This is a genomic window from Streptomyces sp. NRRL S-244 (assembly GCF_000717915.1).
Taxonomy (GTDB): Bacteria; Actinomycetota; Actinomycetes; order Streptomycetales; family Streptomycetaceae; genus Streptomyces.
The window spans coordinates 55247-110672 of record NZ_JOCX01000014.1; the positions used below are offsets into that span (position 1 = coordinate 55247).

A 55426-nucleotide genomic window follows, 5' to 3' on the forward strand; every position below is an offset into this window, starting at 1 on the left:
TAATACTCCCGTCACAAACAACCCGCGGCGTGTGGGGGAGGATGGGCAGGTGATCCGATTCGAGCATGTGACCAAGCGCTACCCCGACGGGACCACGGCCGTCGAGGACCTGTCCTTCGAGGTGGCGGAGGGTGAGCTGGTCACGCTCGTGGGCCCGTCCGGCTGCGGCAAGACGACCACGATGAAGATGGTCAACCGGCTCATCGAGCCGACCTCCGGGCGGATCCTGCTCGGCGGCGAGGACATCGCGAGCGCCGATCCCGTGGAGCTGCGCCGGCACATCGGGTACGTCATCCAGCAGGTCGGGCTGTTCCCGCACAAGACGGTGCTGGAGAACACCGCGACCGTCCCGCAGCTGATCGGCACCCCCAAGGCCAAGGCCCGCGCCCGCGCGGCCGAGCTCCTCGAACTGGTGGGGCTGGACCCGGCCGTGTACGGGGGCCGCTACCCGGAGCAGCTGTCCGGCGGGCAGCGCCAGCGCGTCGGCGTCGCCCGGGCGCTGGCCGCCGATCCGCCGGTGCTGCTGATGGACGAGCCGTTCGGGGCGGTGGACCCGGTGGTCCGCGAACACCTCCAGAACGAGTTCCTGGCGCTCCAGCGGACGGTGCGCAAGACGATCCTGCTCGTCACGCACGACCTGGAGGAGGCGGTCCGGCTCGGCGACCGCATCGCCGTCTACGGCGCGGGCACCATCGAGCAGTTCGCCCGCCCGGCCGAGGTGCTGGGCGCGCCGGCCACCGAGTACGTGGCCTCCTTCGTCGGCGCGGACCGGGGCCTGAAGCGGCTCGCGGTCACCCCGGTGGAGCGGGCCGACCTGGCGGCGGCGGACGGGAAAGCCCCCACCGCCGAAGTGGCGCTGGGGGCGAGTCTGCGCGAGGCGCTCGCGCTGCTGCTGCAGGAGGACTCCGGCCGGATCGGGGTCACGGATCCGGACTCCGGCGCGCTGGTCGGCGTACTGACCCCGGAGGGGGTCCACCGGGCGCTGCGCCGGGCCCAACTGCAAGAGGCCTAGAGGGGCCTGGGAGGCCCGGGACCGGCCTCGAGTCCGAGGCCGGGCCTCAGGCCTGGATGCGGTCGCTCATCCACACCAGCATCGGCGGGATCTCGCGGCGCCAGGTGTTGAAGTTGTGGCCGCCGCTGTCGAGGATGATCGAGGAGACCCGGTCCGGGCCCTTGACCAGCTTGATGAACTTCTTGGTGTCGTCGAGGTTGGGCTCGCCCGTCTCGCTGCTCGTGACCAGGAACGACGTCCCGGTCGGCTTCTTGTGCTCGATGCTGTGCAGGACGTCCGCGCGCTTCTTCAGCTTGTCGTCGCCCTGGAACAGGTTGCCCGTCGTCGCGTCGTTCGCCGCGTCGTAGTACGCGGACAGACCCGCGGCGGCGCCGAAGGTCTGCGGGTAGTGCGCGGCGATCTTCAGGGCGCAGTAGCCGCCCGTCGAGTTCCCGATGAAGCCCATGTTCTGCGGCTTCTTGCCGACCCGGAAGGTGTCCTGGATGGCCTGCGGCAGGTCCTCGGCGAAGAAGGTCTCGGTCTGCGGTCCGCCCGGTATGTCCACGCACTCGGTGTCACGCGGCGGCGCGATGGTCGGGCGCAGCATCACCAGGATCATCGGCTTCATCTTGCCCGCCTTGGCCTGCTTGAAGGCCGTCATCGGGTAGTTCAGCCCTTTGATCAGGTTCTCGGCGGTGCCCGGGTAGCCCGTCAGCACGATGGAGGCCGGAAAGTTCTGCTCCTTGTGCTGCGGCTGGAAGTACTCCGGCGGCAGCCACACGTACCCGGGGCTCGTTATTTTCGACTTCTGCCCGGTTATGGCAACCTTCAGGATCTGTCCGCCGACCTGGGGCTGGGCGCCGCCCGGCACGTCGAGCTTCTGCTTGTCGACGACCTTGATGTCCTTGCTGCTCATGGAGTGGTCCACGACCTTGCCGACAGATGTCTGCTGGCCGAACAGGTCCGCCCACGAGCCGTAGAAGGAGAAGGACTTGTTCGCCGCCAGGCCCACGGCCGAGAACAGCGCGAGCTGGGTCGCGAGCAGGAGCCCGATCCGGCCGAGCAGCGCACGCCAGGTGCGGCCCGAGAGCCGGGGCCAGAACCACACCGTGGCTGCGAACAGCAGCACACCGGCGATGATGGCCAGCGCCAGAACCGTATTACTGGTGAGACCCATGAGCAGTCAGTCGACTTTCTGATGGCAGGACTAGTTTTTCTCGGCGGAAGAGTGAACCCGCTCGACCCCGATGTCGTCCTAGTGGACGCACCACACTCCGGAGGCTGTCGCGGCCTTCGGCCACATGATCTCTCGCGGAGCAACGGGAAGCGATGTCTAGCAGGATAGATGGCGATAAGTCGGGACAGGTTCCGAAGCAGGTCCGCCGAATCTTCCGCGGCCCACGACCGGAGTCGGTGCCCGGGCTGGTAGGTACGGCCGTCATGATCGTCGGCCTTCTGGACATCGCGGCGGGAGTGTTCCCGCGGTTCCGGCACAGCCGGATCCACGCGGTCACCGAGGTGCTGCCCGGCTCGCTGGGCCCCTTCGCAGCCGCCCTCGCCATCAGCGCGGGCGTCCTGCTGCTCCTCCTCGCCCACGGCCTCAAGCGCCGCAAGCGCCGTGCCTGGCGGGCCGCCGTCGTCCTGCTCCCGGCCGGGGCCGCGGCGCAGTTCATGTACCGGCACTCCGTCATCAGCGTCGTCATCGCGGCGGTGCTCCTGGCGCTCATCGTGCGCCACCAGGGTGAATTCAAGGCCCTGCCGGACCCGCGCAGCCGCTGGAAGGCGCTGGCCAACTTCGTGCTGATGAGCGCCGGCTCCATCGGCCTGGGTCTGGTCATCGTCAACTCCCACCCGGGCCGCGTCGTCGGCCATCCGGGTATTTACGAGCAGATCAGCCACGTCGTGTACGGGCTCTTCGGCTTCGAGGGACCCGTCGACTACGCCGGCCGCGTCTCCTGGACCGTGGGCTACTCGCTCGGCGCCCTCGGCATGCTGACCGCGCTCACCACCATCTACCTGGCCTTCCGCCCCGAGCACCCGGCCGCCCGGCTCACCGCCGACGACGAGACCAAGCTGCGCGAGCTGCTCGCCAAGCACGGCGGCCGCGACTCCCTCGGCCACTTCGCGCTCCGCCGCGACAAGGCCGTCGTCTTCTCCCCCAGCGGCAAGGCCGCCGTCACCTACCGCGTCGTCTCCGGCGTGATGCTCGCCTCCGGCGACCCCATCGGCGACGTCGAGGCCTGGCCCGGCGCCATCGAGCGGTTCATGGAGGAGGCCAAGGCCCACTCCTGGACCCCGGCCGTCGTGGGCTGCAGCGAGACCGGCGGCGAGGTCTGGACCCGCGAGACCGGGCTGGACGCCCTGGAGCTCGGCGACGAGGCGATCGTCGACGTCAAAGACTTCTCCCTCGCCGGACGTCCCATGCGCAACGTCCGCCAGATGGTGAAGCGCATCGAGCGCAACGGCTACACCACCAAGGTCCGCCGCGTCAGCGAGCTGACCGAGGAGGAGCTGGAGCGCGTACGGGGCGCCGCCGAGGCCTGGCGCGGCACCGACACCGAGCGCGGCTTCTCCATGGCACTGGGCCGGGTCGGCGAGGAGGGCGACGGCGACTGCTTCATCGCCACCGCCCACCGGGTCGAGGAGGACGACCCCAGCCCGTTCGGCGACCTCAAGGCCGTCCTGCACTTCGTCCCGTGGGGCAAGGACGGCATGTCGCTGGAGCTGATGCGCCGCGACCGCGCCGCCGACCCCGGCATGAACGAGCTGCTGATCGTGGCCTCCCTGGTGGAGGCCCCGTCCCTGGGCATCGAGAAGGTCTCGCTGAACTTCGCGATGTTCCGCGCGGCCCTCGCCCGCGGCGAGAAGATCGGCGCCGGGCCGGTGCTGCGGATGTGGCGCGGCCTGCTGGTCTTCCTGTCGCGCTGGTTCCAGATCGAGTCGCTGTACAAGTTCAACGAGAAGTTCCGCCCCCGCTGGGAGCCGCGCTTCATGGTCTACCGCACCAGCAGCGACCTGCCCCGCATCGGCTTCGCCGTGATGCAGGCCGAGGGCTTCGTGACGGTGGCCCTGCCCCGGCTGTTCGCCAGCCGGCGCCGCCCCAAGCCGGTCCGCACCTGCGCCCACACGCACCACACCGCCCAGGTCCCGGCCCAGGCCAAGCCGGAGCGCGAAGTCCAGGTCGCCTGAGCCGAGGTCGCCTGACCCCAGGCCCCCGGCCTCAGGCCCCGGCCCCGGAGCCCGGCCCCGCCGCACGAGCGGCGCGGCCGGGCTCCGCCGTTTCCCGCGGCCGCGCACCGCCCGCCCGGGCCTCATGCCGGACCGGGGAGCGGGCCCCGCTCCCCGCATACGGCCCGGCCGGGACAGCGGCCCTACCCTGGAGCCATGAACATCAAGCGCGGGGCCACCGGCAGGGGCCGGGTCGCAGGCCTGCCGGATTGGGACCGCTGCGGGGTCATGGGCGTCGTCAACGTCACCCCCGACTCCTTCTCCGACGGCGGGCGCTGGTTCGACACCACCGCCGCCGTCAAGCGCGGCCTCGACCTCGTCGCCCAGGGCGCCGACCTCGTCGACGTCGGCGGCGAGTCCACCCGCCCCGGCGCCTCCCGCGTCGACGAGGAGGAGGAGCTGCGCCGCGTCGTCCCCGTGGTGCGCGGCCTGGCCTCCGAGGGGGTCACCGTCTCCGTCGACACCATGCGCGCCTCCGTCGCGGCCCAGGCCGTCGCCGCCGGCGCGACGCTGGTCAACGACGTCAGCGGCGGCCTCGCCGACCCCGGCATGATCCCGGCCGTCGCCGCCGCCGAGGTGCCGTTCGTGGTGATGCACTGGCGCGGCTTCAGCGACGGCATGAACCGCCTCGCCGTCTACGAGGACGTCGTCGCCGAGGTCACCGCCGAGCTCCGGGTCCGCATCGACGCCGTCGTGGCCGGCGGGATCGCCCCCGAGCGGCTCCTGGTCGACCCCGGCCTCGGCTTCGCGAAGATGGCCGAGCACGACCTGGCCCTGGTCGCCCACCTCCCCGAGCTGCGCGCCCTCGGCTTCCCGCTGCTGGTCGCCGCGTCGCGCAAACGATTCCTCGGCCGGATCCTGGCCGGCGCCGCCGACGCCGCCCCGCCGCCCGCCCGTGAGCGCGACGCCGCCACCGCCGCCGTCTCCGCCATCGCCGCCCACCAGGGCGCCTGGGCCGTACGGGTCCACGAGGTACGGGCCACCGCCGACGCGGTTCGGGTGGCCCGTGCCGTGGAAGGAGCGCTGTGACCATCGAACGAGAAGGAGCACGGTGAGCCGTACCGACATCGAAGCCGTCGACGAGGTCAACACGGCCTTCTACGAGGCCATGGAGCGGGGGGACTTCGACGCACTGTCGGCACTCTGGCTCGAGGACGAGATCTCCTGCGTGCACCCGGGCTGGCCGGTGCTCTCCGGCCGCGGCGAGGTGCTGCGCTCGTACGCGCTGATCATGTCCCACACCGACTACATCCAGTTCTTCCTCACCGACACGAAAGTCGCCGTCATAGGTGACACCGCGCTGGTGACGTGCACGGAGAACATCCTCAGCGGCGGGCCCGCCGAGGACGGCGGAGAGCTCGGCCCGCTCGTCGGCCAGCTGGTCGTCGCCACGAATGTGTTCCGACGCACATCGGACGGCTGGCGGCTCTGGTCCCACCACGGTTCTCCCGTGCTGACGGACTCCGACGAGGACGGGGAAGAGGGCCCCGCCTGACCCCTCCGGCGGGGCCCGAGGTCTTTCGCAGGTAAATTCGAAGACGGACGACGCCGACCGCACTCGGCGCAGGCCCATGGATCCGGGGAGTCCCGGACCGGAAGCACCTACGAAAGCAGGAGTGATTCGCGTGGATCGTGTCGCGCTGCGCGGCCTCAAGGCTCGCGGGCACCACGGCGTCTTCCCCCGGGAACGCGAGGAAGGCCAGACCTTCATCGTCGACCTCGTGCTGCACATCGACACCCGCCCCGCGGCGGCCGACGACGACCTGGCGAAGACCGTGCACTACGGGGTCGTCGCCGAAGAGGTCGTCGATGTGGTCCAGGGAGAGCCCGTCGACCTGATCGAGACCCTCGCCGAGCGGATCGCCCAGCAGTGCCTCAAGCACGAAGCGGTGGCACAGGTGGAGGTCGTCGTCCACAAACCGGACGCCCCCATCACCGTCCCCTTCGACGACGTGACCATCACGATCACCCGGAGCCGCGTGTGAACAACGGACTGAACGCCCCGAGCGACCCCACCGTCCAGCCGGTGCCCGCATCCGTCGTCGAGACGGTGGACGCGGCCGACATCACCCTGTCCAACCCCAAGTGGGCCGTCATCGCGCTCGGCTCGAACCTCGGCAACCGCCTGGAGACCCTCCAGGGCGCCATCGACGCCCTGGAGGACACCCCCGGCCTGCGGGTCAAGGCCGTCTCCCCCGTCTACGAGACCGAGCCGTGGGGCGTCGAGCCCGGCTCGCAGCCCTCGTACCTCAACGCGGTCGTCGCGCTGAAGACGACCCTGCCGCCGTCCTCCCTGCTGGAGCGCGGCCACGCGATCGAGGAGGCCTTCGACCGCGTCCGCGAGGAGCGCTGGGGCCCCCGCACGATCGACGTCGACATCGTCTCGTACGCCGACGTGGTCTCGGACGACCCGGTGCTCACCCTGCCGCACCCGCGGGCCCACCAGCGGGCCTTCGTCCTGGCCCCGTGGAACGACATCGACCCCGAGGCGCAGATCCCGGGACACGGCCCGGTCGCCTCGCTGCTGGCCGAAATCGGTCTGACGGGCGTCACGCCGCGACCGGACCTGGAACTCCGCCTGCCCGAGTAGTCGTTAACCTGTGGCGGAGGCCGAGGACGCCGACGAGTCTGCGGCGCGGAAAGCGGGGAACGGGCACGTGAAGCAACTGAGGCCGGCGGTCCTGGCAGGGATCTTCGCCGTCGCCGGGGTGCTGTCCTGGGCGGGCGCCCGGCTGTGGAACGCGTACGGGACCCTGCCGGGCGTCCCACTGGCCGCGCCCATCGTGCTGGCCGCCATCGCGGTCGTCCTGCTGGCCACGGCCCTCTCGCTCCGCGCCCGCCTGAAGGCGCAGCGCGAGCGCCGGCCGGGCGCCAAGGGCGTGGAGCCGCTGATGGCGGCCCGCGCGGTCGTCTTCGGACAGGCCAGCGCCCTCGTCGCGGCCCTCGTGGCGGGCATGTACGGCGGCGTGGGCGTCTTCCTGCTGATGGACTCCCTCGACGTCCCCGCCCGCCGCGACCAGACCTGGTACGCCGGCTTCGCGGTCCTGGCGGGCGCGGCCGTCATCGCCGCCGCCCTCTTCCTGGAGCACGTCCTCAAACTCCCGGAAGAAGACGACACCACCCCCCACGCCCCCTCCCGCGCCTGAACAGCCCGGCGGGGGCCTGGGCGGGCCCGGTCGTGCCCGGTCCGGGCCGTCCTGGGCTGGACGGCCCGATCAGCGCGCCATGATCAGGCTCATGGCCTCGTTACGGGTCGCGGGGTCGCGGAGCTGGCCGCGGACCGCCGAGGTGATCGTCTTCGCTCCGGGCTTGCGGACCCCGCGCATGGTCATGCACATGTGCTCGCACTCGATGACCACGATGACCCCGCGCGGCTCCAGGATCTCCATCAGGGAGTCCGCTATCTGCGTGGTCAGCCGCTCCTGCACCTGCGGGCGGCGGGCGAACACGTCCACGAGGCGGGCCAGCTTCGACAGCCCGGTGATCTTGCCGTCGATGGACGGGATGTAGCCGACGTGCGCCACGCCGTGGAACGGCACCAGATGGTGCTCACAGTTCGACATGACCTCGATGTCCTTGACCAGGACCATCTCGTCGTGGCCCAGGTCGAAGGTGGTCGTCAGGACCTCTTCGGGCTTCTGGTAGAGGCCGGCGAATATCTCCTTGTACGCACGGGCCACGCGGGCCGGGGTCTCCAGGAGGCCTTCGCGGTCCGGGTCCTCGCCGACCGCGATCAGGAGTTCGCGGACCGCCGCCTGGGCGCGCTTCTCGTCGAACTCGCCGATCGTGCCCTCGTCACCGGTCAGGGTCACTGGGTCGGTCATCTCTTCCTCGTTCCTCTGTGCACTGGCGCCTCACGGGCACACAAAAGTGCCGCGCCCCCCAGGCTAGAACCTGGGGGGCGCGGCATCCATTCCGGGACGGTCCGGCCGAGGGCTACTCGGCGCGGTCCTCCGGCGCGGGGTCCTTCTCCACGGACACGGCCGGCGTGCCCGCCGAGGTGCCGTTCGCCGAGTTCGTCAGCTGGAGCTCCTTGGGAGAGAGCACCGGCGGGCGGGTCGACGGGGTGCGGTGCGAGGAGCCGGTCCACGCCGGGCGGGCCGGGCGCTTCACGATCGTCGAGAAGACCTCGGCGATCTCCTCCTTGCCCAGCGTCTCCTTCTCGAGGAGCGCGAGGACCAGGTTGTCGAGGACGTCGCGGTTCTCGACCAGGATCTCCCAGGCCTCGTTGTGCGCCGTCTCGATGAGCTTCTTGACCTCTTCGTCGACGAGCGCCGCGACCTCTTCCGAGTAGTCCCGCGGGTGCGACATCTCGCGGCCCAGGAACGGCTCGGTGTTGTCGCCGCCGAACTTGATCGCGCCGAGGCGCTCGGTCATGCCGTACTGGGTCACCATCGCGCGGGCCGTCGCCGTGGCCTTCTCGATGTCGTTCGCCGCGCCGGTCGTCGGGTCGTGGAAGACCAGCTCCTCGGCCGCGCGCCCGCCCAGCATGTATGCCAGCTGGTCGAGCATCTCGTTGCGCGTGGTCGAGTACTTGTCCTCGTCGGGCAGGACCATGGTGTAACCCAGGGCCCGGCCGCGGGACAGGATCGTGATCTTGTGGACCGGGTCGGAGTTCGGGGAAGCCGCCGCGACCAGGGCGTGACCGCCCTCGTGGTACGCGGTGATCTTCTTTTCCCGGTCCGACATGATCCGGGTCCGCTTCTGCGGGCCCGCCACGACGCGGTCGATCGCCTCGTCCAGCATGTGGTTGTCGATCAGCTTGCGGTCCGAGCGGGCGGTGAGCAGCGCCGCCTCGTTCAGGACGTTGGACAGATCGGCACCGGTGAAGCCGGGGGTGCGGCGGGCGACGGCCGAGAGGTCGACGTCCGGAGCGACCGGCTTGCCCTTCTGGTGGACCTTGAGGATCTCCAGACGGCCCTGCATGTCCGGACGGTCGACCGCGATCTGCCGGTCGAAGCGGCCCGGGCGCAGCAGCGCCGGGTCGAGGATGTCCGGGCGGTTCGTGGCGGCGATCAGGATGACGCCGCCCTTCACGTCGAAGCCGTCCATCTCGACGAGCAGCTGGTTCAGCGTCTGCTCGCGCTCGTCGTGGCCGCCGCCGAGGCCCGCACCGCGGTGCCGGCCGACGGCGTCGATCTCGTCGACGAAGACGATCGCCGGGGCGTTGGCCTTGGCCTGCTCGAACAGGTCGCGGACACGCGAGGCGCCGACGCCGACGAACATCTCGACGAAGTCGGAACCGGAGATCGAGTAGAACGGGACGCCGGCCTCGCCCGCGACGGCGCGCGCCAGCAGGGTCTTGCCGGTGCCGGGCGGGCCGTACAGCAGCACGCCCTTGGGGATCTTGGCCCCGACGGCCTGGAACTTCGCCGGCTCCTGCAGGAACTCCTTGATCTCGTGGAGTTCCTCGACGGCCTCGTCCGAGCCCGCGACGTCGGCGAACGTCGTCTTCGGGGTGTCCTTGGTGATGAGCTTGGCCTTGGACTTCCCGAAGTTCATCACCCGGGAGCCGCCGCCCTGCATCTGATTCATCAGGAACAGGAAGACGAGGACGATGAGGACGAAGGGCAGCAGGGAGAGCAGCACGCTGAGGAACGGGCTGGTCTTGTCCGGAGAGACGGTGTACCCGTCCGGGATCTGACCGGCTTCGAACTTGGTCTGGAGGTTCTGGGCGAGCTGGACGCCCTGGTCCCCGATGTAGTTGGCCTGGAACTTGGTGCCGTCGTTGTCGCCGAGCTTCTGGTCCTTCTTCAGCTCGATCTTGATCATCTGGCTGTCACCGGTGGTGAGCTTGGCGCTCTCCACCTGGCCACTGTTGATCGCCTTGATGACCTCGCTGGTCTCCACCGACTTGTAGCCGCCGCCGGAGCCGACGACGTTCATCAACACGACCACGGCGAGGACGGCCAGCACGATCCACATGACCGGCCCACGGAAGTATCGCTTCACGTCCATCCATACGGGGCGCCAGGCGCCCCGTCCCTCCTGCCCGTAGGTAAATGCTGCTGTGAGTAAAGACTGTTCTTCGGAATGTACCCCTGTATTGTCACCCGCGGCCTCGTGGGACGGCTGACAGAACTGCTTTCCCCTGCTCCAACGGCAGGAATCGTTCCAGGGTTCCCCTGAGCGGGCCCCGTCCGGGGCCCGGTCCCGTCCGGGGCGTCAGCCGCCGTAGACGTGCGGGGCGAGGGTGCCGACGAACGGCAGGTTGCGGTACTTCTCCGCGTAGTCGAGGCCGTAGCCGACGACGAACTCGTTCGGGATGTCGAAGCCGACCCACTTCACGTCGATCGCGACCTTCGCGGCGTCGGGCTTGCGCAGCAGCGTGACGACCTCCAGCGAGGCCGGCTGGCGCGAGCCGAGGTTCGACAGCAGCCAGGACAGGGTCAGGCCCGAGTCGATGATGTCCTCGACGATCAGGACGTGCTTGTCCTTGATGTCGGTGTCCAGGTCCTTGAGGATCCGGACCACACCCGAGGACTGGGTCCCGGCGCCGTACGAGGACACCGCCATCCAGTCCATGGTGAGCGGGGTGGACAAGGCACGCGCCAGGTCCGCCATCACCATCACCGCGCCCTTGAGGACGCCGACGATGAGCAGGTCCTTGCCCGCGTACTCCGCGTCGATCTTCGCGGCCAGCTCGGCCAGCTTCGCGTCGATCTCTTCCTTGGTGATGAGCACCGACTGGAGGTCGCTGCCCATGTCCTTCTCGTCCACCCGCATCACTTTCGTTTGCGGCCGGGGCTCCGGGGGTGCCCCCGGAGGACTCAGCCGTGTTTCAGCACCAATCAGCCCTGCCGGATGACAAGTCTGCCACCCTGCCGCTGGGCCTCGACCCGGCCGGGCAGGTTGATGGCGCCCTGGCCGCGCCATCCGGTGATGAGCCGGTCCACTTCCTCGATGTGGCGGGCGAAGAGGGAGCCCGCGGGGGAACCGGCCGCGACCACGGCCCTGCGCAGCACGCGGCGGCGGACGGCCGGGGGCAGGGCGTACAGCTTGGCGCACTCCAGCCGGCCGTCCTCGTCCCGTACGCCGGCCTCGGCATCGGCGGCCCAGGAGTCCAGTGCGTCGGCGTCGTCGCGGGACAGCTGGGCGGTGCGGGCCAGCGCCTCGACCACTCCCTTGCCCAGCGCCTTCTCGAGGGCGGGCAGTCCCTCGTGGCGGAGCCGGGAGCGGGTGTAGGCGGGGTCGATGTTGTGCGGGTCGTCCCAGACCGGCAGGGACTGGACCATGCAGGCCTTGCGGGCGGTCTGCCGGTCGATCTGGAGGAAGGGGCGGCGGTAGCGGTGGCTGCGGCCCGGGCCGCCGGGACCCCCCGAGACCTCCGGCATGCCGGACAGCGAGCGGATGCCGGAGCCGCGGGCGAGGCCCAGCAGGACGGTTTCGGCTTGATCGTCCCGGGTGTGGCCGAGCAGCACGGCGGCGGCGCCCAGGCGGTCCGCGGCCTCGTCCAGGGCGGCGTAGCGGGCGTCGCGGGCGGCGGCCTCGGGTCCGCCGTCACGGCCGACGCGCACGGAGACGGACTCCACCGGGTCGAGGCGGAGCGCGGTCATGCGGGTGACGACCTCGGCGGCGCGCAGGTCGGAGCCGGCCTGGAGGCCGTGGTCGACGGTGATGCCGCCGGCCCGGATGCCCAGCTTGGGCGCCTCGAAGGCCAGGGCGGAGGCGAGGGCCATGGAGTCGGCGCCGCCGGAGCAGGCGACGAGTACGAGTGGCAAGGTGCCGGCCGTCGCGGCGGGGGTCCCCCCGGACGGGATCGGGGAGTGGCCGGCGGGACGGTCGGTGAGGTCGGTGAGGACGTCGTGGAGTACGCGGCGGACCGCCAGGCGTATCGCCGCGACCGCAGGATGGGGACCCATGTCCGGTGCCCTTCGGTGGAGTTCGGATGCCTCGAAGGCTGGGGGTGTGGTGCTGGAACGGCTGCTGTTCGGTGCTGTTCGGTGCTGTTCGACGCTGCCCGGTGCCCCGGCTCCCGTGAGGAGCCCCCCGCTGGGAGCCCCCGCGAGACGAGGGTTGTCACTCAGAGTGCGTCGATGGTGACAGAACCGAGCCGTTCCCTGAGCATCGCACGCCCTTCCACGCCTCACGGTCCCTCGGACGGGTGACGCTGCTTCCCCCAGTGAGACATGTTTACGCCCCCTGAGTCACTCCCCTTTGCTTCTATTCGCCCTTGCGGTGCACCCGCGCGACCCAGTCCGCGGGCTTGGCGATCTCCGCCTTCGTCGGCAGTGTGTTCGGCGAGGTCCAGACCCGGTTGAAGCCGTCCATGCCGACCTGGCCGACGACGGCGCGTACGAAGCGCTCCCCGTCGCGGTACTGGCGCAGCTTGGCGTCGAGCCCCAGCAGCTTGCGCAGCGCGGCGTCGAGGCGCCCGGCTCCGCTGGCCCGGCGCTGCTGGAACTTCTCGCGGATCTCGGCGACCGAGGGCACCACGGCGGGGCCGACGCCGTCCATGACGTAGTCGGCGTGGCCCTCCAGCAGGGACATGACGGCGGTCAGGCGGGCGAGCACCTCGCGCTGCTCGGGGGTCTGGACGAGCTCGACCAGGGAGCGGCCCTCGTCGCCCTGCTCGGAGTCGGGGCGGGCGCCGGCGAAGGACTGGGCGGCCTCGCGCAGCCGCTCCAGGACGGTCGCCGGGTCCACCTCGGTGGCGCCGAGGAACGTCTGGATCTCGCCCTCCAGGTGGTCGCGGAGCCAGGGGACGGCCGTGAACTGCGTACGGTGCGTCTCCTCGTGCAGGCAGACCCACAGCCGGAAGTCGTGCGGGCGCACGTCCAGCTCGCGCTCGACGTGGACGATGTTGGGGGCGACGAGCAGCAGCCGGCCGCCGCCCGCGGCCGAGCCGGGCAGGTCGCGCCCGGCCGGGGCGAAGGTCTCGTACTGGCCGAGCACGCGGGAGGCCAGGAAGCTGAGCAGCATGCCCAGCTCGACGCCGGTGACCTTGCCGCCGACCGCGCCGAGGACGGCGCCGCCGGGGGCTCCGGCGCGGCGGTCCTGCATCTTGCCGAGCAGCGGGGCGAGGAGCTCGCGGAAGCCGGCCACGTTGGCCTTGACCCAGCCGGCCCGGTCGACGACGAGGACGGGGGTGTCGGGGACGGCGGCCCCCTCGGGGATCATCCGGGTGAACTCGCGGACGTGGCGTTCGGAGGTCTTCGCATGCCCGCGCAGCTCCGCCACCACGGCGCGGGCCTCGTCGCGGCTGACCTCGGGACCCGGCCGCACCAGCCGGGTCGCGGTCGCCACCGCGAGATTCCAGTCGACCATCTCGGCACCACCGATGCTCGTCATGCGTCAACGGTACGTGGACCGGCGCCGCGGCGGAGCCCCTCGGATGCGCTGCGCATGCGCTACGAAGTGCGGGCGACGGCGGCGGCGAGCTTGTCGAGGCCCTTCTCGGCGGCCCCGGCGTCGGGGGTGTTCGCGGTCAGGAACGCGAAGGCCAGCAGTCGCCCGGAGGAGTCGACGACGGTCCCGGCGAGGGAGTTCACGCCGCTCAGGGTGCCCGTCTTGGCCCGGACCAGGCCGGCCGCCGGGGAGCTGCCGGCGTTGCGGCTGCGCAGGGTCCCGGTGAATCCGGCGACGGGCAGTCCGGTGAGCACGGGCCGCAGCTCCGGCCGCTGCGGGTCGGCGGCCTTGGCCAGGAGTCCGGTGAGCAGCCCGGTGCTGATCTTGTCGGCACGGCCCAGGCCGCTGCCGTCGGCGAAGCGGGAGCCGGCCAGGTCCACGCCGAGGGCGGCGAGCCGGTCGGTGACGGCCTTCTCGGCGCCCTCGAAGCTGGCGGGCTGTCCGGAGGCGAGGGCGGTCTGGCGGGCGAGGACCTCGGCGATGTCGTTGTCGCTGTTGGTCAGCATCCGCTCGACGAGCCCGGCGAGCGGGGTGGAGAGGGTGGTGGCGAGCGGCTGGGCCCCGGCGGGCGCCTTGGCCCTGGCGGGGGCGGCGGTGACCTTGATGCCGCGGTCCCCCAGCAGGGCCGCGAAGGAGCGCGCGGTCTCCTTGGCGGGGTCCTCGACCCGGTCGACGGGACCGGAGGTGGAGTCGTCGACGCGGCCCTCGTCGGCCGCCAGGGCGGTGACCGGCGCGATGTTGGGGTTCTCGCCGATGGGGTGGCGGGCGGGGCCGGTGAAGAGGGTGTCGTCGTAGCCGAGGCGCACGGAGTCGGTGCCGGCGGCCTTGAGGGCCTGGGCGGTGTCGGCGGCGAGGGCGACGAGGCTGCCGCCGGACCCGGCGGGGCTCTTCTTCTTCGCGGTGAGGGAGGGGTCTCCGCCGCCGACCAGGACGATCTCCCCGGGGCCGGCCCCGGGGGCCACGGTGGTCCGGATCCGGTGCTCGGGGCCGAGCGCGGTGAGCGCCGCCACCGCGGTGGCGATCTTGGTGGTGGAGGCGGGGGTCATGGCCTCGCGCGCCCCGGACTCGAAGAGCACCCGGCCGGTGGCGGTGTCGATGACCGAGGCCGTACGGAGGCTCCCGAGCGCGGGGTCGGCCAGCAGCGGCCGCAGCGCCTCGGCGAGCCGCCCGGAATCCGCGGCCGCGACCCCGCTGCCCGCCGTGCGCGCGCTGCCCGGGCCGATCCCGGGGAGCACCCCGGGGGCGCTGGGCGCGGCCTGCGGCAGCAGCCCGGCGCCGCGGTCACCGCCGTGATCTGCGCCACCCGTAAGGCCCCGGGAGGCGGCCCTGTCCCGCTCGGCCTTACGCTGGCCGGAGTCCCAAGGACCGGCGGCGGCCACCGCGGCCACCGACAGGGCGAGGCCGGCGACGGCCGATACGGCGATGAGCTGCCACGTCTTGACCAATGGCACCTCGGACCAGCCCCTTTCGCGATCACACATGTGCGTGAGGGACACTTAACCACTGCGTCTTGCCGCGAGCATGGCACCCCACCCGGCAGGGCTGGGCCGGACGCCCTATCAGTCAACGCATGGAGGAGCAGGACGTGGAGTTCGACGTCACCATCGAGATCCCCAAGGGTTCGCGGAACAAGTACGAGGTGGACCACGAGACCGGCCGGATCCGTCTGGACCGTCGCCTCTTCACCTCCACCAGCTACCCGGCGGACTACGGCTTCGTCGAGAACACCCTCGGCGAGGACGGCGACCCGCTGGACGCGCTGGTCATCCTGGACGAGCCGACCTTCCCGGGCTGCCTGATCAAGTGCCGCGCGATCGGCATGTTCAACATGACCGACGAGGCGGGCGGCGACGCCAAGCTGCTCTGCGTGCCGGCCTCGGACCCGCGCGTGGAGCACCTGCGCGACATCCACCACGTGTCGGAGTTCGACCGCCTCGAGATCCAGCACTTCTTCGAGGTCTACAAGGACCTGGAGCCGGGCAAGTCGGTCGAGGGCGCGAACTGGGTCGGCCGCGCCGAGGCCGAGGCCGAGATCGAGGCCTCCTTCAAGCGCCTCGAGGCCCAGGGCGGCCACCACTGAGTCCGCTCAGCCCCTGAATGACAAGAACGGGCGGTACCCCTTCACCGAGGGGGTGCCGCCCGTTCGTCGTCCGGTTTCGCCGAGGACGAAACGGTTCCGCATACTGATACCCGGGCTGGTCGGGGACTGGAGGACGTGTGGCGGAGGGCGAGGGATCCGGGGGCACGGAGGACCGGAAGCCGAAATCCGACGAGGCGCGCAGCGCCTTCGCTCCGCCCGCCGGAATCGAGCCGGAACCGGTCGACGAGGACCAGCCGACCTCGGAGTTCGCCGTGCCGCAGGGGGTTCCCGAACCGGCCGCCGAGCCCGAGCCCGAAGGCTCCGCTTTCGCGCCCCCGGCCACGTACAGCGCCCAGCACTCCCCGCCCGCCTACACCCCCGGCGCCGGGTTCCCCGTCTCCCTGATGAAGGAATCCCCCTGGCAGGACCGCATGCGCACCATGCTGCGCATGCCGGTCGACGTACGGCCCGTCCCGGAGGCCGTGCAGAAGCACGCCGAGGCCGGGCCCGCCGTGGGCCGCGTACTCGACCTCACCCTGCGCATCGGCGAGCTGCTGCTGGCGGGCGGCGAGGGGGCCGAGGACGTGGAGGCCGCGATGTTCGCGGTGGCCCGCTCGTACGGGCTGGACCGCTGCGAGCCCACGGTCACCTTCACCCTGCTGTCGATCACCCACCAGCCCTCGCTCGTGGACGACCCCGTCTCGGCGAGCCGGACCGTACGCCGCCGCGGCACCGACTACACCCGGCTGGCCGCCGTCTACCAGCTGGTGGACGACATCAGCGCGCACGAGTTCGAGCTCACGCTGGAGGAGGCGTACCGGCGCCTCGCCGAGATCCGCCGCAACCGGCACCCGTACCCCTCCTGGGTCCTGACGGGCGCCGCCGGGCTGCTCGCCGGGGCGGCCTCCACCCTGGTCGGCGGCGGCGTGCTCGTCTTCTTCGCCGCCGCGATCGGGGCGATGCTCGGAGACCGGCTGGCCTGGCTGTGCGCCGGGCGCGGGCTGCCCGAGTTCTACCAGTTCGTGGTCGCCGCGATGCCGCCCGCCGCCATGGGCGTGGCGCTGAAGCTGGCCGAGATCGACGTACGCGCTTCCGCGGTGATCACCGGCGGGCTGTTCGCGCTGCTGCCCGGGCGGGCCCTGGTCGCGGCCGTGCAGGACGGCCTGACCGGCTTCTACATCACCGCCTCCGCCCGGCTGCTGGAGGTCATGTACCTCTTCATCGGCATCATCATGGGCGTGCTGGTCGTGCTGTACCTCGGGCTCCAGCTGGGTCCCTCGCCGAAGCCGGAGGAGGTCCTCCAGATCACCCAGCGGCCGCTGATCCAGATCGCGGCCTCGATGGTGCTGGTGTTCACGTTCGCGATCCTGCTCCAGCAGGAACGCTCCACCGTGTGGATCGTGACGCTGAACGGCGGGGTCGCCTGGGTGACCTTCGGGGCCCTGCACTACGCGGGCGGCATCCCGCCCGTGCCCTCCACGGCCATCGCCGCCGGGCTGGTCGGCCTCTTCGGCCAGCTCTTCTCGCGTTACCGATTCGCCTCGGCCCTGCCGTACACGACGGCGGCCATCGGCCCGCTGCTGCCGGGCTCGGCGACGTACTACGGGCTGCTGCTGATCGCCGAGAACCGGCTGAACGAGGGCCTCGGCTCGCTGGTGAACGCCGCCGCCATCGCGCTGGCCATCGCGATCGGGGTCAACCTGGGGTCGGAGACCTCGCGGCTGTTCATGCGGATCCCGGGGGCCGCGAGCGCCGCCAAGCGGCGCGCGGCGAAGCGGACCCGCGGGTTCTGAGGGCCCCGCGCGCGCCTGCCGGTACGCGTACGCCCCGGAGGCCTGGCAACGGCTCTCCGGGGCGTACGTACGGCTGTGGACCGGCCGGGCCGGCGGTATCAGCGCTTGGCGTGGCGGCGGCGCTCACCGGCGGCCGGGGCCGCCTCGCCGCCCTTCGCCTTCGCCTCCTTGCGGGCCTTCAGCACCTCGAAGATCACCGGGATGAGCGAGAGGAGGACGATCAGGACGAGGATCGCCTCGACGTTGTTCTTGATGAAGGCGATCTGGCCGAGCCAGTAGCCCGCGACCGTCAGGCCCGCGCCCCATGCGATGCCACCGATGACGTTGTACGTCAGGAAGGTCCGGTACTTCATCGAGCCGGCGCCCGCGACCATCGGGGCGAACGTACGGACGATCGGCACGAAACGGGCGAGCACGATGGCCTTCGGGCCGTGCTTGTCCATGAATTCGTGCGCCTTCTCCAGGTTCTCCCGCTTGAAGAGCTTGGACTTCGGCCGGTTGAAGAGCTTGGGCCCGAAGAACTTGCCGATCATGTATCCGACCTGGTCACCGATGATCGCGGCAGCGGAGATCAGGGTGCAGACCAGCCACAGCGGCTGCTTGATGTACTCGCCGTTGGCGACCAGCAGGCCCGCCGTGAAGAGGAGCGAGTCTCCCGGCAGGAAGGCGAACAGCCCCGACTCCGCGAAGACGATGACCAGGATGCCTATCAGACCGAAGTGCGAGATCAGATAGTCCGGGGACAGCCACTCAGGGGCGAGCGCAAGCGTGTACACGAGTTCCGGGCTCTCCTGGATCGGGGGGTGTCGCGGCGGGCGTCCGCGGGTGCGCCGGACAAGACGGCGGTTTCAATTATCAACGCACAGGACCCCCTCCCGGTTCCAGGTACCGGGAGGGGGCCATGTGGGGAACATCCGACGGTCCGAGCGGTGCCCGGCTAGACGCTGCGGACGGCGTTCGCGAGGATCGCGTCCCGTACGAAGACCGCCAGGCCGGGCCGGACCTTGTCGTAGTAGGCCGTGAAGCGCTCGTCCGCGACGTACATCTCACCCAGGCACGTGTGCATCTCGTGCGAGCAGGTGTAGCTGTTGCGGTCGATCCAGCCGCGGTGCTCCTCGGCCACGTCCATGGCCTCCTCGGAGTCCGCGGCCGCACCCGAGTCCAGCAGCGCGGCGAACCGCCGGTTGATCTCGTCCGCCTCGTCCTGGAAGCGCTTCCAGTCCTCCTTCGTGTACGAGGCCGTCCGGCGCGCGGACTCCTTGTACGCGTCCGTGTTCCCCCAGCGCTGGTGCGCCTCGTCGGCGTACTGGTCGGGGTCGAAGTCCCCGAAGACCTCGAACTTCTCCTCCGGCGTGAGGTTGATGCCCATTCTCTCTGCCTCCATGGCGTGCTCAACGGCCTCGGCCATCTGCTGGAGCCGGGCGATCCGGTCGGACAGGAGGGCGTGCTGCCGGCGCAGGTGCTCCCTCGGGTTCGAGTCCGGATCGTCCAGCAGGACCGCGACCTCTTCGAGCGGGAAGCCGAGCTCCCGGTAGAACAGGATCCGCTGCAGCCGGTCGAGGTCGGCGTCGTCGTAACGCCGGTGACCCGCGGTGCTGCGGGTGCTCGGGGAGAGCAGGCCGATCTCGTCGTAGTGGTGCAGGGTGCGCACCGTCACTCCGGCGAATCCGGCGACCTGTCCCACGGAGTAGCCCATGGTTTCCGCTCCTCTGGTCGGTACGCCGTTCACTCTGGGTCCTCACGCCGCGTGAGGTGCAAGTCCTCCCCCGAGCCGGTCCGCCGCGGGGGGCGCTGCGGCTATCCCATCGCCTTGGTGCCGTCCAGGGACTCCCGGACGACGTCCGCGTGGCCCGCGTGCCGCGCGAATTCCTCCACCAGGTGCAGCAGCATCCAGCGCATCGACACCTTGGTGTTCTCGGGGAACCAGGGCGCCGGAGGCAGCGGGAAGGTCTCGTCCAGGCTCGGCAGGTCCCGTACGAAGGCCGCCAGCTCGGCGGTGACCCCGTCCCAGAAGGCCTGGACGGACTCAATGGTCTCGTCCCCGACCAGCCGGAAGGCGTCGGCCCAGGCCTCGGGGTTCTGCTCGGTCTCGCCCGCCCGCCCCTGCGCCAGGCGCAGCCAGGTCAGCTCGACCCCGGCGACGTGCTTGACCAGCCCGGACAGCGACAGCTCGCTGGCGCTGGGCCGGCTCGCCGCCTGCTCCTCGGTCAGTCCGGCCAGCGATTCGCGGATCGCCGTGCGCTGGGATTCGACGAAGAGGAGGAGCGTGCCGCGCTCGTCGCCCGGGACCTCTTCGGAGATGTGAGCCATGACCAACCGCCTTTTCCGTGGTTCTTGCCTGCTCCTGCTGACAAGAACCACGTTACGGAGGCATGCGGTCAGATCCTGTCCTCATTGGACTCAATGGACTCAATGGACTCGATGAACCTCACTGTGCCGCGCCTTCCGGGCGGATTGCCGGGAGCTGCGTCTGCGGCTTCGGGAGCAGGGCCTTCGACAGGTCCTGGTTGCCCTTCTCGTCGAGCCCGTACATCGACTCGTAGATCTTGCGGACCGCCGGCCCGGACGCCCCGGAGCCCGTACCGCCCTGGGAGATCGTCATCACGATCGCGTAGTCCTCGGTGTACGAGGCGAACCAGGAGGTGGTCTGCTTGCCCTGGACCTCCGCCGTACCGGTCTTCGCGTGCATCGGGATCTGCTTCTGCGGCCAGCCGCCGAACCGCCAGGCCGCGCTGCCCGTGGTGGCCACCGACGCGAGCGCGCCGTCTATGTCGTCGCGCAGCTCCTCGTCCATCGGCAGCCGGCCCTGCTCCTTCGGCGCGATCTCCTTGACCGAGGTGCCGTCGGCGCTGACGACCGCCTTGCCGATGCTCGGCTGGTGCATCATGCCGCCGTTGGCGATGCCCGCGTAGATCGACGCCATCTGGATCGGGGTGACGAGGGTGTCGCCCTGGCCGATCGAGTAGTTGATCGCGTCGCCCTCGCGCAGCTGGTTGCCCTGGCGGCAGTTCTCGTACGCGATCTTCTCGGCGTACGAGCCGTCCTTCTTGCCGTCCCGGCACCAGGCGGCCTTGTTCGCCTCGAAGAAGTCCTTCTTCCACTGGCGGTCGGGGACCCGGCCGTTCACCTCGTTCGGCAGGTCGACGCCGGTCGCCTTGCCCAGACCGAACTCGTGGGCCGTCTTGTAGAACCAGTCGCTCGGGTCCTTCTTGGGGTTGATCCCGCCGTCCTTCTTCCACTCCTTGTCCGCGATGCCGTAGTAGACGGTGTCGCAGGAGACTTCGAGGGCCCGGCCGATGGTGATGTCGCCGTAGCCCTGCGACTCGAAGTTGGTGAAGGTCTGGCTGCCGACCGAGTACGAGCTGGGGCAGCCGTACCGCCCGTTGAAGGGGTACCCGGCGTTCACCGCGGCGGTCGAGGAGACGACCTTGAAGATCGAGCCGGGGGCCGCCTGGCCCTGGATCGCCCGGTTGAGCAGCGGGTAGTTGGAGTCCTTGTCGGTGAGGGACGCGTAGTCCTTGGCGGAGATGCCGCCGACCCACGCGTTCGGGTCGTACGTCGGGTTGGAGGCCATCGCGACGATCCGGCCGGTCTTGGCCTCCATGACGACGACCGCGCCCGAGTCGGCCTCGTAGTTCTTGTGCGTGATCTTGTCGTACGTCTTGCGGGCTTCGAGCATCGCGTTGTTCAGCTCGCGCTCGGCGACCGCCTGCACGCGCGAGTCGATCGAGGTGACGACGTTGGAGCCGGGCGTCGGCTTGTCGGCCTGCGCCTGTCCGATGACCCGCCCGAGGTTGTCCACCTCGTAGCGGGTGATGCCCGCCTTGCCGCGCAGCTCCTTGTCGTACGTGCGCTCCAGGCCGGAGCGGCCCACCTGGTCGGAGCGCAGGTACGGGGAGTCGGTCTTCCTCGCCTTGGTGATCTCCGCGTCGGTGACGGGCGAGAGGTAGCCGAGCACCTGCGAGGTGTTGGCCCCGTCCGGGCCGGCGTAGCGGCGCAGGGCGGTCGGCTCGGCGGTGATGCCGGGGAACTGCTCGGCGTGCTCCCTTATCTCCAGCACCTGGTCCGTCGTCGCCTCGTCGGTGACGGGGATCGGCTGGTACGGGGAGCCGTTCCAGCACGGCTTGGGCGTCTTGGCGTCGCACAGCCGGACGCTGTTGACCACGTCGTCCGGGTTGAGGCCCAGGACGCCGGCGAGCCGGGTCAGGACGTCCTTGCCCTTGTCCTTCATCTTGGTGAGGTCGGTGCGGCTGGCGGAGACGACCATGCGCGTCTCGTTGTCGGCGAGGGGCACCCCGCGGGAGTCCAGGATCGAGCCGCGCACGGCGGGCTGGACGACCTGCTGGGTGTGGTTGTTCTTCGCCTCGTCCGTGTACTCCTGGCCGTTGCGCACCTGGAGGTACCAGAGCCGCCCGCCCAGCGTGAGCAGCAGGGAGAAGACGACCACCTGTATGACGACCAGGCGGTTCTGGACCCGGGGCGTGCGCCCCGTCTCCGGAATGTTGCTCAACTCAGGTCTCCCCCGGAACGCTGCCCGCCGCTGACTCGCCCGAGTCTAGAGCGAGCCCGGAACGCGAAACGAGGCCGGAAGTGGATCAGGGCGGGATCGGGGCGGGATCAGAGCGGTACCGGGCCGGCATCAGGCCCGTATCGCGGCGGCATCGGAGCCGGATCAGCGCCGGATCAGCGCCTGATCAGAAGGGGAAAGTGGTGCGGCCGTGCTGCACCGAGATCCACTTCTGGGTGGTGAAGGCCTCGATCGTGGCCTCGCCGTTCAGCCGACCCAGCCCCGAGGCCTTCTCCCCGCCGAACGCGGCGAGCGGATCGTCCCCGATCGTCGAGTCGTTGACGTGGATCATCCCGGTCTCGATCCGCTGCGCGAACCGCACGCCGCGCTCCACGTCCCGCGTGTGGACGGCGCCGCTCAGCCCGTACGGGGTCGCGTTGGTCAGCCGTACGGCCTCGTCCTCGCCGTCGAAGACCACCAGCAGCGCCACCGGGCCGAAGATCTCCTGGCCGAGCAGCGGGGAGTCCTCGGGGAGGCCGGCCAGCACGGTCGGCTCGACCAGGTTGCCGCGCGTAGATCCGCGGACGAGGGCCTGCGCCCCGGATTCGACGGCCTGGTCCACGAGCGCGGTCAGCGCGTCGGCCTGGAAGGAGTTGATCAGCGGGCCGATGTGGGTGTCGGCCTCGTGGGGGTCGCCGGTCTTCAGGCCCCGCACGCGGGTGGTGAACTTCTCGGTGAACTCCTCGGCGATCGAGGCGTCCACGAGGATCCGGTTGGCGGCCATGCAGACCTGGCCCTGGTAGACGAAGCGGCTGAAGACGGCCGCGTCCACCGCGTAGTCGAGGTCGGCGTCGTCGAGGACGACGAGGGCGCTGTTGCCGCTCAGCTCCAGGACCGTCCGCTTGAAGTGGCGGGCGGCGACGGAGCCCACGTGCCGGCCGACCCGGTCGGAGCCGGCGAAGGAGATGACCTTCGGGACGGGGTGGGTCAGGAGCGCGTCGCCTATCTCGGCGATGTCCGTGACCAGCACGTTGAGGAGTCCGGCGGGCAGGCCCGCGTCCTCGAAGACCTTGGCGATGACCCCGCCGCCGACCACGGGTGCGTTCTGGTTCGGCTTGATCACCACCGCGTTGCCCAGCGCCAGGGCCGGGGCGACCGACTTCAGGGTGACCAGGAACGGGAAGTTGAAGGGGCTGATCACGGTGACGACGCCGACCGGGAGGCGCTGGACCCGGTTCTCCTTGCCGTCGACCGGCGAGGCGAGGATCCGGCCCTCGGGGCGGATGGCCAGCTGGATCGACTCGCGGATGAACTCCTTGGCGAGGTGGACCTCGTACTCGGCCTTGGGACGGGTCCCGCCGAGCTCGTCGATCATCGCCTCGATGATCTCCTTCTCGCGCTCCTCGGTGATGCGCAGGGCGCGTTCCAGGACGGCGCGTCTGGCGTACGGGCTGGTGGCGGCCCACTCTCTCTGGGCGCGCTCGGCGCCGCGGTAGGCCCGGTCCACCTGCTCGACGGTGGCCACGGTGATGGCCGCGAGCTTCTCCCCGTTGTACGGGTTGACGTCGATGATGTCCCACGAACCGGTGCCGGCCAGCCATTCGCCGTCGATGTACTGGTGAGCCAGGTCGTCGAATATGGACATGCCATCCCTTACTGCGAGCGCGCACCCGTGCGCTGCACCGGAGACCGATCGGTCATCATGCACTGATCAGACGTCATACTACGTGCGAATCAAGACAGTTGGAGCAGGCCGCGGAGAAGATCCCGCGTCCGGTCGGGGTCGGGGCAGTCGGCCTGCAGCCGCTCCATCGCCCTTTCGTACTGCGCCACTTCCTCGTCTTTGTCCAGGTAGAGGGCACTGGTGAGCTGTTCCAGATAGACGATGTCCTGGAGGTCTGACTCCGGGAAGCGCAGCAGGGTGAAGGCTCCGCTCTCGCCCGCGTGGCCGCCGAAGGAGAACGGCATGACCTGGAGCTGCACGTTGGGCCGCTGGGAGACCTCGATGAGGTGCTCCAGCTGTCCGCGCATGACGTCGCGGTCGCCGTACGGGCGGCGCAGCGCGGCCTCGTCGAGGACGGCGTGGAAGACGGGTGCGCTCTCGGAGACGAGCACCTTCTGGCGCTCCAGGCGCAGCGCGACGCGGCGGTCGATCTCGGCCTTCGTGGCGCCGGGCATGCCGCGGCTGACGACGGCCGTGGCGTAGGCCTCGGTCTGCAACAGGCCGTGGACGAACTGGACTTCGTAGATCCGGATGAGCGAGGCCGCGCCCTCCAGGCCGATGTACGTCTGGAACCACCCGGGCAGCACGTCGCCGTAGCTGTGCCACCAGCCGGCCGCGTTGGCCTCGCGGACGAGCCCCAGCAGGGACTCCCGCTCCGCGCCGTCCGTGACTCCGTAGAGCGTGAGGAGGTCCTCCACGTCCCTTGCCTTGAAGCTCACCCTTCCCAACTCCAAGCGGCTGATCTTCGATTCGGATGCGCGGATCGAGTAGCCGGCCGCCTCACGGGTGATGCCGCGGGATTCTCGGAGTCGCCTGAGCTGAGAGCCCAGGAGGATGCGGCGCACCACAGAACCGCTTGCTTCTGCGGTCACTAGTCCTGCCCTCCCCATCGCCATGTGTACGCGTGGTCTGCGCGTGATGTGCGTCGCCGGGGCCCCCGCACCCCAGGCCCCGCAGTCTGCCACCAAAACGCATCGGTCCGTACTCGTTCTGTAACGGAATCCCGCCTGCCGGAAAAGAAGTCCGTAAGTATGCGTAGGAAGAAATGAGCAAGAACCATCACGGGAGTGGACAGGTCCGGCGCGTGCACGTGCATCTGCCCTTGCATCCAGCTTCTGCATTCGGAACGATGGTGCCGCGCACCTGCGTGCTCTTTCGCGCCGGCGCCGGACCCACCCCGCAGTTCTTTCTGGACGGAGCGCGCCGCTCCGCCCGCGAATCCCGGGAGTGCCTCGCATGGGGACGAATGGATCGACCATGCTCGAGCCGTTACGGCAGGGGCTGCCCCCGGTCGACCCCACGGCTGTCTCCGGGTCCGCCTCCTGCGCTCTGCCCGCCCGCTTCGAGGCGGTGCGGGGCGCCCGTTCGTTCACCCGGTCGACCTTGTCGCAGTGGGGTCTCGACGAGCGCTTCGACGACGTGGCCCTGGTGGTCTCCGAACTCGTCACGAACGCGCTGCGCCATGCCCTGCCGGAGGACGCGGGGGTCGGCGGCGGCTCGGGATCGGGGTCGGGGTCGGGGTCGGGATGCGGCTCGGGCTCGGGCTCGGGCGATCCGGAGCCGACGGTACGACTGCACCTGATGCGGTGGAGCACCCGGCTGGTGTGCGCGGTACGGGACCCCAGCGAGGACCGGCCGGGCGGGTCGTTCGCACCGGAGCGCACGCAGGAGAACTGCGACCTGGAGTCGGGGCGCGGGCTGTTCCTCGTGGACGCCTACAGCGACAGCTGGGGCTGGCACCCGCTCGCGGGCCGGCTGACCGGCAAGGTCGTCTGGGCGCTGTTCATGCTGCACGAGTAGGCGGCGGGGACCCGGGGCGCGAGCGGGACCTGACGCCCATCGGACCGACATATGACGAAAACTGGCCGGGGTTGATCATTGCGATCAGTCCCGGCCAGTGCACGTGCATGGCTTGATCAGCGCGCCGTTCCTCCGGCCGTCCCACGGGCCGATCAGGCGATCAGGTGGTCGAACTCGCCGTCCTTGACGCCCAGCAGCAGCGCCTCTATCTCGGCCGGCGTGTAGACGAGCGCCGGCCCGTCCGGGAAGCGCGAGTTGCGCACGGCGACAGCGCCACCCGGCAGCTTGGCGAACTCCACACAGGAACCTTGCGAGTTGCTGTGTCTGCTCTTCTGCCAGGTCACTCCGTCGAGTTCTGCAGCTGCCATCCCGTTGTACGCGTGGTCCACAGGAAGCCCCCGATAGTGCAGATGTCAACTGCACCGGATCATAGCTGTGTTCATAAGCGCATGCATGGGCAGATGCACGTGCACGCGGAGGGTGCTCCCCTGATCACTGTCAGGGAAGAACTCGGGTGGATCAGGGGCGAATCAGACCCTTATAAAGCCTGGATCAAGCTCCGACCAGGGCCGGGCACCGACCGCCCTTCAGACCTTCTTCAGATTTGTCCGTACGCGTGCGGCCCTGTTCGATGGTCGGAACCGCACCGGAATTCCCGTCACCCGTAGGGGGAACGCGCATGCTCCGCAATGCCCTCGAGCCCTGGCACCTGATCCTGCTCCTCGTGGTCTGCGTGCTGGTCTTCGGCTCGAAGAAGCTGCCCGACATGGCCCGCTCCGTGGGCCGGTCGATGCGCATCCTGAAGTCGGAGACCCAGGCCCTGCGCGGCGAGAGCGATCGCCCCTAGCGCGGCAGTGGCGGCCGCTTGCCCCCCATGTGCGCCCGGTCGGCGGCGGCCGTGCCGTCCTCCCAGCCCGCGTGGTCGGTGGCCCCGCGCAGCCGGGTGGTGGTCGTACGGGGGAACATCTCGTCGGCCCGGGAGGTGACGGCGACGTCGCGGGCCACCAGGGCGGGCAGGTTGTCGGGAGCCTCGGCCGCGGCGTGCTCGGCGGTCTCGGCGAGGCGCTGGCCGAGCCGGCTGGCGTACGCGAGCAGGAAGGACTGCCGGAACGTCTTGGTCCGCTTGCGCCCGCCGGAGCGCTGCGCGGCCTCGGCACGGGTCATGGCGGCCGTGCCCTGCACGAGCAGGGAGGTATAGAGCAGCTCGACGGCCTCCAGATCGCTCTCGAACCCCACCACGGTGGAGAACTCGAAGGCGCTGTTCCACACGGCCCGACACCGGTTGGCGGTGGCAACGGCATCCAGCAGTACCGCCTTCGCCTCCTCATAAGGGGACTCGACGCCGATCCGGCAGGCCGCCGGCACCTGGGCGGGCCCCTTGCCGCTCGCCGCGAGCACGGCCTCGTCGACGGTGTGCCGGGCCATCAGCTCCTGCGCCTTGGCGCTGAGCGCCTCCGCCTCCTCCGGGAACGTGGTCGCCTCGGCCTTGGCGAGCAGAGCCCGGATGCGCCCGAGCATGCGGGGCTCGATGTGCGCGTGCTCCAAGGCATCGGCGGCCGGATCCCCCGGCAGCGGTCCGACCGGCTCGATGGAGGGCAGCCGGATCAGCAGCCGGAACACCTCGAGCAGGGCGGTGGCGAGGCTGAACCGATCGGTCTTCTCCCGCCCCACGAGCCGTTCCCCGTACTCCCCGTCCTCGACCCACCACACCTCGGCGTCGGTCCACCGCTCGGGCAGCCGGGCGTACCGCCGCGCCTCGGCGGCGATCAGGTCGCCGGTGATCCGCACATGCCGGTCGCCGAGGTCCCGCCGCACGAGCCGGAGCACATCGACGGGCTGCCACCCCCGCTCCCAGGCCTGCCGTACGTACGCCTCCCCGCGCCCCAGCAACTCCCGCCCGACCCCACCCCACTGCCCGCCGTCCCCGACGAGCACGGACGCCCCGGCATCCAACCCGGCATCGTCCTGGCTGTAGAGCGCGGCCTGACAAGCCCGATCGACAATCTCTCTCACCACCCCAGCTTGTCACGCCCCCCACCACACCCCCGGCGGGCGCGGACCCATCCAGCCCCGCCGGCGTTTGAGGCGCGGGGCCAAATCCAGCCCCGCCGGCGTTTGAGGCGCGGGGGTCCGGGGGCGGAGCCCCCGGGAAACGGAGAAAGGGCGGGGCGGGGAGAAAGCCCCGCGCAGCGGCCCCGCCGGCCCCGACCACCCCGCCCCACCCCCGGCGGCCCCGGCCGAAGCCGACCCGACCGCCAAGCAAGGCGCAGAGCTCCGGTGGCCGGCCCCCCAACACGGCGCGCCGCCAGGCGGAGCCTCACCCCACGCGCCCGAAGAGCGGGGCCAGCGCCAGTTCCGCCGCGCCCTCGGCGACACCGTCCTCGGACGCGGCGACCTCCGGAACCGGGCCGCCCAGGGTGCGCGCCTCCAGGACGCGGCGGACGCCCGTCGTGAAGACCTCCGGTGCGGAGTCCACCACGCGTCCCCCCAGCCACACCCGGTCCACGTCCAGGAGCGCGACCACGTTCGCGGCGCCCTCGCCCAGGATCCGAGCCGCCTCCTGGAGGTCCCCGCGGGCCACCGCGTCCAGGCACAGCACCTCCGCGCACCCGCGGCCTCCGCACCGGCAGGGCGGACCGTCCAGCATCAGAACCTGGTGCCCGAACTCCCCCGCCGCGGAACGTTCCCCGCGGAAGACCTCGCCGCGGAGCCGGAGCCCGGCCCCCAGGCCGGTGCTGAGGTGCAGGTACACGGAGGTTCCGACGGCCCGGCGGCCGGGGACCGCGACCCCCGCGTTGGTGTCCTTGTCCAGCAGTACCGGCGGGGCGTCGGGCCCGAGCCGGTCCGCCACCGCCTGCCGCAGCGGGAACCCCTCCCACTCGGGGTATCCCGTCACCCGGCCCAGTACGCCGGCCCGCCAGTCGAGCGGTCCTGGCGCGGCGACGCCCACGCCGAGCAGGGACCTTGCGCCCGCGTCCCCGCACAGCCGGTCCACGGCTCGTACGACCTCGTCCGCGACGGCATCCGGTCCGGCCGCGAAGTCCAGGGGGCCGCGGACCCGCTCGATGACCGTGCCCAGCATGTCCACCCGTACCGCCCGCAGCTCGTCGCGGTCGGCGTGCACCCCGACGGCATGCCGGGCGCCGGCGGCCAGCTGGAGCAGCGTCCGCGGCTTGCCCCCGGTGGACGCGCCACGGCCGGCTTCGGCGACGAGTCCCTCCGCACGCAGCCGTCCCGTGATCTTGCTGACGGCCTGCGGGGTGAGGCGCATGAGGGCGGCGAGCTCGGTGCGGCCGAGGCCCTCAAGACCCGCTTCGCGGAGCAGGGCGAGTACGAGCGCGTCGTTGTGGCCTCGCAGCGCCGGTAGGTTCGCGCCGCTTCCGTTGCTTCCGCTACGCCAGTCCACCTCTCCATTGTCCACCCTCCTTGCACTTAAGCAACACTGTTGCCAAAGTGGATGCATGAACGCCTCCCCCTCCGCTTCCCCCACGCGGTCGAACGGCCCCCTCCGCGTCGGTCTCATCGGTTACGGACTCGCCGGCTCCGTCTTCCACGCGCCGCTCGTCTCGGCCACCGAAGGGCTCGTCCTCGACACGGTCGTCACCTCCGACCCCGGCCGGCAGGCCCAGGCGCGCGAGGCATACCCCGGCGTCCGGATCGTCGGCACGGCGCAGGAGCTCTGGGACCTCTCCCCCGCCCTCGACCTGGTCGTCATCGCCTCCCCCAACAAGACCCACGTCCCGCTCGCGGAGGCCGCGCTGGGCGCCGGCATCCCGGTCGTCGTGGACAAGCCGCTCGCCGCCACCGCCGCCGAGGCCCGCGAGCTCGCCGCCCTCGCCGACAAGACCGGCACGTTCCTGTCCGTGTTCCAGAACCGTCGCTGGGACAACGACTTCCTCACCCTGCGCCGCCTCATCGCCGACGGCGAACTCGGCGAGATCCAGCGCTTCGAGTCCCGTTTCGAGCGCTGGCGCCCGCAGCTCAAGGGCGGCTGGCGCGAGTCCGGCGCCCCGGAGGAGATCGGCGGCCTGCTGTACGACCTCGGCAGCCACGTCGTCGACCAGGCGCTGGTGCTGTTCGGCCCGGCCGTACGCGTGTACGCGGAGACCGACGTGCGCCGGCCCGGCGCCGAGGCGGACGACGACACCTTCATCGCCGTCACGCACGCGAACGGGGTCCGCTCCCACTTCTACGTCAGCGCGACCACCGCGCAGCTGGGTCCGCGCTTCCGCGTCCTGGGCTCCCGGGCGGGCTACGTGAAGTACGGGCTCGACCCGCAGGAGGCGGCCCTGCGCGAGGGGCACCGGCCGGGCGTCGGAGACACCCCGTGGGGCGAGGAGCCCGAGCACCTGTGGGGCCGGGTGGGCTCCGGCGAGTCCCCGCTGACCGGCGGCGGAGCCCCGGTGCCGACCGTACCGGGGGACTACCCGGCGTACTACGCGGCGGTGGAGGCGGCTCTGCGCGAGGGCGGCCCGGCGCCGGTCACCGCGCACGAGGCGGCGCAGTGCCTGGCGGTGCTGGAGGCGGCGCGGATCTCGTCCCGGGACGGGGTGACCGTCGAGCTGAGTGCCGCCATGTCCTGAAAATGGACAGTTTGAGGGTCGAATGCGATCTATCCTGCACAGGTTGTAGATCATCACACGCGTGAAGAACGGAACCTGTCTGTGAAGCTGCCCCGGATCGCATCGGCCGTCGCCGCCGCCGCGATAGCCCCGGCCGTCCTGCTCGCGTCTCCGGCCTTCGCCGCCGACACCCCGGCGCCGGCCGCACCGACCGTGCCGGACCAGGCCGCGGACGAGCCGACGGGCAAGCCTGCGGACAAGGGGACGGACAAGGAAGCGGACAAGAAGGCGGAGAAGCCGGCCGAGGACCCCCAGGCCGCGAAGGACCGGGCCGCCGTCCAGGCCATCCTGGCGGATCCGGCGAGCGGGCCGGGCGTACGCGAGGCGGCCGAGAAGGCACTCAAGGGATCGGCCGCGGACCTGCGGAAGTTCCTTGAGGTGGAGTGGGCCCGGGAGCAGTTCACCGACGACCGGGTACGGGTCTCGCAGATCATCAACGCGGGTGGCCGGGCCGTACAGAAGGCCGGCAAGGCCGCGCTGAAGACGGACACCCAGGCCGCGCTGACCGAGTTCCTGGGGCACGGGCAGCACACGGCCCGCTTCGAGGACGACAGGGTCGAGATGCTGCGGATGCTCGCCGGCGCGGGCCGCGGCATCACCGAGGCGGTCAACCGGCTGATGGACAGCGGGACGCCGGAGGAGGTCCGCGAGTTCGTCGCGACGGGGCAGCACAAGATCCGGGCGGTGGACGACCGGGTGGCGCTGTTCGCGATGCTCGACGGGGCCGGCCCGGGCCTGAAGGAGGGCATCGTCAACCTCCTGAAGGGCAACCCGACCCCGGCGGAGCTGCGCACCTTCGTGACGACCACGCAGCACGAGCTGCGCGACGACGACAACATGGTCCTGATCTGGGCGATGCTGAACAAGGCCGGCCCGGAGCTGAAGAAGGCCGCGATCATCGCGATCAACGGCACCCCGGCGGACCGCGCCGAGTTCCTGAAGACCGGACAGTTCACGGCCCGCGACAAGGACAAGGCCGCGGCCGACGCGCAGACCGGCAAGGACGGCACCGGCACCGGCACCGGCACCGGCACCCAGCAGACCGGAACGGGAACCGGGACCACCGCCGGGACCACCGGAACGAAGTCGGCCGCCAACACCCACACGACGACCACGGCGGGCGGTTCCGGCGGCGCGCTCGCGAACACGGGCACCCAGACCGCCCTGATCGCGGGCGGCGGCGCCGCCGCGCTCGGCGCGGGCGCCGGCCTGGTCTTCGCCAACCGTCGCCGCCGCCGCGCGTCCACGAAGGGCTGACCTGCGCCTCGTACACACGCGCACGGAACTGGAAACGCAAGGGGCGGGACCGCAGATGGCGGCCCCGCCCCCGTACACGTAACGCGTCAACGCGTGAACGCGTGACGACTACGCGCCCTTGAACTCCTGGCGCTGGCGCCCGAGGCCCGCGATCTCCAGCTCCACGACGTCACCGGCCCGCAGGTACGGCTTCGGCTCCGGCTGGCCCATCGCCACGCCCGCCGGGGTGCCGCTGACGATGACATCGCCCGGGTACAGCGTCATGAACTGGCTCAGGTAGCGGACGATCTCGCCGACCGGGAAGATCTGGTCGGCGGTGTTGCCGTCCTGCTTGAGCGCGCCGTTGACCCACAGCTTCACGTCCAGGTCCTGCGGGTCCGCGACCTCGTCGGCGGTGACCAGCCAGGGGCCCAACGGGGTGAACGTCTCGCAGTTCTTTCCCTTGTCCCAGGTGCCGCCGCGCTCGATCTGGAACTCGCGCTCCGATACGTCGTTGACCAGCGTGTATCCGCCCACGTGGGCCAGGCCCTCCGCGGCGGAGGACAGGTAGCGGGCGGTGGCGCCGATGACGACGCCGAGCTCGGCCTCCCAGTCGGTCTTCACACTGCCGCGCGGGATCAGCACGGTGTCGTCCGGGCCGACCACGGTGTCCGCGGCCTTGAGGAAGAGGATGGGCTCGGCCGGCGGCTCGGCGCCGATCTCGGCGGCGTGCCCGAAGTAGTTCAGCCCGATGCCCACGATCTTGCCGATCCGGCCGACCGGCGCACCGATCCGCAGGCCTTCCGCGTCCAGGACCGGAAGCTCGCCGGACTCCGCCGCGTCCCGCACCCGGGACAGCACGGAGTCGTCGGCGAGCAGGGCGCCGTCCACATCCGTGATCAGGCCGGACAGGTCGCGCAGGGACCCGTCCTGGTCGAGCAGCGCGGGGCGCTCTGCCCCGACCGGTCCGACACGCAGCAGCTTCATGGGCATTCTCCCGTGGTCGTGGGTGGTCGGCCCATGGGCGAGCCCGGGCCTGCCGATGGGTTGCGGCCATCGGAGAATTGGTTGATCCTCCAAGATGCCCGGCCAATCCGCAAGACCCTGTTCACAGACTGGAACGCTTGCGGTGCTGGAGCCAGGCCCGCTCGGCCACGGACCACGCGGTGGTGGTCACCAGGTACAGCCCCGCCGCCAGCGGCACCACGGCCGCCGTGATCAGCGTCCCGAACGACAGCAGCGGCAGTACGCCGCCCAGCTTGCGCATCGCCTCCTGCTGCTCGGCGCTCACCTTGGCGGCCGCGACCGGGACGGGCGCCTCGGCGGCGGCCCGCCGTCCCCGTACGGCGCTCCACGCGGCGACCGCCGCGATGGCGGCGAACAGCCCCAGGAACACCAGCCCCTGTGCCCCGAGGAAGCCGCCCGCCCCGAGGGCATCGCTCCACCGGGCCCCGAGCGGCGCGGCGAACAGCCGGTGGTCCAGCAGTTCGCCGGACGAGGAGAAGGCCTGGTACATCAGGAAGAACACCGGCAGCTGGAGCAACACGGGCAGCAAGCCGGCCACCGGCGTCGCACCGCGGAACGCGGCCCGGTTCAGCGGATGCAGGGCGAGCCGTACGAGCACGGTGAACAGCACGATCGCGGCAGCGGTCGCGGACTCGGCCAGTGCGGGCTCCAAGAGCCGGCCCAGCTCTTCAACAAGGCGGGTGAAAACGGACACGCGGGCCCTCCGAGGGGTCTCGTCAACGTCGAAAAGGTGCATTTCGGCGCGACGACCACGAGGGGCAAACCGACAAACGAAAGGGAGAAGAAAAGAAAGAGGAGAAAGGATGCCCCTACGCGGCCGTCAGGACGAGGCGGCCGGGCGCCCTGGGCCGCGACCGGCCCGAGGCATCGGGATCGCGCTGCGGCAGGAACGCCGTGCGCTGCTCGCGATCACGTATCGCGGTGCGTATGCGGTGGGGCGGCACCGGCCGTACGAGCCGGGCGGCCAGGGCCGCGGCGCCCACGGCGACGGTGGCGGCGAGGGCGACCACGACGGCGCCCAGCCCGCCCTCCCCGGCGAACAGCCCGAGGAGGCCGAGGAGTCCGGCGAACAGGAGCAGGGACATCAGCAACCGCCGACGATCAAGCCGTGCCATTCCGAGCCCCCTCCCAAGATCCGATCGCTACCCACCACAACCAAGAACGCGATCTATCTCCTCAAGGTTCCCCAGACCACGAGCCGATATTTGGAGGTGTACTCGGGCGTGCAGGTGGTGAGCGTGATGTACGCGCCGGGCTCGGCGTACCCGTACTCCGGCCGGACCGTACTGCGCGGCACGGCCGCGATCACCCCGGTGTCCCGCTCGCTGGTCTCCCCCATGGTCTTGCCGACCACATACGTGTACCGCTGCCCCCGTACGTCGACGATCAGCTCGTCCCCGGCCCGCAACCGGTTGATGTACCGGAACGGCTCGCCGTGGGTGTTGCGGTGCCCGGCGAGCGCGAAGTTCCCCTGCGCCCCGGGCTGCGCGGTCCCGGGGTAGTGCCCGGCGTACCCCTTGTCCAGCACGGCCCGCTTGTCGACGCCCTGCGCGATGGGCACGACCACCCCGAGCCGCGGAATCCGCAGGACCCCGTACGCGGACTCCCGCGCGGGCGCCCTGGACGGCGAAGCGGAAGGCGGCAAGGAAGGCACCGGATCCACAGAGGAACCGGCCCCGGCCCCGGCCCCAGCCCCAGCCCCAGCCCCAGCCCCAGCCCCAGGATCGGGATCGGGATCGGAAGGAAGAGCCCCGGGCTCGGAAGGAAGAGCCCACTGCTCCTCCAACTCCCGAACCTCCTCCCGGGCGGAGGCCAGGGCCTGCCGATTGGTCCACCACACCTGGTGCACCACCAGCAACAACACCACCACGCCCACGGTGACGGCCAGTTCGGCGGCCCCCCACAGCACCCCGGCGAGACCGGCTCGCCGCCCGCGCCGGCCGCCCCCCTGCACCACCACACGCATGTGATCCCGCACGGGCCGCACCTTAAGTCCTCCCCCGTCAACAGACCAGGGCAGTACGGTGTGAACCATGCGCCCTGACACGCCTGCCGAGCACATCGCCGAAGCCGAGCGCCTCATCCGCACGGCGACCCGTTACCCCGAGGACCAGGAGCCCCTGCTCCTCCAGGCCGCGGCCCACCTCGAACTGGGTGACGCCCGGGACCGCGCCAGCGCGCTGTACGACCAGCTCCTCGCCTCCTCACCCGCCGATCCGCACCTGATCAAGGCACTCCAGGCGGCGAACCTGTGGGAGTACGGCCACGAGCCCGAGGCCCGCGCCCTCATCCAGGGCATCCGCGCGGCGGCGCCGGCGGACCCGGCCCCCTGGGAGGTCATCGCGGAAACCCTGGAAGCGCACGACGAGTTGACCGCCTCGGAGGAGTGCTTCACCGAGGCCGCCGGCCTCCTCATCACGGAGGACGCGCCCCTCACCCAGGCCACCACGGCCCTCCTGACGGGCCGCCACCGGGTCCGCCGCCTCCTCGGACTCCCGCACGACGAGTGGGACATGGTGGCCGACACCCGCCACATCGGCCCGATCCCGCTGGACGAGCTGCACGACCCCAAGCGCATCTGGGCCCTCGGCTCCGACGACCCGGCCGAGCTGCGCGCCGAGATCGCCCGCCTCCGCGCCGAACTGGGCGACCGCCGCGCCGCCCTCTCCCGCCCGTTCCCGGTGGCGATCCTGCACTGGCCCGCCCGCGAACTGGCCGAACTCCTCACCTCGTACCCCACCCTGGCGGCGGAGTACCCCTCGCACGAGGCCCACCTGGCGCACATCGAGTCCTCACTCCGCGCCCTGGCCGCCTCGGGCACCACGAACCTGGGCATCGTCACGGCCAGCGTCCCCTCCTACGAGGCCTTCGCGGCATCCGAGAAAACCTCCCCGGCCTCCCCGTCCCTCCTCCCGGAGTACGCGACGACCCTGGCCGCCCGAGGCAAAGCCACCCCCTGGCCCCCCACCCCCAACACCCCCTGCTGGTGCACCTCAGCCAAGCCCTACGCCGAATGCCACGGGGAGTCCAGCGGCCGATGAGCAGGGGACGGCTCGTTCTGCAGGCGCCAGGGGAGGTCTGCGTCAATACGCTGGGCGGAGACCATGTCCTGCTGGCTGCGGAACAGGACTCCGAAATGATGGCCGTGCTGGACTGGCTCCGCCGGCGCGACGTTGCGGGGCTTTACACGGGGGCCATAGCCAACGCGGTCGATTACGTCCTCGATGGTCCGAGGACAGGCCGGTACGACCTGCTGGGATCCGATGTCCATCCAGGTGAAAAGGCCTCGGTAGGCGCCAAGCTGGAGTACGAGGTGCTGCGGTCGTTCGGTCTCCCTAAGGAGCCGCCGCTCGACACCCTGATCGCCGGAGTGCCGGTCGACATCAAAGCGACGGTGGGCTCAAACTGGTCAATTCCAGCCGAAGCGCACTGCCGGATATGTATCTGCACGCAGATACAGCTCGGGAAGAGCAGGCACCGTTCCTGGCTGGTCCGCGCGCACCGCTCCTGGCTCTACCGCGGCGCTGGCAACCGCGACGGCAAGCGCGGACTCGCGGTCCATGCCCGCGACCACTGGAGCGTCCCGCTCTACGATTGGACCCCGCTGCCCGTTAATCCGCTGACGCTCCTCACTACGGAACAAGCGGCCCAGGTTCTGGCCCAGAAGCCGGGGCAGGAACCGCGGCTCACAATGATGTTCCAGTTCCTGGAAGGGCACATCATCCCGCGGAGCGTAATCTCGACGGTGGGCGCCGGAAAGCACGACCCTCTGAGGCGCGCCAGGAACGTGCGGGCCAGCCTGGAACGCGGCGGCCTTACTCTGCTCTGTGGCAAGTTCCCGCAACAGCGTGATCTGGCGGCGGCCCACAAGATCACACTGGGGCCGGAGGACTGGGTCGCCCTGCGGATGGACGGAGAGCACGACGGTGCCGGATGAGCCTGAGTGGCAGCCGCCCGAGGGTTCCTGGGCATCCTCGGCGGCTCGTCGGCGCAACATGCAGGCCATTCGGAGCCGTGATACCAAGCCCGAGAAGGTCATCCGGCGGCTCATTCACGCGAAGGGCCTGCGCTACAGGATCGCCACCCGCCCGCTGCCGGATCTCCGTCGCACGGCGGACCTCGTGTTCCGGCCGGCGAAGGTGGCCGTCTTCGTCGACGGCTGTTACTGGCACGGATGCCCAGAGCACTACGTGCCACCCCGGACGAATCCGGGCTACTGGTCGGACAAAGTCGCCCGGAACATCGCCCGGGACCGTGATACGGATCAGAGACTGAGAGAGGCGGGCTGGCTCGTGCTCCGGTTCTGGGAGCACGAGGAGTCAGGCCTCTGTGCGACGAAAATCGCCGATGCCGTCCGGGAGCGCCGGGAACGCTCCCAGGACGGGAACGGCTAGCTGCTGGTCTGCCCCACAGGCCGCGCGGCGCGCAGCACCCTGGCAATGGACTCGCCGACGGCGCGGGCGACGGGCGGCGGGAACGCGTTACCCACCTGACGGTACTGGGCGGTCTTGCCCGGCAGCGGCTTCTCCGTCTTCTTGTCCCCGGCGAAGTCCCACTCTTCGGGGAAGCCCTGGATGATCGCAGCCTGGGTGACGGTGAGCATCGGGCCTTCGGGGCGGAAGAGGTCCCGGTCCCAACTTTCTTTCTGCTCCACCTCGCCGGGCGAGTTGGCGACGCCCATGGCGTTGACTCCGAGGACCTTCCATGCGGCCTTCGCGCGGCTCGGTCCGAGGTCGGCACCACCGTGCTTCTTGGAGCCGCCCACGAGGGTCGGGGCGATTCCGTCAGGCTGCCCTTCCCAGCGCACCAGGTATTTCTGCGCCTTGGCCCCCAGCGCGCCGCCCTTGTCCACGAAGTGCTGGAACCGTGCCCTCATCGACTCGTCGAGGGCAGCACGAACGGTGAATGCGCCCGGCTTCGCCACCGGCCACGCGAACTCCGTGTCTCCCAGCACGTCCGTCCGGATCGCGACAAGAATGGCCCGCGGACGCAGCTGCGGCACTCCGAAGTCGCTGGCTTCGAGAACCTCCCAGCCGCAGACCGTGTAGGAACCCTCGTACTTGACTTCCTCGCCCGTCTGCGGATCCTTGGCCAGACCGCCTTCGAGGCGCGCCACTACCCAGTCGCGGTAATCCTGGAACTTGTCGTCCTTGATTCCCCGGACGTTTTCAATCATGACCGCCTTCGGCTTGAGCTCGTCCACGAGTTCAAGCATGCGGGGGAAGAGGTCACGTTCGTCGTCCTTGCCCAGCTGCTTTCCCGCATGCGAGAAAGGCGGGCACGGAACGCCGCCCGCAAGAAGGTCAAGGTCGCCCTCACCGAGAGAGCCACCCAGAAACGCGATCGGCTTTTCCAGCTCGGCGAGCGGCTTAAATTCGTTGACATCCTTGTGAATGATGTCGCAGTATTCTCGCTCGAATTCCCAGCCGTCCCGGCGATCAATGTTGCGCCGCAGCGTCGCGGCGGCGTACTGGTCGATCTCGACGAGCGCTAGGTGGCTGAAGCCAGCCTGGTGGAGGCCGATGGCCTGTCCCCCGGCTCCGGCGCAAATCTCAATCGAGGTCAGCGTGCGATCGCTGGCACCCATCGAGTCCTCCTGGTGTGGCAGATGCAGACAGGCAAGTGTCGCATCCGCCACCGACAGCGTGTTCCTTCCAGGCCCGGGCAGGCGCACAGCCTTCAGTGGAACACCTGCCCAGCAGCGGTCTCAGCAGGCCCGTGCCGTTCCCACGTGCTCCAGGAGGGCCCGTACGTCGGCCTCGTCCATGCCCGCTGTCACAGGCCCTTCCTCCTGTAGGTCACCCAGCTGCCGCACGGAAGGATCGTCAAGGATCGCCCCCATGAACTCAAGCTTTTCAGCGAGCCTGAGCGCGACCACTTCATCGATCGTGCCTGAGGACGCGAGCACGGTCACTCGCGTCTGAGCATCCGGAGCCAGTCCCAGACGGTGGATGCGGTCCAGGCTCTGAAGGAACCGGCCCGCCATAAAATCCCGGTCGACGTAGACGGCGTCATGGCACTCATGGTGGAGGCTGATCCCTTCGCCCAGCGTGGCCGGGTTGGAGATCAGGACGCCGCAGGCCGGATCTGTCCTGAACCTGCGGATCTCCTGCTCCCTGTCCGTCGTTCCGCCATGGACGACCGCAGGCTGGAAATCCGTGAGGATGCGCTCCAGGCTGGTGATGTTACGTACGAACGTCGACCAAACCAGCGTCTTCCGCCCAGCGGCCGCGTTCTTCGCAACGATGTCGCGGACTTCGAGGTACTTCGGTGGCACTTCGTGCTGGTGCAAGTTCTGCAGCAGCTTGAAGAGCGACTCCCCCTCGGGGATCTCCAGGGGTGGTACCTGGAAATTGAGGGGCTCATATTTGCTGCTTCCCTCGACCAGCAAGGCGGGGCTGGTGGCGGCCATGAGCAGCCTGAGCATCGCCTTCCCGAGACCGTCGAAGTCCTCACGGGACAATTCTGCCCGGGAGGTAAAGCGTCCCACGAGAGCGTCGTAGATCTCCCGGTGCAGCCCTTCCAGGGGCACGGTCCGGATGACCGGCTGGAAGGGCGGCAGCCCCAGTTCCTTCTTAGTGGTGCGCGTGAAGAGGGGCCGGAGCACGGAGCTGGCGTGCGCAAGGTCCCCGCCTGCCACGGCCTGGGTTACCACCCGGCGCCCGTGACCGGGCCACACGAACGACAGCAGGTTCTCCAGGTCGCGCGCACCGTTCGGGGCGGGCGTACCCGTGAGGATCAGCCGGCGGCGGCTGAGTGGGCCCAGAGCCATGCAGGCGCTCCCGTACGTGCCGTCGGAGCCGAGCTTCATCCGGTGGGCTTCATCCAGGATCACCATGGAAGGCGCCGCGCGCAGCCAGCCCGCGAGCCCGGTGAGAGAGCGCTCGAGCCGCTCGTAGTTGACGACCAGGATCTCAGTGTGCGGGTCCGGGGCCCGTCCCATGACCTTGGTCACCGGGGCCTCGTCGAAGCATGAGCCGCTCTCGTTGATCCACGACTCATAGGCGGACTTCGGGCTGACGACCAGAAGCCTGCGGGCGTCGCCCTTCTCCTTCGCCGCCGCGTATACGGCGAGCCCGACGCGGGTCTTACCCGCCCCCGGGACGCTGAAGTTGGCGCCGTGGCGCATGGCTAGCAGCCGGGCGATATCCCTGCGCTGGAAACTCGTCAGATCTGCTCGCCAGCCCGCACCAAGACGGCCGACGAGAGACTCCGTGTCCACCCCTTCCGACGGCTCGGGGCTGTGCTCCAGGTAATCGGCTGCCTGATCCGCGTCGTCGAGGACGTCATTGACGAGGGTGAGGAGCTCCTCGTCCCACTCCACGGATTCGGCATGCGGCCAGTCCGACAGGACGTGGAGCCCCGACAGGAAATCGTCGAGAGGTACTTCCAGCATCAGTGGACCGCGCTGGCCGCCCACAGGGAACCCTGCTGCCAGGTGCGTCAGCTCCGCCCCGAACGGCTCAGCGGCGCGGAGGACGGCCTTGGTCCGGGTGACGTCGAGACCGAGCCTCAGCGACAGGTCACCCATCTCACCCAGCTCGGTCACGCCTGCTCCTGCCGCACGGCGGTAAGGAGCCACGCGACGCCCTCACCGTGCTCCTCAATCCGCGCGGCCTCTCGGGCAAGCTTGAGGAGGCTGCTCTTGAGGGAGAGGAGGGCCTCGTCGAGGGTCTCCTCATCCAGGTTGCGCGAAGCACGGGCGAGCGTCATGTCCGTCACGCACTGATCGATGCTCTGGACGGCATCGTGGAGACGATCCGGAGCCGCCTGCTTCCGCTTACGCACACGGGCGTCCTTGCCCGCCGGCACCAGGGCTTCCTCCACCGCTTCCCGTGCCTGCTTCCACAGCGCGGCCGCTTGGTCGGACTGCTCCTGGGTCACCGTGTCCGGAGCCCGCTCCACCGCCTTGGCGCGCAGCAGCAAGTTGGTGAACTCCTTGGCCTCCGCCACCTGGGGGCTGTCGCCCCGCACGGCACGGTTCAGCCCCGGGATCACCCGGGCTTCCTGCGGCTGAGCGGGAACCTTCTGCAGTTCCTCCGACAGGTGGCGCTGGAGGTACCGGGTCCTAAAGTCCACGTCCGCGAGGCGGACATCAGTCTTGGAGAAGTCGAGCACGATCAGGGCGAGCTTGTTCTCCTTCAACAGGTCAGCCTGCGCCGGATTCTGCCGTGACGCCTTCGCGAAAGCCCGATGCACTTCCCTCAGTTTTTCCTGCTGGTCTTCGAAATCCATCAGTTTGAGTCCGGCCGGACCGTTCTTGGAACGGTTCACCAGGTCGTTGAGGGTGGCCAGAACCCATCGGTCCTGCTCCGCCGTCTCCGTCCGGATCCGGAACTCCTTCGCGATCTCGGCGATCGGCCGGCCTGCGGTGACCTGCTCCTCGATGGTGAGCAGCCGGTTGATGTACGAGTACGGCCGGCGCGTGTCATGACGCAGCTGAAGGGACAGCTCGACGGCATTGATATCGGACCAGGTGCAGGACTCCGGGAGCACACCGACCCGGACGCTCGGAACTCCGAGCTCGCGCAGGGCAGCTACCCGGGTGTTTCCGTTAACGAGAATGCCGTCACGCGTGATGAGCCCCGGCTCGTTCTGGCGGTACTCCTTGAGGCTGCTCATGAGCTCATCGAAGTCGCCGTCCCGCTTGGCCGGGTTCGAGGGCAGCGCCTTGAGCAAGTGGTCAAGGTAGGCCTGGCCGTCGGAGCCCCACGGGTTGGCCGTGAGCAGTCGGTCGCGCTCGGGGTCGAAGCTGCGCTGTGCCCGGATCCGGTGCGTGGAAGGGTTGAAGTACACCTGGTCGATGGGCATATCGATGACCTGCACCACCAGAGGCTTCGTCCGCCACTCGACCGTCAGCGTTTCCTGCAGTCCACCGCCGGCGCTGACTTCCTTGAGCCGCTTCTCCACCAGTTCCTGGTTCTCAACGGCTCGGGGCGGCCGGCCGAAGTCCATGCTCACGGGGTCTTCTCCTTCTCACTACAGGTCCATGGTGTGCGTGGGGCGAAGCGGGAGCCGGCGCATCGCGCCGGCCCCCCAAGTGTGCGCCTGCTGGTTGTGGCTGCTCAGGCGGGGGGAAGCGAGAGGGCTTCACGCACCTTGTTCCGGGCGTCCGCCGGCAACGTCCGGATCGCCGCCCACAAGTGCTCCACTTCTGCGAATTCCCTGGCGTCTGCCAGCATCCAGTCCGCGAGAGTCTTGCGGTCCATGCTGCCGAGCCTGCCCAGGCGGGCCAGAACGTCGGGAAGGTCGGCCGTCAGCCCCCTGCCACCGACACGGCACCGATTGCATTCGGCCACGTGTTCCACGACAAGGGTTCCGTCCGGCTGGAGCACGGGCCGCCGCGCGATGTCGAGCTGGGCCGACACGTAGGTCCCCGGGAAGGTCTCGCCCGACGTGATGCCGCACGAGCGGCAGTGGTGCCCGTCACGCGCCAGAACCTCACGCCGCTGGGTGTCCGTGATGGACGCAGCCGGCCGCGTTCCCTTCCCGGGCTCCCACACCGGTTCGCCCTGCGCCACGAAACGCTGCTCGTGCTGGCCGAGCGTCAAGTCCTCGCGGTTGGTGTCGATCCGCCAGCCGAAGTCCCGCAGATCGCGCACCCTGCGGTCCGCCTGGCTCACCCCGGGGAACGCCTTCTTCACGTCTTCCTTCGTGAAGACGTTCCCCTCCCCCACCACAGCGACAAGCCACAGCCCGGCACGCTTCATGGTGCCCAGCTTCTGGTCCGTCCAGGACGGAAGCCCCATTGCGCTCTCCTCGTTCCGTTGTTCCGATCCGCCTCAGAATCAGCCGCCCCGAGCCCGAGGTATCCCCCCACCAGCACTCTCAGCGGACGACGTAACTCTTGCCCAGCGGGGCACGGCAAAGCCAGCCTTCATCCGATTTCGAGGCCAGATGAAAACATCCGGCGGTTCACCTGACGGCCTTTTACCGTGAAACTTCGGAGAGGCTGTATCGACCGGGGGAGAATGGAGCTGTGGTGCCACGCAGGACGAGGAATTGGAAAGCGCTGTCACCGGAACTGTCCGATGAACACCGCGCGCTGGTGACGATGCTGCGCAGGGTCCGCGACTGCAGCGCGCGGACTCAGGCTCAGATCGCCCTGGACGGCCACATCGTGGCGACGACTCTCTCCAACCACCTCAACGGCGGACGGATCCCGGAAGAACCACAGGTCAAGGCATTCTTCAAGACGATCGAGCAGGAGTTGGAACGGACAGACAACGCGGCTGTGGAGCTCCCCTGTTCACTGAACGACCTTCTGGAACTGCGGCGGCTCGCCCGGATGCAGCACTGTCACTGCGTCCCGCACACCCGCAGCGCCAGTCCCGCTCCCGCAGTGGGTTGTGACGATTCGCCGGCTTCTCCGGTGTCAGGGCCAGAACCGGCCGCAAACGCCGTTTCACCCCATTCCAGAACGCGACCGCTTCTTCCTCGTCTCACGAGACGGCGCCTGAGCTCCCGTTCCCGGGCCTTGTCCCGTGCTTCCGTGCTCGCCGCGTCGGCACGGAAGCAGGTGCCGGTCCCCCCTGAGAAGGGGGACCGGCCGCGCAAGGACTCCTCTCGTGCCACTTGGACCGAGCTGGAGACCTTGACCGCGTTCATCTCAAGCGGCAGGGACCGCGACGCGGGACTGCTCTTGTGGCGCGCCGGAAGGACGCTTTCCACGCCCGAACTCATCGACGCCGTCGACTCCTGCCGGGCTGCCGGGCTCCACGAGGCCGCCGAATCCGTGCTCTCGGGTGTGAGCGAACGCGTGGACCGGCAGGCCGTGTTGAACATCACCGCCGCATTCCAGCGTGCCGGCAGACATGAGGACGTCGGTTTCCTGCTGGCGGCCGCCGTTCAGCAGTAGAGCGGCAGCTGGAGCTGTTGGTGGCCGCGGGCTTGGGCTGTGGGTGGGGTGGGGCGGGGGGTGGTGAGGGTGAGGAGGGTGTGGAGGGCCTTGATGACCTCCTCGGGGGTGTCGCGGATCATCGACGGGGTTGCGCTGACCACCAGGATGCCGTGGGACTCCAGGCGCAGGCGGCGGTGGAGGGTGGCGTGCCAGGCGTCGCGGGTGTAGTGGTACTCCGCCGAGTCGATCTCCAGGGCCACGCCCTCGTCCGGCCAGTACGCGTCCGGGCTGGCCAGGAAGGTGCCGTCCGGGGTGTACAGGCGGGCGTTCCACAGGGGGGTCGGGAGGTCCGTCGCCGTCAGGGTGTCCCGGGCCAGGGCCTCGGCGATCGAGCGGACCCCCGCGACGAGTTCCGACGCGGCGGCGCGGATCGCCGGGCGGGTGAGGAGGCGGGCCGCGCGGAGCTCGGCGTGCAGGTCCTGCGGGTGGCACCAGCCGGCCTGGACGACATGGGCCAGGGTCGAGCGGATGTGGTCGGGGTCCTCGGCCCGGGCGGCGAAGTCGGCCGCCGCGCGCACCGGGCGGGTGCTCGGGATGCCGGAGACCGCGATGGTGCGCGGCCAGCGGGCGGTGGCCAGCGGGCGGACCTCCGGGGTGCCGGTGAGCCGGCGCGGGGCGCGGACCAGGACGTCGGCGGGGGTGTGCAGGACGTCGCGGATGCCGAGGAGGGCCAGGGCGGCGGCGCCGGTGAGGACGGCCGTGTCGCCGGACAGCGGGTCCGCGGTGGGCTCGGCGGCGTACAGGACGGCGGCGAGGGCGCGTTGGCGGTGGTCCGGGGGGCCGGTCTGGAGGAGGTAGACCCGGGGCAGTAAGCGCTGCCAGGGCCCGCCGGGGCGGGTGCGGGAGGTGATCGTGCCCTCCGGGACGCCGGAGGCGGCGAGCTGGTGGCGGGTGGCCAGGTTGAGCTGCCTGCGAGCGGTCGTCTGCGCCGCCGTCCGGTTCGGCCCCCGGTTCGGCGCTCGGTTCGGTTCCCTGTGCGTCGGCCGCTTCGGCGCCCGCTGCTTCGTCTGACGTGTGGTGATCATGCTGGCGGTATGCCCGGTCCCGGGGCACCGACACCCCGCCCGGGGGCCCGTCAGCGGCCCGGGTGGTCCGGGGAGAGGAAGACGATCACGCCCGTCTGCGTGCCCGGGCGGGCCGCGACCTCGTGCCAGCCCAGCCTGCGATACGTGGCCACCGTGTCCGTGGCCAGTCGGGAGGTCAGCAGCCAGGCCCGGCGGTCCGGGGCGTCGGCGGTGATCTCGGTGAGCAGGGCGCGGCCGGTGCCGTGGCCGCGCGCGTACGGGCGTACGGCGAGCTCGTCTATCTCCAGCGCACCCGTCAGGAGCTCCCGCACCCGCGCCGGACCGAGCTGCGCCGCGACCTGGGCGTACCCGCGGTCCTTGGGGAAGGCCGCCGGGGTGAGCCAGCCCGTGGCGAAGCCGTCGATGCCGGCCGCGGACTGGGCGAGAGCAGTACGGAAACCGCGGCGCCGGGTGTCGGCCTGGAGGCGGACCGCGAACTGGCGAATGGTTTCTGCGTCCTCGTTCCACGGCGGGGCGGAGAAGACGTCGGCATAGGCGTCGACCAGTTCGTCCGCGAGGTCGAGGACGGCCTGTCCGTAGCAGATCACGATGTCCGAGCTCCTCTTTCTTCCCGTTTTACCGTTTGGGGTGGGAGAGCCAATTTATGCCGATCGGGTTCCCGAGGGCACGTATCGCACGGATCCGGCGAGTGTGCGACAAATCCCCTCCCCGTCTTCCGTGTCGGGGACCGCGCAGCCGCGTTGAGCAGCCCGTGGACAGACTGATTCGGGCGGCCGGCCGGTGCGCGCTCGCCTTCCTCCTCGTCCTGGGCGTGGTGGCGCTGCTGCCGCGCGCCGTCAAGGACGCCGTACCGGACGGTGTGATCGGCGGAGCCGTGCTCGTCCTGGGGGCGCTGGGCGCCCGCCGGGTGGTCAAGCCCCCGCGTTAGCCTCGTAGTAATACCAGTCGGATCAGATGAACTTGATTGAGGAGTTGGGCATGGCGCGCGTACCGAGTTCCGCAGTGGCGGCCGCCGGACTGGTCGGCGGCTACGCCGTCGCCCGGTGGACCAAGAAGCGCCCGCTGGGCGGTGTCGTGCTCGGCGCCGCCGGACTGGCCGCCGGGCGGGAATGGCACCGGCGCGGCGGCGCCCCCGCGGCGGCCGGGCTCGGGGCGCTGTACCTCGCCGGCTTCGCGGGCGCGCACCCGCTGGCCAAGAAGGTCGGGGCCTGGCCGGCCGTCCTCGGGGCCGCGGCCGTCGTGGCGACCGCCTCCTGGGTCGTCGCCGACCGCGGCTGAGGCGCCTGGCGCCGACCGCGGCTGAGCCGTCGCCGCCGGCCCCGGCCGAGGCGCCTGGCGCCGACCGCCGCCGAGGCTGAGGCCGAGGCCGAGGCTGAGGCTGAGGCTGAGGCTGAGCTGAGGCCGAGCTGAGGCCGAGCCACAAGACACCCCCTGGGGGCGTACGGCTACGCCCCCAGGGCCTGCGACACCGTGTAGATCAGCAGTCCCGCCAGGGCGCCGACCACCGTGCCGTTGATGCGGATGAACTGGAGGTCCCGGCCGATGTGGGCCTCGATCTTCCGCGACGTGTGCTCGGCGTCCCACCCGGCCACGGTGTCCGTGATCAGCGAGGTGATCTCGGTGCGGTAGTTGGTCACCACGTACACCACCGCGCCCTCGATCCAGCCCTCCACCTTGTCCTGGAGCCGGCCGTCCGTGGCCAGCCGCGCCCCCAGCGACAGCAGCGAGGACCGGACCCGCAGCCGCAGCTCGCTGTGCTCGTCCTCCGCCGCCGAGATGATCATCGCCCGGATCGCGGTCCAGGCGGAGGCGATCACGTCCTGCACCTCCCCGCGCTGGAGGATCTCGGACTTCAGCCGCTCCACCCGGGCCCGGGTGTCCGTGTCCGACTGGAGGTCGGCCGCGAAGTCCGTCAGGAACCGGTCCACCGCCCCGCGCGCCGGGTGCTCCGGCATGTCCCGCATCTCGGTCAGGAAGCGGAGCAGCTCCTTGTACACGCGCTCGCCGACCTTCCGGTCCACGAACCTCGGGGTCCAGCCGGGGGCGCCGCCCTGGACCGCGCCCATCACCGACTCCCCGTGCGTCACCAGCCAGTCGTGGGCCTTGGCGCAGACGAGGTCGACGACGCGGCGGTGCCCGCCGTCCGCGACGACCTTCTCCAGGGTCTTGCCGATCCCGGGAGCGATCTCGGCGGTCTCGGCCCGCCGCGTGATGGCCTCCCCCACGACCGCCTGCACATCGGAGTCGCGCAGTACGGTCAGGGCCCCGCGCAGCGCGGTGGCCAGCTCGGCCGTGACCCGGTCGGCGTGCGCGGGCTCGGCCAGCCAGGATCCGAGGCGGGCGCCGATGCCGAGGGAGTGGAGGCGGGCGCGGACCACGTCCGGGGAGAGGAAGTTCTCGCCGACGAACTCCCCGAGGGAGACGCCGAGCTGGTCCTTCTTGGTCGGGATGATCGCGGTGTGCGGGATGGGCAGGCCCAGCGGGCGCCGGAACAGCGCGGTGACGGCGAACCAGTCCGCGAGCGCGCCGACCATGCCGGCCTCGGCGGCGGCCCGGACGTAGCCCGCCCAGCCGCCGGCCCCGGCGTGCTCCGCCCAGGTGGTCAGTACGTAGACCAGGGCGACCAGGACCAGCAGGCCGGTCGCGGTGGTCTTCATGCGGCGGACGCCGCGGCGGCGCTCCTCGTCGGCCTCGTTGAACACGAACCCGCCGGTGCCGGTGCTTGCGCCTCTGCCAGTGCCGGTGCCTGTACCAGTGCCAGTGCTTGCGCCTGGGCCCCCTGGGCCCGTGCCTCTGCCAGTGCCTGCGGCCTTGGTGCGGTGGTCCACGTGGTCCTCCCTTCCCCCGGGCGCCGGTTTTGTCTGCATAGCATCCGACTCCCGGGACCCCTCAGGAGTTCCCGGCACGCCGATCCGTCACCGAGAGCCGGCTCCGCCAGGCACCCCCTAGAGCTCCTTGCGCAGCTTCGGCCCGCCGCCCAGGGGCTTCTGCCGCTTCGGGGGTTTGACCTTGACCTCCACCCCGCCCCAGAAGGCCAGGCCCGTCACGACCACCCTCGGGGCGCCCGGAGCCACCGGGCCCGAGGTGTCGCCGCGCTGGTCGAAGGCGCCCATGAAGCCGAAGCCCCGTACGTCGACCTCCACGCCCGGCGGGACCGTGATCTGGATGCCGCCCATGATCGCGATGCAGTTGATCACCACCTCCCGCTCCGCGAAGTTCGCCTCGCGCAGGTCGAGCTCCCCGCTGCCCCAGAACGCCACCGCGTCCAGCCGCGGCGGCACCGTCCAGGTGCCCTTGCGCTGGAACGAGGACATCACCGCGACCGCCGCCGAGGCCGACGCCGGTACGCCGCCGCCCCCGATCCGCGAGGCCCACGAACCGTCGCCCGCCGCCGGGACCGGGGCCGGCGCCGAGGCCGCGAGCGGCATCGGGTGGCCGCCCGGCGCCGGCAGATCGCGGGTCAGCGGCTCCAGTTCCGCGTACGTCTTCGACTTGTACGCGACCTCCAGCCGCTCCTCGAACTCCTCCATGTCGAGCCGGCCCTCGGCGACGGCGTCCCGCAGACGCTCCACCACCCGGTCGCGGTCGGCGTCCGACGCCCTCAGCTCCGGCAACGGCTTCTCCGGCCGCTCGTTAGTCATGGGAACAGCCTATGTAGTCGTACGGAAGAGTTGTATGGCCCAACCCTGGTAACGCCCCCTGCCCACCCCTGATTTAACCCTGGTCGTACATCCTCGCGATCACGTCCTCGATGTCCGGCTCCCGCACCGACAGGTCCAGCAGCGGATACCTCGCCGCCACCTCCGCCACCAGCGGCGCCGCCGAGGCCCCCGCCGGGAACGCCAGCCACTGCCGCGGCCCGTCCACCTTCACCACCCGCGCGCCCGCCACGCTGATCTCCGGAAGCTCCCGCTCCAGGTCCACCACCAGCGTCCGCTCGCCGCCGCCCTCCCCCATCGAGTGCAGACCGGCCAGTGCGCCGTCGTACATCAGCCGCCCGTGGTCGATCACCATCACCCGCTCGCACAGCTGCTCGATGTCCTGGAGGTCGTGCGTCGTGAGCAGCACCGTCGTGCCGAGCTCCGCGTTCAGCTGCCGCAGGAAGGCCCGTACCTTCGCCTTGCTCACCACGTCGAGCCCGATCGTCGGCTCGTCCAGGTACAGCACGTCCGGATCGTGCAGCAGCGCCGCCGCGATGTCCCCGCGCATCCGCTGCCCCAGCGACAGCTGCCGTACCGGTACGTCCAGCAGCTCGGCCAGGTCGAGGCGGTCCACGCACCGCTCCAGGTTCTCCTTGAACCTGGCCGGCGGGATCCGGTACATCCGCCGCATCAGCCCGTACGAGTCCTTCAGCGGCAGGTCCCACCACAGCGTGGTCCGCTGCCCGAACACCACCCCGATGCGGTGCGCCAGCCGCATCCGCTCCCGCGCCGGGTCGATGCCCGCGACCCGCAGCCGGCCGCCGCTCGGGGTGAGGATGCCGGTCAGCATCTTGATCGTGGTCGACTTCCCGGCGCCGTTGGGCCCGATATAGCCGACCACCTCCCCCCGCGCCACCTCGAAGCTGATCCCGTCCACGGCCCTGACCTGCCGTTTCTCCCGGCGCATCAGACTCACCCGGCGCCGTACGTCGAAGACCTTCTCGACCCCGTCCAGCTCGATCAGCACATTCCCGCCCACGCCGCTCAGCTCCCCGTACTCCGGTACGAACGAAGTCCCGCCCGCCACGCCAGCGACGCGGGTACGAACACCACCACCGCCACCAGCGGGCTCACGAACGCCACCCACCCCGGCAGCCCCAGCGGATACGGCTGCCCCAGCACGTACAGGGCCGGCAGCCAGTTGACGAAGGCCAGCGGAACGACGAACGTGACCCCGCGCAGCATGTCCTTCGCGAACACCGTCGGCGGGTACTGGAGCATCGTGTTCCCGCCGTACGTGAAGGAGTTCTGCACCTCCGCCGCGTCCCCGGCGACGAACTGGAACGCCGCACCGGCCACCATCACCGCCCCGAAGATCGCCGCCCCGGCCAGCACCATCACGGGCACCAGCAGCACCTTCCCGACCGTCCACTCCACGTCCAGCGCCGAGACCGCCCAGGCCAGCACCGCCAGCCCCTGCCCGATCCGCCCCACCCGGCGCAGCGCGAAGCGGTCGGCGGCGACCTGCGCGAGCACCGGGACGGGGCGCACCAGCATGGTGTCGAGCGAACCGTCGCGGATGCGGACGCCGATCCGGTCCGTATTGCCGAGGAGCAGGTCCGCCAGGCCCAGGGAGGCCGAGGAGGACCCGTACAGGAGGGCGATCTCGGGCAGCGTGAAGCCGCCGAGCACGTCCACGTGCGAGAACATGATCCAGATCGCGACGAAGTCGAGGAGCGTGATCGCCGCGTTCCCGAAGGTGGAGAGGAAGAACGACGTCCGGTACGCCATCGTCGACCGGACCCACATCGCCACGATCAGCCCGTAGCCGCGCAGCCCCTCCACGGCCCGGTTCCGCACCGGCACGTACAGCGGTACGTCCACCGGCACTTCCACCGGTACGTCCACCGGCCCTCCGGACCGCGCCGGAGCCACCGAGGCAGCCCCCACGGCCCCCACGGCCTCCACCGCCCCGGCCTCGAGCTCAGCCACCCTGGACGACCACCTTCCGCGTCGCCGCCGACTGCAACAGCCGCCCCGCGCCCAGCAGTACGAGCACCCACACCGACTGGAAGCCCAGCGCCCGTACCGCGCCCCCGGCGCCCGCGTGCACGCCCATCAGCACGTCCAGGGGCACCTGGAGCATCGCCGCCCACGGCAGGACGCGGACGAACTCCCCGAAGGCGCCCGGGAACACCGTCAGCGGAAGCAGCATCCCGGAGAAGAAGACCGTGACGACGACGGCCATCAAGTTGATCCCGGTCCCGTCCATCAGCCAGAACGCGGCCAGCCCCAGCAGGTACCGCACCCCGAAGCTGACGAGCAGCGCGAGCACCACCGACACCAGGAACAGCAGCCAGCGCAGCGGGTCGGCGGGCAGGGCCAGTTGGAAGGCCAGCGCCCCCGCGAGCAGCGGCACGACCCCGCGCCCGAGCAACTGGAAGCCCGCCCTCCCCAGATCGGCGGCGAGCCACCACATCTGGAGGTCGGCCGGCCGGTACAGGTCGACGGCGATGTCACCCGTACGGATGCGCTCCTGCATCTCCTCCTGGAAGCCGCCGCCGATGAGCGCGCCCGCGGCCAGCAGCGACTGGCTCACCCAGACGAAGGTCAGCGCCTGCGACTGGTCGTAGCCGCCCAGCCCGGGCCGTTCGTCCCACAACGCGACGTACGTGTACGCGAGGACGAAGCCGAAGACGGTGTTGGTGAACACCCCTGCCGCCGTCGCCGTCCCGTAGGTGGCGTAGCGCCGGAACCCGCCGGCCGCGACGGCCGGATAGAGCCACGCCCCGCGCCCGGTTCCGCGCGCCGTTCCGTGCCCGGTTCCGCGCGCCGTTCCACGAGGCGTTCCACGAGCCGTTCCCTGGCGCACCGTATCCCTCCGTTTTCCCGGTCGTTCCTACGTCGGCCAAAGCGCGCGAGCTTAGTGCGGAGGGGCGATCCACGCGACCGGTTTATGCCCGTCCGACGCGGAACGAGCGGCCAATCGGGTAGACAGCATGAGGTACAGACGTGGATATTTCGTACGGCGTCGAGGAGTCCTGGCGATGAGCGACCAGTCACCACCACCGGGCTGGACGCCTCGCGACCCGGACACCCCCGCAGGGACCCCCTCGGCAAGGCAGCCACAGACACCCCGGAAGCCGCAGAAGCCGCGGAATTCGCAGGGACCGCAGAAGCCGGCCGGCGCGAGGCAGGCCCGCCGAGCCGCCAAGAAGGCGGAGCGGAAACGGAAGCGGACCGGCTGGCGCCGCCTCGTCCCCACCTGGCGCATGGTGCTCGGCGCCGTCCTGCTGCTCGCCCTGCTGATCGTCGGCGCCTTCGTCGCCGGCTACCTGCTGGTGCACATCCCGCCCGCCAACTCCGCCGCGACCGCCCAGTCCAACCTCTACCTCTACGCGGACGGCTCCCAGCTCGCCCGCGACGGCGAGGTCAACCGCGTCAACGTCCCGCTCTCGCAGATCCCCCGCACCGTCCAGGAAGCCGTACTGGCCGCGGAGGACCGGGACTTCTACTCCGAGCGGGCCGTCGACCCCAAGGCGATGGTCCGCGCCGCCTGGAACACGGCGACCGGCAAGGGCACCCAGTCCGGCTCCACCATCACCCAGCAGTACGTCAAGAACTACTACCTGGGCCAGGAACAGACCATCAAGCGCAAGGTGAAGGAGTTCTTCATCGCGATCAAACTCGGTCGCGAGAAGTCGAAGGACTACATCCTGGAGGGTTACCTCAACACCAGCTACTTCGGCCGCAACGCGTACGGCATCCAGGCCGCCGCCCAGGCCTACTACGGCAAGGACGTCGACAAACTCAACCCCGCCGAGGGCGCGTACCTCGCCACCCTCCTCAACTCCCCCAGCGCCTTCGACGTCGTCGCCCACCCCCAGAGCCGCGAGCGCGCGCTCGCCCGCTGGAACTACGTGCTCGACGGCATGGTCAAGAAGCAGTGGCTGCCGGCGGCCGAGCGGGCCGCCACCCGCTTCCCCGAACCCGGCAAGGTCCGCCCGGCCGCCGGGCTCTCCGGCCAGCGCGGCTACCTCGTCGAGGCCGTCAAGGACTACATCGTCGAGCACAAGATCCTCGACGAGAAGACCCTCGCCGAGGGCGGCTACCGCATCACCACGACGATCGACAAGCGGCGGCAGAACGCGTTCGTCGACGCCGTCGACGAGAAGATGGTCAGCCAACTCGACCCGGAGAAGAACAAGGCCGACCGCGTCGTACGGGCCGGCGGGGTCTCCATCGACCCGGCCACCGGCAAGGTCGTCGCCATGTACGGGGGCATCGACTACACCAAGCAGTACGTCAACAACGCGACCCGGCACGACTACCAGGTGGCCTCCACCTTCAAGCCGTTCGTGTTCGCGGCCGCCGTCGAGAACGACTCCCGCACCCAGGACGGCCGCCTGATCACCCCCAACACCGTCTACAACGGCGACAACAAGCGCCGCGTGGTCGGCACCCGGACCCCGTACGCCCCCGAGAACGAGGGGCAGATCTCGTACGGGAACATCACCGTCAACACCGCCACCGACCTCTCCGTCAACGCCGTCTTCGCGCAGATGGTCGTCGACGTCGGCACCGCCAAGGTCAAGCGGACCGCGATCGACCTCGGCATCCCCGCGGACACCCCGAACTTCGACGCCGGCCCGGCCATGGCGCTGGGCACCATGCAGGCCAGCGTCCTGGACATGACCCAGGCCTACGCGACCCTCGCCGACCACGGGCGCTACACCCCGTACACCCTCATCGAGAAGATCGAGAAGGCCGACGACGACGTCCACCTGCCCGACCGCACCCCGAAGCAGACCATCAGCCGCGAAGCCGCCGACACCACCACGTCCATGCTGGTCAGCGTCGTCGACAACGGCACCGGCACGGCCGCCCTCGCCGCCGGGCACCCGGCCGCCGGCAAGACCGGCACCGGCGAACTGGACCGCTCCGCCTGGTTCGCGGCGTACACCCCGGACCTGGTCACGGTCGTCTCGATGATGGGCCAGGACCCCGATACGGGCGCCCTGGAATCCCTGTACGGGGCTCTCGGCGAGGCCCGGATCGGGGGCGGCGGGTACCCGGCCCGGATCTGGGCGCAGTACACGAAGACGGCTCTGGAGAACAGCGACCCCCTGGACTTCGACCTCGATCTCCAGCCGGGCGCGGCCCCGTCCCCGCCGCCGTTCGTCCCGAGCAGCCCGGAGCCTTCGGAGGACGAGAGCACCCCCGAATCCCCGCCGCCGCCGAGCCGGCCGAACCGCCCGGGCCGCCCGACGCCGCCCACCGGCGGCCAGGACCAGGGAGGCCAGACCCAGGGCCAGAACGAGGGTCAGACCACCGGGGGACAGACCACGGAGGGCGACACCACGGGGGGCCAGACGGACGCGGGCACCTCCACCGGAACGAGTACGGGGACGGGGACGACCGCAGGCACCACGACGGGCTCCACGGCAGGCGCGCTCGGCGGCGTGACGGGCGGCCTGCGCAGGCGCCCGCCGTCGGAATACCTGGAGTAGCCGCCCCGGAAGCGCGGATCAGTGACCGGAGGTCGCCTTCAGCCCCACCACGGCGACCAGCAGCAGGCAGATGAAGAAGATCCGGGCGGCGGTGACGGGCTCACCCAGCACCGCCATACCGAGCACGGCGGCGCCGGCCGCGCCGATGCCCACCCATACGCCGTACGCGGTACCGATGGGCAGGGTCTTGGCGGCGTACGAGAGCAGCACCATGCTGGCGACGATCCCGGCACCGGTGAACACGCTGGGCCACAGCCGGGTGAAGCCCTCCGTGAACTTCATACCGATCGACCAGCCGACTTCGAGCAGACCGGCGACGAGAAGCAGAACCCAGGCCATGACAGGCACCTCCGGAACGAGAGCGAACGGGGTGCGTCGTCTTGTCGTCCAGCCACGGCTACCCGGTACGGCGCGTCTCGTCGGGGGTTCCCCACCACCGTAGCAAAGCGCACACGAAAGGGCCGGTGACACCGGTCACCGGCCCTTCGACGCCGGTCCGTCGCCGGAGGCGTGCTCCGCGCTCCTACAGGTAGAGCCCGGTGGAGTCCTTGGACCCCTCCAGCCGCTCGGCGGCCACGGCGTGCAGGTCCCGCTCGCGCATCAGCACGTACGTCGCACCCCGCACCTCGACCTCGGCCCGGTCCTCGGGGTCGTACAGCACCCGGTCGCCCGGCTCCACACTGCGTACGTTCTGCCCGACCGCGACCACCTCGGCCCAGGCCAGCCGCTTGCCCACGGCAGCGGTGGCCGGGATCAGGATGCCGCCGCCCGAGCGCCGCTCGCCCTCCGGCGAGTCGGACTTCACGAGCACACGGTCGTGCAGCATGCGGATGGGCAGCTTGTCGTGGGTGGTGGTGTTGGTGTCGTCGCTCACGTCACGAACCTACCCGCCCGCGACCGGCCCGTACGCCGCAGGGTCATCAGCGCTTGCGCCGCGCCGATACGACGAGCAGGCCGATCACACCGGCCGCGACCAGCGCGATGGGCGCGATCCGCTCGAAGCGCGGGGCGCCGTCCTCGTGGCGCAGGCCCTCCCGTACGTCCGTCAGGAGACGGTTCACGGCGACGACGGCACGCCCGGCGGTGTGGTCCACGGTCGAGGCGACCCTGGCCTTCGCGTCCCCGATGATCGTCTTCGGATGCACGCGCACGCCGATCTCGTCGAGCGTCTCGGCGAGCTGCTCGCGGCGGCGGACGATGTCCGCCTCGATCTGTGCGGGGGTCCTGGCTTCGGGCACGGGCACCGCGCTGCCTCCGTCGTCGTCGGGTCGAGTAGGGGGCGTAGCCCACCATGAACAGTCTGTCAGCTTAGTCTCGGACGGTACCGATCCCCTCCCGAGGAGACTGTTGACATGAGCGAGCGACTCCAGCCGGGCGACACCGCCCCCGCCTTCACCCTGCCCGACGCGGACGGCAACGAGGTTTCGCTCGCCGACCACAAGGGCCGCAAGGTGATCGTGTACTTCTACCCCGCGGCGCTGACGCCGGGCTGCACGAAGCAGGCCTGCGATTTCACGGACAACCTGTCGGTGCTGGCCGAGGCCGGTTACGACGTGATCGGCGTGTCCCCGGACAAGCCGGAGAAGCTGGCGAAGTTCCGCGAGAAGGAGCACCTGAAGGTCACCCTGGTCGGCGACCCGGAGAAGAAGGTCCTGGAGTCCTACGGCGCGTACGGCGAGAAGAAGCTGTACGGCAAGACGGTGACCGGCGTCATCCGCTCCACGGTGATCGTGGACGAGGAGGGCAAGGTCGAACGCGCCCTCTACAACGTCAAGGCCACGGGCCACGTAGCCAAGATCATCAAGGACCTGGGCATCTGACGCCACCCACCCTCCCCCGACAGCGGCCCGCACCCACCCGGTGCGGGCCGCTCCGCTTATCGGACGAAAAAACCCGTAACTGTCCGACTATCACCCCGTTACTCCGTACGAGAGCCGCACACGCGGCCGGAAACGGAGGGGGCGTCGGATGGCGACGAGCCAATACACGAGGGAAC

The 55426-nt window shown here is 70.5% G+C and carries 56 protein-coding genes and 1 riboswitch (1 of these 57 only partly in view); of the genes, 22 read left to right on the top strand and 34 right to left on the bottom strand.

The window, feature by feature from the left end; genetic code table 11:
* The first annotated feature begins 49 nt into the window (after positions 1-49).
* The gene (locus IF02_RS0119105) at positions 50-1012 is read left to right on the top strand and encodes an ABC transporter ATP-binding protein (protein ID WP_030158530.1); all 963 of its coding nucleotides are present in this window, start codon (positions 50-52) and stop codon (positions 1010-1012) included.
* A gap of 46 nt (positions 1013-1058) precedes the next feature.
* On the opposite strand, the gene IF02_RS0119110 is transcribed toward IF02_RS0119105, so the two are convergent.
* Positions 1059-2168, bottom strand: coding sequence for an alpha/beta hydrolase (locus tag IF02_RS0119110; RefSeq protein WP_030158532.1), 1110 nt, complete (start codon positions 2166-2168; stop codon positions 1059-1061).
* Between the two features lie 152 nt (positions 2169-2320).
* Between IF02_RS0119110 and IF02_RS0119115 the strand changes: the two genes are divergently transcribed.
* The 6 genes from IF02_RS0119115 to IF02_RS0119140 all read left to right on the top strand — a co-directional run bounded on the left by IF02_RS0119115 (position 2321) and on the right by IF02_RS0119140 (position 7365).
* A complete protein-coding gene (locus IF02_RS0119115; protein ID WP_030158534.1) occupies positions 2321-4180 on the top strand; it encodes a phosphatidylglycerol lysyltransferase domain-containing protein in 1860 nt (619 codons plus the stop codon).
* A gap of 195 nt (positions 4181-4375) precedes the next feature.
* Complete coding sequence (gene folP, locus IF02_RS0119120) at positions 4376-5248, top strand: dihydropteroate synthase (RefSeq protein WP_030158536.1); 873 nt, start codon at positions 4376-4378, stop codon at positions 5246-5248.
* Positions 5249-5270: 22 nt separating this feature from the next.
* Positions 5271-5714, top strand: a complete 444-nt coding sequence (locus IF02_RS0119125; RefSeq protein WP_030158538.1) for a nuclear transport factor 2 family protein — start codon at positions 5271-5273, stop codon at positions 5712-5714.
* Between the two features lie 130 nt (positions 5715-5844).
* Positions 5845-6204: a dihydroneopterin aldolase gene (gene folB / locus IF02_RS0119130; protein ID WP_030158540.1), complete on the top strand. Its 360-nt coding sequence runs from the start codon at positions 5845-5847 to the stop codon at positions 6202-6204.
* The gene (gene folK / locus IF02_RS0119135) at positions 6201-6809 is read left to right on the top strand and encodes a 2-amino-4-hydroxy-6-hydroxymethyldihydropteridine diphosphokinase (protein ID WP_030158542.1); all 609 of its coding nucleotides are present in this window, start codon (positions 6201-6203) and stop codon (positions 6807-6809) included. Before folB ends, folK begins: the two co-directional genes overlap by 4 nt.
* Before the next feature lie 67 nt (positions 6810-6876).
* The gene (locus IF02_RS0119140; RefSeq protein ID WP_030158544.1) at positions 6877-7365 is read left to right on the top strand and encodes a DUF3180 domain-containing protein; all 489 of its coding nucleotides are present in this window, start codon (positions 6877-6879) and stop codon (positions 7363-7365) included.
* A gap of 69 nt (positions 7366-7434) precedes the next feature.
* Here the strand turns inward: IF02_RS0119140 and folE are convergent, their stop codons facing one another.
* From folE to dacB, 6 genes are all read right to left on the bottom strand, one after another.
* Entirely contained in the window at positions 7435-8043 is a 609-nt protein-coding gene (folE, locus tag IF02_RS0119145) for a GTP cyclohydrolase I FolE (protein WP_030158545.1), read from the bottom strand.
* Between the two features lie 112 nt (positions 8044-8155).
* On the bottom strand, positions 8156-10177 hold the full coding sequence (gene ftsH / locus IF02_RS0119150; RefSeq protein WP_030158548.1) for an ATP-dependent zinc metalloprotease FtsH: 2022 nt from the start codon (positions 10175-10177) through the stop codon (positions 8156-8158).
* A 207-nt stretch (positions 10178-10384) separates the two neighbouring features.
* Positions 10385-10945: a hypoxanthine phosphoribosyltransferase gene (gene hpt, locus IF02_RS0119155; RefSeq protein ID WP_030158549.1), complete on the bottom strand. Its 561-nt coding sequence runs from the start codon at positions 10943-10945 to the stop codon at positions 10385-10387.
* Positions 10946-11010: 65 nt separating this feature from the next.
* Positions 11011-12081 (bottom strand): tRNA lysidine(34) synthetase TilS, encoded by a 1071-nt coding sequence (gene tilS, locus IF02_RS0119160; protein ID WP_030158552.1) that lies wholly within the window; start codon positions 12079-12081, stop codon positions 11011-11013.
* Between the two features lie 301 nt (positions 12082-12382).
* On the bottom strand, positions 12383-13510 hold the full coding sequence (locus tag IF02_RS0119165; RefSeq protein WP_030158554.1) for a zinc-dependent metalloprotease: 1128 nt from the start codon (positions 13508-13510) through the stop codon (positions 12383-12385).
* A 59-nt stretch (positions 13511-13569) separates the two neighbouring features.
* Positions 13570-15018, bottom strand: coding sequence for a D-alanyl-D-alanine carboxypeptidase/D-alanyl-D-alanine-endopeptidase (gene dacB, locus IF02_RS0119170; RefSeq protein ID WP_234318254.1), 1449 nt, complete (start codon positions 15016-15018; stop codon positions 13570-13572).
* 134 nt (positions 15019-15152) lie between these two features.
* Between dacB and IF02_RS0119175 the strand changes: the two genes are divergently transcribed.
* Positions 15153-15647: an inorganic diphosphatase gene (locus IF02_RS0119175; protein ID WP_007264878.1), complete on the top strand. Its 495-nt coding sequence runs from the start codon at positions 15153-15155 to the stop codon at positions 15645-15647.
* A 137-nt stretch (positions 15648-15784) separates the two neighbouring features.
* On the top strand, positions 15785-17440 hold the full coding sequence (locus IF02_RS0119180) for a threonine/serine ThrE exporter family protein (RefSeq protein WP_030158560.1): 1656 nt from the start codon (positions 15785-15787) through the stop codon (positions 17438-17440).
* Between the two features lie 98 nt (positions 17441-17538).
* On the opposite strand, the gene IF02_RS0119185 is transcribed toward IF02_RS0119180, so the two are convergent.
* From IF02_RS0119185 to IF02_RS0119210, 6 genes are all read right to left on the bottom strand, one after another.
* A complete protein-coding gene (locus IF02_RS0119185) occupies positions 17539-18216 on the bottom strand; it encodes a VTT domain-containing protein (RefSeq protein ID WP_030158562.1) in 678 nt (225 codons plus the stop codon).
* Positions 18217-18377: 161 nt separating this feature from the next.
* Positions 18378-19136, bottom strand: coding sequence for a MerR family transcriptional regulator (locus IF02_RS0119190; protein ID WP_030158564.1), 759 nt, complete (start codon positions 19134-19136; stop codon positions 18378-18380).
* A 101-nt stretch (positions 19137-19237) separates the two neighbouring features.
* On the bottom strand, positions 19238-19750 hold the full coding sequence (locus tag IF02_RS0119195; RefSeq protein ID WP_030158566.1) for a DinB family protein: 513 nt from the start codon (positions 19748-19750) through the stop codon (positions 19238-19240).
* Positions 19751-19868: 118 nt separating this feature from the next.
* On the bottom strand, positions 19869-21950 hold the full coding sequence (mrdA, locus tag IF02_RS0119200) for a penicillin-binding protein 2 (protein WP_078622175.1): 2082 nt from the start codon (positions 21948-21950) through the stop codon (positions 19869-19871).
* 184 nt (positions 21951-22134) lie between these two features.
* Complete coding sequence (locus IF02_RS0119205; protein ID WP_030158570.1) at positions 22135-23592, bottom strand: aldehyde dehydrogenase family protein; 1458 nt, start codon at positions 23590-23592, stop codon at positions 22135-22137.
* Between the two features lie 89 nt (positions 23593-23681).
* Positions 23682-24560 carry a helix-turn-helix domain-containing protein gene (locus tag IF02_RS0119210; RefSeq protein ID WP_051696353.1) on the bottom strand — a complete coding sequence of 293 codons (879 nt, stop codon included), beginning with the start codon at positions 24558-24560 and terminating at the stop codon, positions 23682-23684.
* Positions 24561-24927: 367 nt separating this feature from the next.
* Here IF02_RS0119210 and IF02_RS0119215 point away from each other — a divergent pair, with 367 nt between their 5' ends.
* Positions 24928-25470: an ATP-binding protein gene (locus tag IF02_RS0119215; protein ID WP_030158574.1), complete on the top strand. Its 543-nt coding sequence runs from the start codon at positions 24928-24930 to the stop codon at positions 25468-25470.
* A 152-nt stretch (positions 25471-25622) separates the two neighbouring features.
* On the opposite strand, the gene IF02_RS0119220 is transcribed toward IF02_RS0119215, so the two are convergent.
* Positions 25623-25838 (bottom strand): DUF397 domain-containing protein, encoded by a 216-nt coding sequence (locus tag IF02_RS0119220; protein ID WP_051696354.1) that lies wholly within the window; start codon positions 25836-25838, stop codon positions 25623-25625.
* A gap of 311 nt (positions 25839-26149) precedes the next feature.
* On the opposite strand from IF02_RS0119220, the gene tatA reads away from it, so the two are divergent.
* A complete protein-coding gene (gene tatA, locus IF02_RS0119225) occupies positions 26150-26317 on the top strand; it encodes a Sec-independent protein translocase subunit TatA (protein ID WP_030158578.1) in 168 nt (55 codons plus the stop codon).
* Here the strand turns inward: tatA and IF02_RS0119230 are convergent.
* Both IF02_RS0119230 and IF02_RS0119235 read right to left on the bottom strand, forming a co-directional pair.
* A complete protein-coding gene (locus tag IF02_RS0119230) occupies positions 26314-27483 on the bottom strand; it encodes a DUF2786 domain-containing protein (protein ID WP_199809248.1) in 1170 nt (389 codons plus the stop codon). The two genes, tatA and IF02_RS0119230, sit on opposite strands and share 4 nt — an antisense overlap.
* A gap of 304 nt (positions 27484-27787) precedes the next feature.
* Complete coding sequence (locus tag IF02_RS0119235) at positions 27788-28876, bottom strand: ROK family transcriptional regulator (RefSeq protein WP_030158581.1); 1089 nt, start codon at positions 28874-28876, stop codon at positions 27788-27790.
* A gap of 55 nt (positions 28877-28931) precedes the next feature.
* On the opposite strand from IF02_RS0119235, the gene IF02_RS0119240 reads away from it, so the two are divergent.
* Together IF02_RS0119240 and IF02_RS0119245 are read left to right on the top strand one after the other, a co-directional pair.
* Positions 28932-30053 carry a Gfo/Idh/MocA family oxidoreductase gene (locus IF02_RS0119240; protein WP_030158583.1) on the top strand — a complete coding sequence of 374 codons (1122 nt, stop codon included), beginning with the start codon at positions 28932-28934 and terminating at the stop codon, positions 30051-30053.
* An 81-nt stretch (positions 30054-30134) separates the two neighbouring features.
* The gene (locus IF02_RS0119245; protein WP_030158586.1) at positions 30135-31349 is read left to right on the top strand and encodes an ALF repeat-containing protein; all 1215 of its coding nucleotides are present in this window, start codon (positions 30135-30137) and stop codon (positions 31347-31349) included.
* A 108-nt stretch (positions 31350-31457) separates the two neighbouring features.
* Here IF02_RS0119245 and IF02_RS0119250 read toward each other — a convergent pair whose 3' ends face one another.
* The 4 genes from IF02_RS0119250 to IF02_RS0119265 form a co-directional block, all read right to left on the bottom strand.
* Entirely contained in the window at positions 31458-32315 is an 858-nt protein-coding gene (locus IF02_RS0119250; protein WP_030158588.1) for a fumarylacetoacetate hydrolase family protein, read from the bottom strand.
* A gap of 121 nt (positions 32316-32436) precedes the next feature.
* Positions 32437-33048 (bottom strand): YidC/Oxa1 family membrane protein insertase, encoded by a 612-nt coding sequence (locus IF02_RS0119255; protein ID WP_037836625.1) that lies wholly within the window; start codon positions 33046-33048, stop codon positions 32437-32439.
* Positions 33049-33163: 115 nt separating this feature from the next.
* Positions 33164-33469: a DUF6412 domain-containing protein gene (locus tag IF02_RS0119260; protein WP_030158592.1), complete on the bottom strand. Its 306-nt coding sequence runs from the start codon at positions 33467-33469 to the stop codon at positions 33164-33166.
* Positions 33470-33522: 53 nt separating this feature from the next.
* Positions 33523-34437, bottom strand: coding sequence for a class E sortase (locus IF02_RS0119265; RefSeq protein WP_324603772.1), 915 nt, complete (start codon positions 34435-34437; stop codon positions 33523-33525).
* Here IF02_RS0119265 and IF02_RS0119270 point away from each other — a divergent pair.
* From IF02_RS0119270 to IF02_RS0119280, 3 genes are read left to right on the top strand one after another with little or no spacing between them, the layout of a single operon-like run.
* Entirely contained in the window at positions 34388-35395 is a 1008-nt protein-coding gene (locus tag IF02_RS0119270; protein ID WP_030158596.1) for an SEC-C metal-binding domain-containing protein, read from the top strand. The two genes, IF02_RS0119265 and IF02_RS0119270, sit on opposite strands and share 50 nt — an antisense overlap.
* On the top strand, positions 35392-36291 hold the full coding sequence (locus IF02_RS0119275; RefSeq protein ID WP_030158598.1) for a NaeI family type II restriction endonuclease: 900 nt from the start codon (positions 35392-35394) through the stop codon (positions 36289-36291). The genes IF02_RS0119270 and IF02_RS0119275 overlap by 4 nt, the downstream gene beginning before the upstream one ends.
* Entirely contained in the window at positions 36281-36748 is a 468-nt protein-coding gene (locus IF02_RS0119280; protein WP_078622178.1) for a very short patch repair endonuclease, read from the top strand. Before IF02_RS0119275 ends, IF02_RS0119280 begins: the two co-directional genes overlap by 11 nt.
* Here IF02_RS0119280 and IF02_RS0119285 read toward each other — a convergent pair.
* From IF02_RS0119285 to IF02_RS0119300, 4 genes are all read right to left on the bottom strand, one after another.
* The gene (locus IF02_RS0119285) at positions 36745-37941 is read right to left on the bottom strand and encodes a DNA cytosine methyltransferase (protein WP_030158602.1); all 1197 of its coding nucleotides are present in this window, start codon (positions 37939-37941) and stop codon (positions 36745-36747) included. The two genes, IF02_RS0119280 and IF02_RS0119285, sit on opposite strands and share 4 nt — an antisense overlap.
* Before the next feature lie 120 nt (positions 37942-38061).
* Positions 38062-39885, bottom strand: coding sequence for a DEAD/DEAH box helicase (locus tag IF02_RS0119290; protein ID WP_030158604.1), 1824 nt, complete (start codon positions 39883-39885; stop codon positions 38062-38064).
* Between the two features lie 14 nt (positions 39886-39899).
* Entirely contained in the window at positions 39900-41315 is a 1416-nt protein-coding gene (locus tag IF02_RS0119295) for a hypothetical protein (protein WP_030158605.1), read from the bottom strand.
* Positions 41316-41419: 104 nt separating this feature from the next.
* Positions 41420-42103: a hypothetical protein gene (locus tag IF02_RS0119300; protein WP_030158606.1), complete on the bottom strand. Its 684-nt coding sequence runs from the start codon at positions 42101-42103 to the stop codon at positions 41420-41422.
* 233 nt (positions 42104-42336) lie between these two features.
* Between IF02_RS0119300 and IF02_RS34840 the strand changes: the two genes are divergently transcribed.
* On the top strand, positions 42337-43212 hold the full coding sequence (locus tag IF02_RS34840; protein ID WP_158708510.1) for a hypothetical protein: 876 nt from the start codon (positions 42337-42339) through the stop codon (positions 43210-43212).
* On the opposite strand, the gene IF02_RS0119310 is transcribed toward IF02_RS34840, so the two are convergent.
* Positions 43203-44279 (bottom strand): hypothetical protein, encoded by a 1077-nt coding sequence (locus tag IF02_RS0119310; RefSeq protein ID WP_051696348.1) that lies wholly within the window; start codon positions 44277-44279, stop codon positions 43203-43205. The genes IF02_RS34840 and IF02_RS0119310 overlap by 10 nt on opposite strands.
* Positions 44280-44329: 50 nt before the next feature.
* On the bottom strand, positions 44330-44866 hold the full coding sequence (locus IF02_RS0119315; RefSeq protein WP_234318255.1) for a GNAT family N-acetyltransferase: 537 nt from the start codon (positions 44864-44866) through the stop codon (positions 44330-44332).
* Positions 44867-45030: 164 nt separating this feature from the next.
* Between IF02_RS0119315 and IF02_RS34845 the strand changes: the two genes are divergently transcribed.
* The gene (locus tag IF02_RS34845) at positions 45031-45207 is read left to right on the top strand and encodes a hypothetical protein (RefSeq protein WP_158708511.1); all 177 of its coding nucleotides are present in this window, start codon (positions 45031-45033) and stop codon (positions 45205-45207) included.
* Positions 45208-45257: 50 nt separating this feature from the next.
* Complete coding sequence (locus tag IF02_RS0119325) at positions 45258-45557, top strand: hypothetical protein (RefSeq protein WP_030158610.1); 300 nt, start codon at positions 45258-45260, stop codon at positions 45555-45557.
* Positions 45558-45724: 167 nt separating this feature from the next.
* Here IF02_RS0119325 and IF02_RS0119330 read toward each other — a convergent pair whose 3' ends face one another.
* The 5 genes from IF02_RS0119330 to IF02_RS0119350 form a co-directional block, all read right to left on the bottom strand.
* Positions 45725-47146 carry a DUF445 domain-containing protein gene (locus IF02_RS0119330; protein WP_078622179.1) on the bottom strand — a complete coding sequence of 474 codons (1422 nt, stop codon included), beginning with the start codon at positions 47144-47146 and terminating at the stop codon, positions 45725-45727.
* A 78-nt stretch (positions 47147-47224) separates the two neighbouring features.
* Complete coding sequence (locus tag IF02_RS0119335; RefSeq protein WP_030158614.1) at positions 47225-47920, bottom strand: DUF1707 SHOCT-like domain-containing protein; 696 nt, start codon at positions 47918-47920, stop codon at positions 47225-47227.
* Positions 47921-47993: 73 nt separating this feature from the next.
* Positions 47994-48959, bottom strand: coding sequence for an ABC transporter ATP-binding protein (locus IF02_RS0119340; protein WP_030158615.1), 966 nt, complete (start codon positions 48957-48959; stop codon positions 47994-47996).
* Between the two features lie 5 nt (positions 48960-48964).
* The gene (locus IF02_RS0119345; RefSeq protein WP_051696355.1) at positions 48965-49828 is read right to left on the bottom strand and encodes an ABC transporter permease; all 864 of its coding nucleotides are present in this window, start codon (positions 49826-49828) and stop codon (positions 48965-48967) included.
* 76 nt (positions 49829-49904) lie between these two features.
* Positions 49905-50633, bottom strand: a complete 729-nt coding sequence (locus IF02_RS0119350) for an ABC transporter permease (protein ID WP_234318256.1) — start codon at positions 50631-50633, stop codon at positions 49905-49907.
* A 334-nt stretch (positions 50634-50967) separates the two neighbouring features.
* Between IF02_RS0119350 and IF02_RS0119355 the strand changes: the two genes are divergently transcribed.
* Positions 50968-53430, top strand: coding sequence for a transglycosylase domain-containing protein (locus IF02_RS0119355; protein ID WP_199809249.1), 2463 nt, complete (start codon positions 50968-50970; stop codon positions 53428-53430).
* An 18-nt stretch (positions 53431-53448) separates the two neighbouring features.
* Here IF02_RS0119355 and IF02_RS0119360 read toward each other — a convergent pair whose 3' ends face one another.
* The 3 genes from IF02_RS0119360 to IF02_RS0119370 form a co-directional block, all read right to left on the bottom strand.
* A complete protein-coding gene (locus tag IF02_RS0119360; protein WP_030158619.1) occupies positions 53449-53769 on the bottom strand; it encodes a DMT family transporter in 321 nt (106 codons plus the stop codon).
* A gap of 30 nt (positions 53770-53799) precedes the next feature.
* A riboswitch (guanidine-III (ykkC-III) riboswitch) is annotated at positions 53800-53878 on the bottom strand.
* A 75-nt stretch (positions 53879-53953) separates the two neighbouring features.
* The gene (locus IF02_RS0119365) at positions 53954-54256 is read right to left on the bottom strand and encodes a GroES family chaperonin (protein ID WP_048475576.1); all 303 of its coding nucleotides are present in this window, start codon (positions 54254-54256) and stop codon (positions 53954-53956) included.
* A gap of 94 nt (positions 54257-54350) precedes the next feature.
* Complete coding sequence (locus IF02_RS0119370) at positions 54351-54668, bottom strand: DUF3618 domain-containing protein (RefSeq protein WP_030158621.1); 318 nt, start codon at positions 54666-54668, stop codon at positions 54351-54353.
* Between the two features lie 114 nt (positions 54669-54782).
* Here IF02_RS0119370 and bcp point away from each other — a divergent pair, with 114 nt between their 5' ends.
* Entirely contained in the window at positions 54783-55250 is a 468-nt protein-coding gene (bcp, locus tag IF02_RS0119375) for a thioredoxin-dependent thiol peroxidase (protein WP_030158622.1), read from the top strand.
* Positions 55251-55398: 148 nt separating this feature from the next.
* On the top strand, positions 55399-55426 hold the 5' end (the start) of the coding sequence (locus IF02_RS0119380; RefSeq protein WP_030158623.1) for an HNH endonuclease signature motif containing protein. Its footprint extends 620 nt past the window's final position; the window shows 28 of its 648 coding nt (coding positions 1-28); the start codon lies at positions 55399-55401; its stop codon lies off the right edge, out of view.

Excerpts from the sequence above, each read along its gene's own strand:
- IF02_RS0119110 (WP_030158532.1), bottom strand. The coding sequence starts at position 2,168 with ATGGGTCTCACCAGTAATACGGTTCTGGCGCTGGCCATCATCGCCGGT.
- IF02_RS0119115 (WP_030158534.1), top strand. The coding sequence starts at position 2,321 with ATGTCTAGCAGGATAGATGGCGATAAGTCGGGACAGGTTCCGAAGCAG.
- folP (WP_030158536.1), top strand. The coding sequence starts at position 4,376 with ATGAACATCAAGCGCGGGGCCACCGGCAGGGGCCGGGTCGCAGGCCTG.
- folE (WP_030158545.1), bottom strand. The coding sequence starts at position 8,043 with ATGACCGACCCAGTGACCCTGACCGGTGACGAGGGCACGATCGGCGAG.
- ftsH (WP_030158548.1), bottom strand. The coding sequence starts at position 10,177 with ATGGACGTGAAGCGATACTTCCGTGGGCCGGTCATGTGGATCGTGCTG.
- hpt (WP_030158549.1), bottom strand. The coding sequence starts at position 10,945 with ATGCGGGTGGACGAGAAGGACATGGGCAGCGACCTCCAGTCGGTGCTC.
- tilS (WP_030158552.1), bottom strand. The coding sequence starts at position 12,081 with ATGGGTCCCCATCCTGCGGTCGCGGCGATACGCCTGGCGGTCCGCCGC.
- IF02_RS0119165 (WP_030158554.1), bottom strand. The coding sequence starts at position 13,510 with ATGACGAGCATCGGTGGTGCCGAGATGGTCGACTGGAATCTCGCGGTG.
- IF02_RS0119190 (WP_030158564.1), bottom strand. The coding sequence starts at position 19,136 with ATGGGCTACTCCGTGGGACAGGTCGCCGGATTCGCCGGAGTGACGGTG.
- IF02_RS0119195 (WP_030158566.1), bottom strand. The coding sequence starts at position 19,750 with ATGGCTCACATCTCCGAAGAGGTCCCGGGCGACGAGCGCGGCACGCTC.
- IF02_RS0119205 (WP_030158570.1), bottom strand. The coding sequence starts at position 23,592 with ATGTCCATATTCGACGACCTGGCTCACCAGTACATCGACGGCGAATGG.
- IF02_RS0119210 (WP_051696353.1), bottom strand. The coding sequence starts at position 24,560 with ATGGGGAGGGCAGGACTAGTGACCGCAGAAGCAAGCGGTTCTGTGGTG.
- IF02_RS0119215 (WP_030158574.1), top strand. The coding sequence starts at position 24,928 with ATGCTCGAGCCGTTACGGCAGGGGCTGCCCCCGGTCGACCCCACGGCT.
- IF02_RS0119220 (WP_051696354.1), bottom strand. The coding sequence starts at position 25,838 with ATGGCAGCTGCAGAACTCGACGGAGTGACCTGGCAGAAGAGCAGACAC.
- tatA (WP_030158578.1), top strand. The coding sequence starts at position 26,150 with ATGCTCCGCAATGCCCTCGAGCCCTGGCACCTGATCCTGCTCCTCGTG.
- IF02_RS0119240 (WP_030158583.1), top strand. The coding sequence starts at position 28,932 with ATGAACGCCTCCCCCTCCGCTTCCCCCACGCGGTCGAACGGCCCCCTC.
- IF02_RS0119250 (WP_030158588.1), bottom strand. The coding sequence starts at position 32,315 with ATGAAGCTGCTGCGTGTCGGACCGGTCGGGGCAGAGCGCCCCGCGCTG.
- IF02_RS0119260 (WP_030158592.1), bottom strand. The coding sequence starts at position 33,469 with ATGGCACGGCTTGATCGTCGGCGGTTGCTGATGTCCCTGCTCCTGTTC.
- IF02_RS0119270 (WP_030158596.1), top strand. The coding sequence starts at position 34,388 with ATGCGCCCTGACACGCCTGCCGAGCACATCGCCGAAGCCGAGCGCCTC.
- IF02_RS0119265 (WP_324603772.1), bottom strand. The coding sequence starts at position 34,437 with ATGAGGCGCTCGGCTTCGGCGATGTGCTCGGCAGGCGTGTCAGGGCGC.
- IF02_RS0119275 (WP_030158598.1), top strand. The coding sequence starts at position 35,392 with ATGAGCAGGGGACGGCTCGTTCTGCAGGCGCCAGGGGAGGTCTGCGTC.
- IF02_RS0119285 (WP_030158602.1), bottom strand. The coding sequence starts at position 37,941 with ATGGGTGCCAGCGATCGCACGCTGACCTCGATTGAGATTTGCGCCGGA.
- IF02_RS0119290 (WP_030158604.1), bottom strand. The coding sequence starts at position 39,885 with ATGGGTGACCTGTCGCTGAGGCTCGGTCTCGACGTCACCCGGACCAAG.
- IF02_RS0119300 (WP_030158606.1), bottom strand. The coding sequence starts at position 42,103 with ATGGGGCTTCCGTCCTGGACGGACCAGAAGCTGGGCACCATGAAGCGT.
- IF02_RS0119310 (WP_051696348.1), bottom strand. The coding sequence starts at position 44,279 with ATGATCACCACACGTCAGACGAAGCAGCGGGCGCCGAAGCGGCCGACG.
- IF02_RS0119325 (WP_030158610.1), top strand. The coding sequence starts at position 45,258 with ATGGCGCGCGTACCGAGTTCCGCAGTGGCGGCCGCCGGACTGGTCGGC.
- IF02_RS0119330 (WP_078622179.1), bottom strand. The coding sequence starts at position 47,146 with ATGCAGACAAAACCGGCGCCCGGGGGAAGGGAGGACCACGTGGACCAC.
- IF02_RS0119335 (WP_030158614.1), bottom strand. The coding sequence starts at position 47,920 with ATGACTAACGAGCGGCCGGAGAAGCCGTTGCCGGAGCTGAGGGCGTCG.
- IF02_RS0119355 (WP_199809249.1), top strand. The coding sequence starts at position 50,968 with ATGAGCGACCAGTCACCACCACCGGGCTGGACGCCTCGCGACCCGGAC.
- IF02_RS0119360 (WP_030158619.1), bottom strand. The coding sequence starts at position 53,769 with ATGGCCTGGGTTCTGCTTCTCGTCGCCGGTCTGCTCGAAGTCGGCTGG.
- IF02_RS0119365 (WP_048475576.1), bottom strand. The coding sequence starts at position 54,256 with ATGCTGCACGACCGTGTGCTCGTGAAGTCCGACTCGCCGGAGGGCGAG.
- bcp (WP_030158622.1), top strand. The coding sequence starts at position 54,783 with ATGAGCGAGCGACTCCAGCCGGGCGACACCGCCCCCGCCTTCACCCTG.